The following is a 57,671-nucleotide window of genomic DNA, read 5'->3' on the forward strand; positions in this document are numbered from 1 at the left end:
ACAAGTTGCTCTAGAAGCATGTTTAATTCGTCTGATCACAGATACTTTATAAAGTATTTTAGTACTTTTTTGAATCCGTCAATGCGTAAGTCCTAATCTAGAACCATCGGCACTTTTGCTTGAACTAACAAGGTTGGTTTTTCATAACGTGCTGTCAGATTAAATGACCCCATTTTCTGACGATAATGCACAGAACCATCATATTCAAATTGCATATCATTCAATATATTGGCTATGATCCGAGCAAATTTATCAGCTTTAGAACCACCAGAACTTTTGGGCTGTTGTGCCAAAGCATTATAAAGTGCCTGCTTCTGTTTGCTGTTTAAATTAACCTTTTGCTCTTGTAAATATTGATTCACTTTTTGTTTGAGTGCTGCATCTAAGGTTGCCTTTTCTGACGAGGTGTTTGATTTATTTTGATCTAGGTCGACATGAACTTTAAATCTGCCACGATAATCGTAACTCGGATATTCATACATTGCATTCAGACTATTAATTGCCTTTTGCTCTAAATTCTGAGAACCTGAATTGGTTTTAATGACATGCTGGGAACATGCAGAAAGACTAAACCCCAATACACATAAAGTTAAATATTTTAAACGCATAGTTTTACCAAATACCCTTATATCATTATATTTACAACTGTAAATTTAATCATTTTCATATTTAAAATGAGTTTCAAACAGCAGCGAAAAGTTGACTTTTTCACGCCCCTCTCATCTGATTAATTCGCTTTTCTGACAGTCTTTTCCATAGTGTTTATCAATGTATTTTTATCACCATTGTGAATAATCAAAGTATCGAAACAGATAATCCAAAACGATTCAAATACAGGATTAAGATTATGCCAGCTTATAAAGCCCCGCTCCGTGATGTTCGCTTCTTAATGAATGAAGTGTTTGATTATCCTGCACACTACCAAACTTTGGCAAGTGGACAGAATGCTGATAAAGATACAGTTGATATGATTCTTGAAGGTGCGGCAGATTACTGCGAAAACGTACTTTCTCCACTGAACCAGTCAGGTGATGAAGAAGGCTGTACCTTTAACAATGGTGAAGTCACAACACCTAAAGGCTTCAAGGAAGCTTATGACCAGTTCGTCATGGGTGGCTGGCAAGGTCTTTCTTACCCAGAAGAATTTGGTGGTCAAGGCCTGCCAATGTCTTTAAACCTCATCAAGTCTGAAATGATGGGTACTGCAAACTGGTCATTCACCATGTACCCTGGTTTAAGTACAGGTTGTATGAACACCATCATCCAGTTTGGTACAGATGAGCAAAAAGCGACTTATATGCCTAAACTGGTTGAAGGTACTTGGTCAGGAACAATGTGCTTAACGGAACCTCAATGTGGTACAGACTTAGGTCAAGTTAAAACTAAAGCTGAACCTGCTGCTGATGGTACTTATAAAATCTCTGGTACTAAAATCTTCATCTCTGCGGGTGAGCATGATTTAACTGAAAACATTATCCACATCGTACTTGCACGTCTTCCAGATGCACCTGCTGGTACCCGTGGTATTTCTTTATTTATCGTGCCTAAGTTTATCCCAACTGCTGACGGCGGTGTAGGTGAGCGCAATACCGTATCTTGTGGTTCAATCGAACACAAAATGGGTATCCGTGCTTCAGCAACTGCTGTATTGAACTTTGACAATGCAACTGGTTACCTCATCGGTGAAATCAACAAAGGTTTACATGCAATGTTTACCTTCATGAACACTGCACGTATCGGTACAGCGGTTCAAGGTATTGCTCACGCTGAACTTTCTTTCCAAGGTGCATTACCTTATGCGAAAGATCGTATGTCTATGCGTGCCCTTTCTGGTAAGAAAGAGCCTGAGCGTGTAGCTGATGCGATTATTCACCATGCTGATGTTCGTCGTATGTTGTTAACTCAAAAAGCGGTTGCAGAAGGCGGTCGTTCAATGATCTACCACGCTGCAAAACTTGCAGACAAGATGGCGGATGCATTGGCAAGTGGTGATCAAGCTGCTTATGAAGCTGCCGATGACAAACTTGGTTTCTATACTCCAATTCTTAAAGGTTTCTTGACTGAATTAGGTTTGGAAGCTGCAAACCATGGTATCCAAGTATATGGCGGTCATGGTTTCATCAAAGAATGGGGCATGGAACAAATCGCACGTGATGCACGTATCTCAACATTGTATGAAGGTACAACGGGTGTCCAAGCACTTGACTTATTAGGTCGTAAAGTTCTTTTAAGCTCAAAAGGTAAAGTTGTTCGTGACTATACTGCTGAAATCTTAAAATTCTGTGCTGCACATGCTCGCAACAAGTATTTACGTCGCTTCGCTTGGGACTTAACTAAGGTTTGCGCTCAATGGAACACATTAACTGTTCGCATCATGCTTGCAGCACGCAAAGACCGTGACATCGTATCTTCTGCTTCTGCTGATTTCTTGATGTTCTCTGGTTATGTGATGATGGCTTATTTCTGGGCTCAACAAGCAGTGATTGCTTCTGAAAAACTAGAAGCTGGTAACGGCATTGAAACGCCTGAATTCTATAAAGCAAAAATCAAAGTTGCAGATTTCTATTTTGACCGTTTATTGCCACGTGCACAAGGTCACGCAGAATCAATGGTAACGACTTCACGTACTTTGACTTCTCTTGCTCCAGAACACTTCAGCTTCGATTACTAATCGGAACTCACAAAAAAGAGCGCTTGATGCGCTCTTTTTTTATACTCATTTTTCTATTCCGCCTTTTCAAACACATAGGCTTTTTTAGGAAATGGATATTCCTTAAAGAACTTACGGTTGCGGCCCTGATCCCCATTCCAGATTTTATCCAGATCCATCACAAGATTCTGGTCCTGATTGATCCGATAATATAAATTCACATCCACCGCATCACAGCGCACAACGATCTCTTGTTCTGTGGGCTCAACATGCCATTGCACCTGCTTACAGGTTCGCTCTATTTTGGCCATATTGTGCGATGGATCTGAACCCAAACGCCCGAAACTGGTATTGGTCCAATAAACTGAACCATCTTCTAATAAATTTAAGATATATTCCGCTTCTTTTTCATCTTTGACACAACCGGCAAATGCATCAGTACAAGGAATACGCGCATGATAGCGCCCAACATATTGCATATCTTGTTGAGTCGGTTGCGTCATATGTTTAGAAGCAACATGAGGAACTGTTGCTTGTCCAGCAACCTCAGTCAGTGACATTCCTTCACTTGCACTTGTTCGTGCTTGCTCAGCATCTAACATGACTGGAATAGAACTTTCATCACCAGTTGGCTGCGCTTGGTTTGATGTTTTCATTGAATCTGGATGATAGCTATCACAAGCACTCAAGCCCAAACTCAATAAAAATCCTACACTAACATGCTGTAAGAAGAACCTGAACTGCATATCCACAAATCTCTAATATCAACATCGTTGTCACACTTTTTTCAAAAACATCCGATGGTTCTGCAAAATATAGGAAGCATTTGAATATTCGTCTATTCCCTCAAATGGGTAATTATGGCGGACGTAACTTGATGAAATAGCAAATTAACAAAGCAGAATGCTTTAAGTCGGTGCATTTTAGGCGATACTGTCGTTTTTTCCATCAGCCTTTTACACACCGTAACGATTCTCCCATCTGTTTAAACTTTAAAAAAACCAGTTCATCCCTATCTTATTATTAACAGCGACTTATCAGGAATGAAGCCTCATTCTACTGCTGTATCAAATATTTTAGGAGAAAAATTAAATGACCAATTCTGGTTTATATCGCTCAAACCGACAAAGCATGATCGCTGGTGTAATGGGCGGTATTGCGGAACGTTTTGGTTGGAATGCAAATTTATTACGCTTGATCTTTGTAGTGATTTCACTCATGAGCGCCGCTTTCCCTGGTATTTTGGTTTACCTGATTTTGTGGTTAGTAATTCCAAAACAACAGCAAAGTCGCGTTGATTATGTACAAGGCTATAATCAGCCCGTAAAAACCGTTTATGAAGACCAAAGCATAAAACGTTAATTTCTTTGCCTCTTTTGGTCGCTACGGTTGAATTTCCCCCTAATACAACCGTAGCTTTTTTTTATTCTGATTGAAGCTTTTGACGATTGAGTTGTTGTTGAAGCGCAGCGATCATATCTGCACGACTAATCATGCCAATCAAACGTTGATTTTCCACGACAGGAATATAATTAAAAGATTTTTCTACAAAATAGGGGACTAAATCCTGAATCGGCTGTGACGGTTCCACAGTCACGACACGCCGACTCATAATCTGCCTTACATAATGCTGCCATGAATTTCTTGGATCGGCGGCCCCCTTAAACCACTCCACCACCTCATATAAAGCCAGCGTTCCAACCAGTTTTTCTTCCATATTGACCACAGGCAGGCTCATCAGGTTAACTTCCTTGAACTTCTCTAACGCCTGATGAATATCATCATCTTCATGCAGCTTGATCACATCCTGACTCATGATATCGCGACAGATAAAATGACTGTTCAAGCGTTCACTTGCATGTTCCTGTGCTTCCAGAATGATTTTTTCCAGATCGTATTGGCTGATGTCGAGCAACTCGGTGTATTGCTCCAGGGCATATTCAATATCCTTGGGTTGAATCGAGACTTTCTGTGTTGGGGTCGGGTCTTTGGAACGCTCATTGACATGCGCAGTAATGGGATAATGCCGCCCAATTAAACGGTTAAAAAATACCGCAAATAGCAACAGTAAAATCGAGTTCAATAGCACGGGATACAGTACAAAATGAAATCCTAGACGATGGACTGCCTCACCACCCAAAACTGCGGTAATCGCCACTGCCCCACTCGGTGGATGCAAGGAGTCTGTAGTCATCATCATAAAAATAGCAAACCCAACCGCCACGCTAAATGCGCTGGTCAGATCAGGCAAATATTGAGTACAGGCCACCCCAATAATCCCTGCCAGCGTATTTCCAACAACCACATTCCAGGGTTGTGCCAGTGGACTGTTGGGAACCGCGAATAGAAGCACTGACGATGCACCCATCGGTGCGATATACCATGCATTCATACCGCCCAATACATACCAACTAATTAAAGACGATATTGCCAAACCGCAAAGCGCACCAAATCCTGAAAGTAAACGTTCTTTCAAAGGTAATATTTTGTAATTCGGTTTTAAGAAATTTAGCCAGTCTGATTGGGTAAAGCTCACAATGCACCTTGCTGGAATAGTGTTGTTTCATTGGTTGCAGCAGTATACGCCGACTCAGACTGAAGATGTATTTAAATTACAGTTTTAAATAATAACGAAAACTGATCAAGGTCAATTTAAATACTCCTCCAATTGCTCCAATCGCTCTGCATATTTTTGCATGGGGCAAAACTCATACATCGGCGAACCGATATAAGCACCAGCATTACGGCACTCTTGATCGACAAAATTTTTCCAGAGCTGTTGTGATTTCATAATGTCCTGATAGCGTTCGAGCTGCTTGTATTCCTGACTCTGTTTTTTTATTTGATCCAATACCTGCACAATCTGCTTTGCATATAAAGTTTTGGTTCTGGTGCTACAGATCTCCACCACAGCATTATTGATATTCCCCAGTTTTAGCCGTTGAATGGTGTTATCGACACATTCGCTATAAGGATCTATCGCTTTATCTTGCGTTTTGGCAAATACCAAAGTACTCAAACAAGCCATAATCAGTACTGCTGTTTTTAAAACTAATTTAGTCATGAATGTGCTCTTTTGTTATGTTGGTATTTTTAAAATAATAATCAAAAAAATGCCTTAAACATATTTTTCATTCAAATATCGCCAGTAACGTTTTGGCAAATATTGCACATGCAATTTCACATTTTGACGTTCTTTAATATTGATACTATTGAAATAATCTTTCCAAAGCTGATCATATAATTCTTCTTGTTCATCTAATTCTAATTGGAAGTTTTGACTCGAGCCATTTTCAATATTACGGTCAATCTGATGAGCATCTAAAGACACCTCATGAATCTCGTGTAAGTCATAATACAGTCCATATTTGCGTTGTTCGTCATAAATGAGCCAACGTTGATCTTGATAACGACGCTTAAAATGCGGCTGTATCAAAGGCAATACATTAAAATCAGGTCGAACTAAACTTAAAAATAAACCATCATTGGTTTTCTTAAACCGCACAAAAGCTTCCATACGATGCTTTTCGCGCCCGACCTTTTTCGTCCATTGCGAAATCGCTAAAACACTGGGATGAGAGTAATTTTTTTCGACTGAATGTTGATGCCGAAAAACATAGATACAGTAATTAAATAAATGCTGATAGGCATCCAACGATTCCGACAAATAAGCAAAATAAAATTGTCTCAGAGATGAATGCGAAAGTTTCTGCTGTAAAGCTGACCAAACACGTGCTGCATGTTGCTCGTGATTTGGAATTTCAACTACAGTGGCAAATAAACCATGCTGTGCAACTTGGTTTAAACACAGTTGCACGTGAAACTCTTTGAATTGAAAAGCACGAAATACGCAGTTGAGTAAACCGACCATAGAGCCATCAAAGTAGTAATAAACCACCGCATCACTGAGCATGTTTAAAATCCTAAACTCAATTGAGGTGACAGTTGTTTAACGTATTTAGATGAACCCTGCGTTAATATTTGCTGACGAATATCAGTCGTAGAAAGTTCCTTTTGAAACCGTGGACTGTCTTCACAGCGAATAAAAAACTGGGCACGTGAATACGCCACACCGAGTTGCTTCAATAAATCAGTATGTATCTTGCCAAAACGACGCGCTTGCACGATTTTCTTGGCTGACTTTACGCCGATGCCTGGTACACGAAGGATCATGCGATAGTCAGCACGATTTAAATCCACTGGAAACTGCTCGGGATGACGCAACGCCCAACTCAGTTTGGGGTCTATATCCAAATCTAAATGTGGGTGTTTTTCATTGACGATTTCATTGACTTCAAAACCATAAAAACGCATCAACCAATCACTTTGATAAAGACGATTTTCACGCAACAAAGGTGGTGCTGAACCGACAGCAGGAAGATAATTATTTTCCGTATTAATTGGAATATAACCTGAGAAATACACCCGTTTCAGTTTAAACTCCTTGTAATGTCGATCTGCCATCACAAGTACGTCTTGATCAGTTTCCTGATGTGCACCCACCACCATTTGTGTGGTCTGCCCTGCGGGTACATATTTCGGCACATGCTTAATAATTTGACGTTCATCTTTGAGTTGAATCAGTCGATCTCGCACTAGCCCCAAGTCTTTTTGTACTTCTTGATGTGATTTTTCAGGGGCAAACGTTTTTAATCCGATCTCAGTTGGCATTTCTAAATTGATACTCATACGGTCAGCATAAAGCCCAGCTTCATGAATCAGTTCAGGCGATGCACCTGGAATGGTTTTAAGGTGAATATAGCCATTAAAATTTTCTTCTAAACGCAGTTTTTTCACTACTTGCAGCATCCGCTCCATCGTATAGTCTGCGGATTTAAAAATACCTGAGCTAAGGAATAATCCCTCTATATAATTACGACGATAAAAATTAATGGTCAGATCAACCACTTCTTGTACGGTAAATGCAGCACGTTTGACATCATTAGAACGGCGTGACACACAATAAGCGCAATCAAAAATACAAACATTACTGAACAAGATTTTCAGTAAAGAAACACAACGCCCATCTTCGGTATAACTATGGCAAATCCCTGCCCGACTGGCATCGCCTAAACCTTTGTCTTTATTTTTACGGTCACTACCACTGGAGGAACAGGACACATCATATTTAGCTGCGTCCGCAAGAATTTGTAATTTTTCACGAATGCGATCAGACATAGCAAGCACCTCAGTGACAACATCATTTCAAAGCTAACATTTCATGATTTGAAAATTAAGATCGATAAAGATGTTATGCGTCATGAGGTGACGTTTATGTGAATGGTCTCCCATTCAGGACTTTGCCAACTGAGAAAATATGTCTGCTATTAGGTACGTTTTGAATTAACTCGAAAATTAAACAAAAGCGTTTAAATAATTTATTATCAGAACTTGTCGCTGAAACGCTTGAATCCTTTGCACTGCACCCGAAAATCCTTATACTTAACCACAATTTTTGTTTGATTCCAGTGGATGCACCATGAGTCGTGCTATATCGCATATTGATACATTTCAGGGCTTAATTCTTGCCCTACAAAACTATTGGGCGGAGCAAGGCTGCGTCGTATTACAACCATATGATATGGAAATGGGTGCAGGGACATTCCACACTGCAACTTTCTTACGCGCATTAGGTCCTGAAACTTGGAACGCGGCTTATGTTCAACCTTCACGCCGTCCGAAAGATGGTCGTTATGGTGAAAACCCAAACCGCTTACAACACTATTATCAGTTCCAAGTGGTACTTAAGCCAAACCCAGACAATATCCAACAGCTTTATCTTGATTCGTTAAAAGCGATCGGCATCGATACACTGACTCACGATATTCGCTTCGTAGAAGACAACTGGGAATCTCCAACACTAGGCGCTTGGGGCTTAGGTTGGGAAGTTTGGTTAAATGGTATGGAAGTGACTCAGTTCACTTACTTCCAGCAAGTCGGTGGTGTTGAATGCTACCCTGTTACTGGTGAAATCACATACGGTTTAGAACGTCTTGCAATGTACCTTCAAGGTGTAGACTCAGTTTACGATCTTGTTTGGACCAAAGGTCAATTCGGTACAGTCACTTACGGTGATGTATTCCATCAAAATGAAGTGGAACAATCGACCTATAACTTCGAATATGCGCCAGTCGATAAATTATTTGAATTATTCGATTTCTATGAAGCTGAAGCAGCTCGTTTAATGGAAGCTGAACTTCCACTTCCTGCTTATGAGCAAGTGATTAAAGCATCGCATAGCTTTAACTTATTAGATGCGCGTGGTGCGATTTCTGTAACTGAGCGTCAACGTTATATTTTACGTGTTCGTACCTTAGCGCGTTCAATTGCACAAAGTTATGTGGCTGCGCGTGCGAAACTCGGTTTCCCAATGGCAGAACCACATTTACGTGATGAAGTATTAGCACAGTTAAAAGCACAAGTTGAAGCAGAAGCAGCCCAAGCTGAAAAAGCGAAGGAGAATAAATAATGACAAAGCATACTGTTTTATTCGAACTTGGCTGTGAAGAACTTCCACCAAAAAGCTTAAAAACTTTACGTGATGCCTTAAAAGCTGAAACGGAAAAAGGCTTAAAAGATGCAGGCTTAAATTTTGCTGCGATCGAAGCTTATGCTGCACCACGTCGTTTAGCGCTCAAAATTGTTGATATTGATGCTGCTCAAGCAGACACACAAAAACGTTTTGACGGCCCTGCTGTTCAAGCCGCTTATGATGCAGAAGGCAAACCAACTAAAGCACTTGAAGGCTTTATGCGTGGTCAAGGCATCACGGTTGATCAGCTTTCGACGTTCCAAGCAGGCAAAGTTGAAAAAGTTTGCTTTTTGAAAGATGTGAAAGGTCAAAGCCTTGATGCTTTACTGCCACAAATTTTACAAACTGCATTAGACAACTTACCTATCGCAAAACGTATGCGTTCTGCTGCAAGTCGTACTGAATTCGTACGTCCAGTAAAATGGTTGGTATTGCTGAAAGATGATCAAGTGGTTGAAGCAACTATTCAAGATCATAAAGCAGGGAATGTGACTTATGGTCACCGTTTCCATGCACCTGAAGCCGTGACTTTGACGCATGCAAATGACTACTTGGCAACTTTAGAAAAAGCGTACGTGGTTGCGAATTTCGAAAAGCGTCAAGCAACCATTCAAGATCAAGTGAAAAAGTTAGCTGATGAAGTTAATGCAACTGCGATTGTCCCAGTAGACTTACTTGATGAAGTCACCAGCTTGGTTGAATGGCCAGTTGCATTACGTGCAACTTTTGAAGAGCGTTATTTGGCTGTTCCTCAAGAAGCCTTGATTACCACGATGCAGGACAACCAAAAGTATTTCTGTTTGATCAATGCAGAAGGTAAATTACAGCCTTACTTCATTACTATTTCAAATATTGAGTCAAAAGATCCGATTCAAATTATTGAAGGAAATGAAAAAGTTGTACGCCCTCGTTTATCGGATGCGGAATTCTTCTTCTTACAAGATCAAAAGCAACCGCTTGCATCTCGTAAAGAAAAACTTGCGAATATGGTATTCCAAGCACAATTAGGTACGCTTTGGAACAAATCAGAACGCATTGCTAAATTAGCAGTAGCATTGTCACCAATTACAGGTGCAAATGCTGCCGATGCTGAGAAAGCAGCGTTACTGGCTAAATGTGATTTGACCTCTGAACTTGTAGGTGAATTCCCTGAACTTCAAGGTATTGCAGGCACGTATTATGCTCGCCTTGAAGGTGAGAATCATGAAGTTGCTGAAGCTTTAGGTGAGCAATACTTACCCAAGTTTGCCGGTGATGTATTACCACAAACTAAAACAGGTACAACGATTGCGCTTGCAGATCGTTTAGATACGCTTGTTGGTATTTTTGGTATTGGTCAAGCGCCTACAGGTTCTAAAGACCCATTTGCATTACGTCGTTCTGCAATCGGTATCTTACGTTTGATCATTGAAAATGAACTTGATGTGACGATTGAAGAACTGGTTAACTTTGCCTTGCAAGGTTATGGCGACATCATTAAAGATCACGATAAAACCCGTGCGGATGCCGTTGCATTCCTTGAAGGTCGTTACCGTGCGAAATATGAAGACCAAGGCGTTGCGGTTGATGTGATTCAGGCTGTTCAAGCACTTGCACCAAAATCTCCACTTGATTTTGATAAGCGTGTGACTGCGGTCAATCATTTCCGTACATTACCAGAAGCGGCTGCATTGGCTGCGGCAAATAAACGTGTTGCCAATATTCTTGCCAAAGAAGCAACACCTGAAGGTGCTGTGGTTGAAACGAATCTGGTTGAAGCTGCTGAAAAAGCGCTTTATGCCGAGCTTCAAGCACTTACACCAGTGGTTCAGCCTTTACTTGCGGCACGTAACTATACAGAAGCTTTGTCTAAGCTTGCAGCACTTCGTGCGCCAATTGATGCTTTCTTTGAAGGCGTGATGGTGATGGCAGACGACGCTGAACTGAAAGCCAACCGTTTACGTTTATTGGCTCAGTTGCGTGATTTGTTCACGGCAATTGCGGATGTAAGTGTGCTGCAGGGTTAAGTATTTATAATTCTTGATCTTTTAAATAAACCCCGCTATATAATTAGTAGGGTTTATTTGTCTTATTAATATGAAAAAAATATCAAATCAGGTTGTCTACTTTCTAATTGTAGCTATTCTATTCTCTTTTGTACCATCAACCATTATCGAGATAGGTAACTTCTACTATATAAAACTTTCAGAGAATTCTATTTTATACATATACTCTGTAATCGCTCAAGTAATTGCAGGGTTATTAGCATTAACCCTAGTCGCCATACCATATCTTTTTGATCAATTAGAAAAGAAAAGAATTGAAGATGAAACCTGGGATACTGCTGTCCATAGTGCAAAGAGAATAGTCTTTGACAATTTAATTATAATTTTTGTCCTAGGCTTACTAGTTATAACTTGTTGTTTATTAGTTCTATCTTCATTCAACTATTTAAGTTTTCAGGATTTTTTTATTACCACATCAACCTGTGGCTTTTTATATTTCTGTTTTTATCTAACTTATCTTGTTATATACAGTTTTGACCCTCAACGGTTAGCAAAGTTAAATGATGAATACCTCGAAAGTTTCAATGATTCACAACAAACAGAGAAAAATAACAATGAGGATATGAATCAAGAGAATCACAACCTAAATAATGAAACTAAACTTAGAGAAAGTATAGGTAATTTTTTCATTCAATTTTCCAAATTAGAAAAAGCCATCCTAAGAAAATTCAATATAAAATTCCCCACAAGAAATACTCCACCTTTAAGAAAGGCAATTGAGGATCTTACTAATATTCAAGAAATTAACAAACCAATATACTATGAGTTAATCCCAATACTAAAATTTAGAAACTCACTAGCCCACCATACAGATAATGCAAATCTAACATCTGAACAAATTGATCGACAGGCACATGTAATCCAGAACATCCTTATACCTGCACTAGAAGATTACGATAACGAAAATTTATAACTTATCCTCATCAATTTCACATCACCTACATTCTTTTCTTGAACTTGGCGATAAGCTATAAAACTTGAATTGCAACAATATTGGCAAAAGGATAAAAGATGATGAAAAAAGTACCTGCACTGTGTTTAACGACTGCACTGATCGCATCGTCTTCTCTCTGGGCAACCGAAAATACAACAGCCACAAATGCAAACACGACTACGGCTGAAAAAACACTTCCTTATGGTGACAACCCGAGCCTTGGTCGAGTATTGCTGTATAAAACAGGTAAAGGGCTACAAAACCTAGGTGAATCCATCCAAGGTGCATCGGAAAATACATCACAAAAAATCAGTGAAAAGTGGAAAACCACCAAAGAATACACGGCTGAACAATCCGTCATTGTTCAGGAACAAACCGAAAAAGCCAAACAATATACTGCTAAAAAATGGCAAGACACCAAGGATGCTGTAGTAGGTACAAATAATGGAAATGTGCCAATCGAACGAGCTGAACTGAGTCAACCCTCATCAAATTAATACGATTGAACAAAATTTATAGGAATGAATGAAACAATGACAGTTATGCCTTTTAAAACCATTTTGCTTTGTTTAGTCAGTAGTATTGGCTTTACCGCGTGTTCAACGCTCTCTTCTCAAACCGAGCAGCCTTTACAGCAACTGCAAGTGGTTCAGAACATTGATGCCCTACCCGATACCAAGACCAATGCCGCATCCTTAAATAAATACAAGAATCATTGTATGATCCAGTTTACAGGTTATTTTGATGGTGGGCAGAGTACGGAATCATGGGAATTTAAAGGCAATCAGTTAAGTCGGGCTTTTTCTGAGACCTATCAATATGTGCCGAATCGTTTATTCAATGCGACCACTGAAAAACCTGTATTAGATCAGAAAACGCGAAAAACCACAGTATTTGACATTCAGAAACCTGAGGTAAAACATAACTTTGACAAGTTAAAAAGCTACTTTAACCAAACCGTTTTGGACCAATGTAGCTAAGTTTGCCATCTCCACAATTTCTATCCAGAGTGTGTTTGAGCTGTAATGTGCTTGTAAAGTTTTGCTGAAATCCATCGCTTTCTTTCTTTTGCTCGTTATGATGCAGTTGCGTTGATGAAGTACCCCAAACGGTACATCGCTTAAGGAAATCGCAATGAAGAAAATGATCAAAACAGCTATCGTGACAACAAGTATTCTCGCTTCTGCCTCTATTTTTGCACAAAATGTAGGGGTAAATGCGAATGGATCTGCTCAAGTGAATGTTCAATCTGGTGGATTGGTAAAAGGCATTACAGGTGCAGTTGCTAACACAGCACAAGGCGTTGGTCATGCAGCACAACATGTTGGTCATGCGGCCGTGAACACAGGTGTGAATGTGGGTTCACAGGTGGTAGACAAAACCGCGAAAGTGGTTAAAAACACTAAGGATTATGCGGTAGATAAAGCTGCTGATGGCAAGGAGTTTGCTGCTGAAAAAAGAGCAGAAGCAAAAAAACGTCATCAGCAACATCAGGCTGAGCAAAAGTCGATTGGCCTGAATACCCAAGCAGGGGTTAACGTTGGAAACTCATCCATTCAGGCACAAACGGGCTTGAATGCAGACAGGAAACAGGCTCAGGCAGGTGCCAATGTTGGTGTGAAAGTATTAGGTGTGAATGCGAACGTAAATACCAATGCAAAAGTGGGTACAAACTAATTTTCTAACCCATCGTTAAAAGCCCTTTGCTTAAGCAAAGGGCTTTTGATTATGTCGTTTAATCTATCAATTGTAGTTTGGTCTGCTCATCTGCATGATTTTCAATAAAATGTCCCTGCCCATGATCATCACAACTCAAGGTCAAGTTTTTATAACTGAGTTGATAAAATTCAGGATAACGTTTAAAAATCAATAAAGACTGATCCAAAGCCAAAGCTTCACCGAACTTGATCAGTTTATGAATCCCCCGATCATTCATGGTCAAGAAATAATATTCATCGTTTAAATTTAACTCAACTAGTGCATTCGGCTTTAAGTGCAAAGGCACAAGGTATTGTGAATTCTCCTGAATATGTTCTGCACTATAGCTTTCAAGTTTTAAACTAATCAAGTTAAAAACCAAGAATTGGTTTTGTGGGGTACAGACGTTGGCCTCTGCTGTTTGAATTTGTTGAACAAAATGTGCATGCGCACCTAATTTATGTAAATTTTGCTCAGTACCCTGTTGTAGATTAAATAACTGTTGAACCAATTTTTGCTTAAGAACAGCATCAAAATAACGTTCATCTAATTCAAAATTGTTATTTTGCAAGATTCGTAATAAAGCTTGATGATGTCTGGTCAATAATGCATCTAGTACATGGCGATAGTAGAACTTACTTTGCTTTTTAACCTCTCGAACGCGCTTATAAAAATAAGTAATCTCAAAAGGTTGCTCAACAAAATCATTGAGTAATTGCGAACTTGCCAAAACCGAGAGTGCTTCATGTCCTGTAAAAGGCAAATGAATCACATGCATCTTTGGTAATAAGGGCTGTATTTTTAAGAAATGTTCTTTATCTTCTGCATAATATGGATCATAGACAATGATGTATTCACGAGATGAATCCACTTCATCTGCCTGAATCTGCATATTTTGATGAATAGATGCATCAAAAAATTCTGCATAACGGCGATCATGAACCACATCAGGGTCTATCGAATATTGTGGTACAAAAGCAACGATTTTATGCATATTCAATAAATTAGAATATTTAATCGCAGCATAGCCCCCCATTGATCCACCATAACCCACAATCTGCTCAAACTGTTGTAAGGTCGGTTGAATCTGTCGCTGCATCTCAAGCATGCTGCTTTGAGGAAACCAAGATTTTTGCTTCGGCATAATGCCAATCACATTGTATTGATATTTTATGAGTGATTTTTCAGCATTAATTGACATTCCTTTGGCACGACTAATCAAATCGCCAAACGAAACCACTAAAGTGTCACTTGAACCTTTTAAAAAAATAACGCGAATATGTTCATCTTCAAATATTATTTGCTTATCCATGCTCACACTGAAAAATTAATCCTAGGCTTGTCGCAAAAAGCCATCAAATGATGTCTTTGCCAAACCCTATTTGCGGAGTATCTTATTTTATAGAGATAAGACAGATTAAAAAGCGCAAAAAATGACACAATCCTTACATCCTTCGGCTCAAAAAGGCTTTAGTTTAGGGGCTGAACTGTATCAACAAGTTCGTCCCAGTTACCCACCAGAAATCGTCGTTTGGCTGCAAGATCAGCTCAAAGTCGGTGAAAATTCCACTGTTATTGACCTCGGTTCAGGGACTGGCAAATTCTTACCTTTCCTGCTTCAGACACAGGCAAAAGTGATTGCGGTTGAACCTGTGACAGCGATGCGAGAACAACTGGAGCAACGCTATAACACAGTCGAATGTCTACAGACTTCAAGCGATCAACTTCTGGTCAAGGATGAATCCATTAACGCCATTATTTGTGCCCAATCTTTTCACTGGTTCTCAAATATCGAAACGCTCAAGGAAATGTATCGGGTATTAATTCCTACGGGGCATCTTGGACTGCTTTGGAATCAACGTGATATTACTGTTGACTGGGTCAAAGCGTTGGCCGATGAAATCGCACCATTTGAAGCAGATACACCACGTTATCATAGTGAGAAATGGAAACAGGTTTTTGAGCAACAACAGCTCTTTCAATTCAACGGTCTTCAGACCTTTCAACTCAAACATACAGGCACAGTAGAACAAGTGGTCAGCAAACGCTTACTTTCCACGAGTTTTATTGCAGCAATGCCAGAACATCAACAACAGCAATTAAAAGCAAGATTTGAACAAATTGTATTTGATTTTACAGGCCAAACTGCTCAAGATCAGATTGATTTTCCTTATACAACCTTTGCCTACCATTTCCAAAAAATAGCAAAGTAACAATAAATCAGGTGTTTCTATGACCTTTAAATTTAAAACCACGATTGCACTCAGTTGCTTGATCAGCTCTACACTATTACTGAGTGCTTGTAACAAAGATCCTAAAGCACCCTCTCAGCAAGAACAGCAAACTCAAAATTCTAATGATGCCATTGGTCAGCTTAAGCAAATCCCGATTAAACAGTTCCCTACAACGGCTGACGATGCGCATGATATTGCGATTTTAGATGACTATGACCGTCGTTTTACCGAAATGAGCGACAGCATGGAAATAGAGCTGGCAAAGATGAAAGAAGCCAATACGCTCACTCCAGCGTTTGAACAGCAACGCCAAACAGATAATGTTCAATCGGCATTGAATATGCTGAAAGAGTTAGAACTCAAAACAGAACAAGGTCGATATATTCAAGGACTTTTATATGAATACTGGGATAATCAAGCCAAAGTACTTGAGCAAAGTACCTTAGCGAGTACCACAGAAAATACTGATACGGCCAAACAAGTTGATCATTTAAATGAATATCTACATGCGCAAAGCCAACTACACCATTGGAAAAGTTCTCAACCAACAGAAACTAAAAAGGCGAGCGAGTGATATAAAAAATTGAGGGTCATACGACCCTCTCTTGTTCAACAAGATTAGATTTTTTGTTTTTCTATCCACTGAATTGAATTAACACGGAATAACTCACAAGCACCATCACCCGTATCCGTAGGTGTTAAAGAAGATCGCCAAACCAAATCTTTATCCCGAATCTCAACCAACTCACCTTTCAACTGCACCAAATCCCCACGCTTCACTTGTTTGATTTGCTGGGCAATTTCAGGATTTGCGGGAATAATATGCATATTGGAAACCATTTGCATGGCTTGATTTACAGGAACAGGTAGCTTATCTATTTTCCAATTCAAATAGCGGTCATATTGATTTACTGAAATTTTACGTGCGATCTCGGGCTTGGCAAACAAACCCCAACTCACGGCATAATCAATCGGAGAAAATTTTGCTTGTTCGTCATCTTGGTACATTTTAGAACCAAGAATACGGAAGTTGCCATAAAAAGGCTGTAACACCGAAATAGACTGATCCTTTGCGATCGGCGATAAACCATTGGCAATGTTATATTCTATTCCGCTGGTCGATGCATGTGTCTGCCCAAGCATAACCACCATGCCTAAACTCATCCATAGACGTTTTTTCATGGCTCATCACCCTCAAAATCTAACTAAATTCTTAGAAAAGCGTATCTCTTCATAGTATGCTTAGACGATGAAAAAAATTACTTTTTTTAGTAACAATCAAACTTACTTTAGTCATATTTTTGTGGCTTTGTTACTGATTTCTCTAATCTGAATCAACGAATGGATCTCTATGATTTATCAATTCTATCAACGTCGAGTTTTCCCACATTTACTCAATCAAGTCATGCAGACTGCAAGTTTGATGGATAAGCGTCGTGAATTATTGGTTCCTATCGAAGGTGAAGTCCTCGAAATAGGTTTTGGTACAGGTTTAAATATTCCTTTTTATGGCAATGTTGACTCACTTTATGCTTTGGAACCCAATCCAGACATTTATCATCTTGCCGTTGAACGAGTTCAGCATGCGCCTTTTTATATTAAGCATGTACCATCCAGCGCAGAGAAACTTCCATTTGCCGATGCAAGTTTAGATCATATTGTTTCCACATGGACACTCTGTAGTATTCCAAAACTTGATGTTGCCTTAGCAGAAATTTATCGAGTGTTGAAACCTACAGGCACCTTTCATTTAATTGAGCATGTGAAACATCCTGACTCCATCAAATTACAATCCTTACAGACCCTACTCACTCCGATACAGAAAAGGATTGGAGATGGATGCCATCTCAATCGCGATATTGAACGACACCTTGCACAAGCTAAATTTAAATTTCTTGAAAAAGAATATTTTGATGCAGATGGTATTCCCGCGATTGCACAAAAAATGCTATTGGCGCGCGTGCAAAAGTTATAAATTCAAAGCCGTCATTAATTTTCAAAATCAATTCTTAGCGTTTCAAAACGAATACGTCCTTCACGTACTGCTTGAGCAATTGCCTGCTGTCCTTTGCTCAAGCGCGCACCTCCACTTTTAATATCAAGTAGAATCACTTCAATATCATCCGCAGTCCCATCACCATCACGAAAATCGGTATAGCCATCAAAAACCACGTAATCGACAGGATCACCGAGAAATTTTGCATCACTGGGTAAATACTGAAATTCAGGTAAAATCGGTGCAAACTGTTCTGCCATTTTTCCTTTTAACACCGCACGACTGGTATTTACACTACGTTTCTGTGCATCTAGCAAAGCTTGCTTATGTTCTAATTCTAATTCAGCAATATATTTTTCATATTCCGCCTGAATACGACCATTCCGCGTATTGGACAAAATCAGCGTGGTAATCACAACACCAATACAACCACCAATTAACATTGCAAGCCAAACTGACATAAAACTTTCCTTTTTCTGAATCTGCTATTTAACTGCAACATTAAACTTTTGTCATGTGTCACACACTCTACTGAAAAAGATGCTAAGGTATAGTTGAATACAAAACGCTTGTTAAAAAATCTAATTTCATGAAGACAATATTAATTGCAAATCAAAAAGGTGGCTGTGGTAAAACCATGACAGCCATTACGCTTGCCACAGCACTCTCACAAAAGGGCTATAAAGTCGCGTTAGCTGATGCTGATAATCAAAAATCATCATTACAATGGTTAAAACAACGTCCTGAAACTGTTGCTGCCATTCAAAGCCTCGACTGGAGGCATGAGAAATCAATTGGTGATGCACCCAAACATCTCGATTATTTAATCATTGATGCCCCAGGCGCACTGTCAGGTGAGCATGCAGAACAATTGGTCAGCGAAGCCCATGCCATTGTGACGCCTTTACAGCCCTCATTCTTTGATATTGATAGTACGCGTCGGTTCCTAAAACATTTACAAGACATCAAACGTATACGCAAAGGAAAAGTACAAATTCTGTTGATTGCCAATCGCGTGAAAGCGAATAGCTCTAGTTCAAAAGATATTCAAGACTTCTTTAATAAGATTGAACAAGAACCTGTCGCATGGATTTCAGAACGTAGTGCTTATGGCACGTTGGCTATGCAAGGTTTAAGTATTTTTGATAAACCACAGAAAAATTTTGTGAGTATTCAAAGCCAATGGCAACCCGTTCTGAATCAGTTAGTCGATGATCCAAGTGAATGGTTTTAAGCCGCCTTGCTCCATTAGCAGGATGGAACAAGGCATGAGGCCATTGATGTAACTGCATTAATAAAACTTATCTTTATTTAGGTTCAATGAAAGGTGCAGGATTTCGGCTAGGTTGGTCTGTGTCATCACCCTCATCTTTCAGGTTATGTCTCATTTCATCACTATCGAGGTTTTCCATAGCTTTACGGATGGTCTCGTTACCGTGACTGCCATCATTTGACTGGATTGCCTGTTCACGTTCCGCACCTAGCTCCTGTAGTGCATTTTCAGGATTTTTAGGAATATCTTCCCTTTCTATAGCCTGCTGTAATTGATCACTGTCCGTCAGGCCTTCCACTTGCTGATAACTGAGTTTATCACCGTTCAAGAGGGTAGCCACTGCGCTTTCAGCTTGTGTACCGTTGCTGTTATTCGGTTGTGAATGATGGTCCTGACCTGTTTTTGGAGAGGTATTGTCCTGATTATTTGAATGTGTCATCGAACTGCTCCTTAAATTCACTTTATGGATGTGTGATGAATTCAATATAACAATACGCTTTGTAACTCTTTGGCAACTCCTGTATTAAAGTCGATAGCAAATGTTGCTATGGTAAGTTGCTGTAATTCAGCCTTAAGTGTAGCAAAAATGTTTTGGGAATTTATATACTGCGATCCCCAACCATTCCATTTATCATGATCAGTTCGCTGAAACATGCCAGCGGTTTAGCCCCTGATTCCATTTAGAGATTTCAACGTGAAATTACTGAATGAAAATTTTACTGGACGCATTTTTCAGTTAATATGATTTTATTCAACTTTTAGCCCTAGAGACGGAAGCTTGTGCAACAATACGCTCCCACATTACAACGTGTTTTATTGTTTGGACTGTTCTTTGTCTTAATGTATTTGGGATTCAGCATTCTCAAATACTTTATCGTTCCTGTTCTTTGGGCAGCGATTATTGCTTATATGACATGGCCTGTTTATTTATGGGTACAACGTCGCTTTTTTGGTGAAAATCGACCAACGCTAAATGCAACGATCATGATTACGTTAGTCATTTTAGTGATTGGGGTTCCCTTTGTTTGTGCCATTTTCATGCTGCAACTCGAAGGCCGAAATTTATATTTTAATTTACAAAAACAATTATTTTCAGGTCATATTCAAGTCCCCGAATTTATAAAAACACTTCCGATTGTGGGTAAGGATATCAGTCGTACAGTCAATGAATTAAGTGCCGATCCGAATAGTATTGCGAAGAATGTTGCCGAATGGATACAAGGTCATTTGAGCTATGGCCGTTTTGTACTGAGTGAGATTAGTCGGAATTTAGTTAAACTGACCTTTGCCATCATGACGTTATTCTTTTTCTATCGGGATGGACAGATGATTCTGGCACAGGTCAGCCGCGCTATGGAAATGGTGATTGGCCCACGTGTACACCATTATCTAGAAACCATTTCAGAAACAACACGCGCTGTAGTGTATGGCGTGGGATTAACTGCTGTGGCACAAGCCATTTTAGCAGGTCTCAGTTACTTTGTAGCAGGTGTGCCGAACCCAATGCTACTCACCATGGTAACGTTTATTTTGGCCTTAATTCCATTTGGAACTCCCATCTCCTATTTAGGGGTTGGTTTATGGCTATTTGCTCAAGGCCAAACTGTCGAAGCAATTGGTGTGATTACATGGGGTCTCTTGATTGTAAGTAGTTCAGATAATGTGATTCGACCTTTAGTTATCTCAGGCGCAACTCAAATTCCATTCATTTTAATTATGTTTGGTGTGCTAGGAGGAATCGCAAGTTTTGGTTTAGTAGGCTTATTTATTGGTCCAGTCATCTTAGCTATTTTATTGGCAATCTGGCGTGAATGGCTGCATGAGAATGTTCAGGAGCCAATCGCTGCCATTGAAGCGCCACCTGAAACAAAGTCGTAATCTACTTACACGATTTACCATTTAATCTTACTGACAACTTGCGAGTTATCCCATAGTTTATTTGAATCAAACAAATAAAGCTGATAGATAAGGATAATTTGCAATGATTTCAACGGTACAAAAGTCTTGTGTTCTGACAAGTTTGGTTTTGATGATGAGTGCGTGTTCGTCTATTAACTTAGACAGCAATGCATCCAAAATTCAAACACAGCCAACGACAACAGATCAGAAACAACTCATACAAGTTTACCAAGTCGATGCCAAAGGTGTAGGTGCATCGATTGGAACAGTAACATTTAAGCAAACAGCAAAAGGTTTATTAATTACCCCTGCGCTTGGAAAACTTTCCCCAGGTGAACATGGTTTTCATATCCATGAAAACGGCTCATGTGAAGCTGCTGAAAAAGAGGGCAAAATGGGAGCCGCCCTCGCTGCGGGCGGGCATCTTAACCCAGAGAAAGTTGCCCATCACGGTACGCCACTGGATGGACATTTAGGTGATCTACCAGCCCTAACGGTGAATGACAAGGGTTTTGCAACAACGCCTGTGCTTGCCCCACGCCTGAAACTTACCGATATTCAGGGTCGGGCAATCATGATTCACGCAGGTGGCGATAACTATTCAGATACACCTAAGCCTTTGGGCGGTGGCGGAGATCGGGTTGCCTGTGGTGTGATTAAGTAAGGACATTTAAATACTGTGGGTATCCTAAAAGATATCCACAGTTGTGTTGATGTTTTAAACAGAAATTTGAAAGCTGGGATAATTTCCCAGCTTTTTTATTAATGCATCCCCTCGGCTTTACGTTCTTGCATCACTTGTTTGAGCACAGCTCTTGGTTGCATAAACCAAAAACCGATCAAACTGACACTCGCTAATGCAAAAGCCCAAATATGGAAATGCGTATAAAGTACACGCACCAATTCTATAATCACAAAGAAACTCATCATCAATAGCATTGAAACAGCCGCAGCGACTGTCCCTTTGGATACTTCTGAAGACATTAATGCAAAACGATATAAAACTGAAAAACTAATCCCCTCTCCTAAGCTTATTAAGGTCATACCGATCAATAAACACGGCACTAGATAAGTTTGCCAAATCACGCCTAATACCAGAAATAAGGTTCCGAGCAACATAATCGGTAAGCCCATCAAAATGGTTTTGCCTAATGGAAAGCGATCAATGATTTTGATCAGGATAATATTCCCTGCAATTAAGCCAAAAAATACAGGAAATTGCGCTAAACCATATTGCACACTACTGAGCTTTAACTCATCGACCAAGATGATGGGTGACAGCGCAATCCACAGCATTAATGGCATCCCAACCAAAGGTAAAGCAATGCTTAACCCCAAGAAACGGCGATTGGTGAATACTTTTTTAAAATCATCAAAAATATAAATAAAAGGTTGTCTAGCTCGACGCTCTTGGGTTGCTGGCATAAATTTATTTAGACCAAACCAACTCAGGAATGAAACGATTGCAATCGCAACAAAACCCCAATGCCAAGAGACATAATCAATCAGAAATGCACCAAGAACAGGCCCAAGTAATGGCGCAAGCAAGGAAATATTGGCCATTAATGCCATCACTTTAATGGCATCACGTTCCTCAAATGTTTCCTGAATTGCAGCATAACCCACTGCCGAAATGACCGTAAGGCCAATTCCCTGTAAGAAACGTAAAATCAGGAATTGTTGGATATTCTGCGTCAATAAGATGAGCAAACAACAGATCGTAAAGAATGCCACGCCTACTAATAATACTTTCTTACGTCCAAGACGGTCTGACAGAGGTCCAAGCAACCAAGCAACACTTGCTCCACCCAATAAATAAAAAGACATGGAAGATGGTGCCCATGTTGCACTAACACCGAATTGTTCTGTAATTGCCAACATTGCTGGCTGAATTAAGTCATTACCAATATAGACTGAAAATTCGAATAGCACTAAAGCTAATGGAAACATGAGCGTTATACGGTTTAACGTCATGCTTTGATTGTTCGTCATCATGTTCTATTCACAAAAATAACCAATTCGCGTGCATCCATTTCCTTGAAAAACAGAAAATAGATTCCGCACCACGTCATTTTATGGTTCTGATTTAAATTAAATTTTGATTTTCATGCAGTGAGAACGCATGTAATAAATGTGAAAACACCGTATTCACAAGGTGTATAAATTGCGTGAGATTCGTAAATATTTTACCTATCGTAAAAATTTACAAGCGCAACTTTAGCACTTTTTAAAAATGCCTGCAATTTAAGCAATAAAATGAATTGTGTGGATATGTGAATAACCAAAAAGTTATCCACATTTTTGTTTGGTTTTTACTCATCGTCAATTTATCAATGAGATTCAGGAACACAATTCAAACTGGAATTTATTGGTATTGTCCCCTCTCGCACACTGATAGCTTTGTTTTTTATTTACAATCTTCCAGACTTCTTGATCACGCTTTAACTCATATTCGGTACGAATAGCTACAACAGAATCATCTAATTGCGCTTGTTCAACAGTGATTTCCGCATCTGTTGGGTTTTCAGCACGATTAAACTGCTGGTCAATTTTGAGATTAGTTTCATCATGAAATAAATTTGGTTGATCGAGTAAAACCGCATGTATTGCTGTACTTTTTTGCACAGCAGCTTGTTGTTGCGACTGAGCAATCGGTTGATTACATGCAGTCAAAAAAATTCCACATCCTAAAATGATCCAAAGTTTATGCATTTTGTAGTCTTCCGATTTGCATTATTCTTTTATGCTACTATGCAAAAATGAACTGTCGAATAACAAAATGTATGCGACCTATGAGAGATTTGTTGTATTTATCAATGCTTTGATAACAATTGTGATCCTCAAAATAAAACAAACCCATAACATCAATATCAGAAATTTTTAGGCATACACACATGTCAGATTTAGCAAAAAAGTTAACTCTAATTTTAATCGTAAGCAGTTCAGTAATTGCTTGTTCAAAAAAGGAAGAAGCGCCTGCAGGTGAGGCTGCAATGGCCACTGAAAGTGTTGCCGCAGCGCAAGATACATCTCAAAGTCAGACTGCAAAAAATCCTGCGCAATTGCTCAGTGATCAGCAAAGCACCCTAGAACAAAGCCGACAATTAGTAAAAACAGCTCAACTGCAATTTGAAGTCAAAGATGTTCAAAAAACGACGGCTATACTTGAACAGCAACTCCTCAAACAAAATGGCTATATCGAAGAAAAACAAGTGAATTATCAGGTTAGTGATAGTTCGCAGCGCGAACGTCTCGATGGTCATATAGATGTTTATGAAAAAATCATCCCTACCGTACAACTTACGATTCGTGTTCCAAATGAACAAGTTACTGCCTTTTTGAATAGTCTATTGCCTTTGATGCTCAACTTTAATAATCAAAGCTATGAAGCTAAGCGATATGAACTGAAACTGTTAGAAGAAAAACTTAATACAGCAAATCAAAGCCCTAGCACATCGAATACAGTCAATAATCAACTTCAACAATTGACTCAACTTGAAGTCAAAGATCGTTTGACTTACAGCACAATACGCATCGAATATTTTCAACAAGCACAAGTTCGCAAAACTCAAGATTTAAACATTCATCGTATTGCACATCTCGATAGCGAACCTTTAATGACTCGGATAGCCGATGCATTCAAAATTGGGCTTTCTTATTTTAAAGAAACTATTTTGTGGTTAATCCAATTCTGGGCATTTTTCCTTGTAATTGTTACAGTTTGGTGTATTCGTAAAGCCTATAAATCTAGAAAACAAAATAGCTAATTATTGATTTTTGATCAATAGTATTTTGCTTATTTACGCATTTTTACTCATGAATAGATTCTCTAAAATGCACTCAAGTTTTAGAAATCTATTTTTGAGTTTAATTTTATGAGCAATATTTTAATTATTAATGGTGCTAAACAATTCGCTCACTCGAATGGTGAATTGAATGACACCCTGACTGACTTTTCCGAATCACATCTAAAAGCTTTGGGTCATACAGTACAAGTGACACGTACCGACAGTGACTATGACATCCAAGCCGAAATTGAAAAATATTTATGGGCAGATGTAGTGATCTATCAAATGCCAGGCTGGTGGATGGGCGCGCCATGGACAATGAAAAAATACATTGATGATATTTTTACGATTGGTCATGGTTCACTCTATGCCAGTGATGGACGTAGCCGTTCTGATGCATCGAAAAAATATGGTTCAGGTGGCTTGCTCCAAGATAAAAAATACATGTTGTCGTTGACATGGAATGCACCAATTGAAGCGTTCACTGATCCAGATCAATTCTTTCACGGCGTTGGCGTTGATGGTGTGTATTTAGCTTTCCATAAAGCCAATCAATTCTTGGGTATGCAATCATTACCTACATTTATCGTGAATGATGTAATCAAAATGCCCGATGTACCAAGCTACATCGAAGCGTACAAAGCCCATTTAGATCAGCTTTTTACGACGGCCCATTAAGAGAGAAATCCTATGTTGACGATTATTGCAGAAATTCAGACACATGCAGGTGCAGAACATCGCCAAGCAGTTTTAGATGCTTTCCAAAAAATCATTCCAACTGTACTGGCAGAGGATGGTTGTCATGGCTATGCCCCATTGATTGATCACATGCCAGCGATTGCTATGCAGACGCAAGATGAAAATAGCATTGTGATGTTAGAAAAATGGCAAAGTACTGCTCATCTCGAAGCACATATGCAAACTGCGCATATGCAGCAGCATTTTGAAGCAACCAAAGACCATGTTGCTGATGTGAAAATCCGTATTCTAAACAGTGGGATTTAATAGATAAAACCATTAACCTAAGTTCGACATTAAATATAATCTTCAGAAATGCGTTCACTGAATATTTAAGCCGAACTTAGATAATAAATAAGCGAATCATTTTATTAATAATAATATTGTTTTAAATGGCGACTATATTCAGTTAAATAACACGCTAAGCCCTCTCGACGATCAGCTTTTTGCATTTCTTTAGCGGCTAATTGCTCAATTTTGATTTCCAATAAATTCAGAATCGCGGCTTGTTCCACTTCAGGAAGTTGGGCTTTTTCTTTCTGCTGTTTTTTAATTTCTAAATAATCCTCTGCCCAATGACGTAATGGATCATGCTCAGAGACTTGCGCAAATAAATCGGTAATCAATAATTCAGGCATGACTTCTTGGGTTGCTAACTCTGCCGACATCAAACCACGGATCGAATAAAATACTTTCTTATAAGTAAAATTATCCGCAGTTTGCATTACTTTCATGCCACCTTTTGCCAGTGATAGGTAGTGGTGATACAAGGCACTATAGTCGACTCGCTCAATCAGTCCATCGCGAAAGGTTTGCCATTCTGGAAAGGCATTAAAATAAACAATATGCGCTCGCACCCATTCCAGAACTGTTGGGTTACTTTTTGCCAATAAGCCAAACATTTTATCGAGATCATATGAAACGAAATCGAAATCCCCATCCATGATCTCAATCAAATCACGGTATTTTTTATAGTCAAAATATTGATCTTTGCTCGGCAAATGGAAGCCACGCACATCATAGTCACTGTCAGGGCTAGCCATACCCCATAAACGGCTGCCACTTTCGATATAAAATAATGGAATGTCTTGGCGCTTTTCAAAAAGTTGTTGGATATTTTTTTCGATGTTCATGTCTTTTCCTCTACAAACTCTATAATAAAATTTTCACCATCCCATAATTTAACTATTCCAACCCAATTGAGTTTTGCATTAAATGTATTCTTAAATTGACTTCCATCTATACCTTTTAAAATTTCTTCAAAATTTTTAGACAGCGTAATAATTGGACGAACTTTTAAATTTTTAAGATAAGCGATTTCAATATTTTTTCTAAACTCTTGATTTCCAAGCCCTGACCACCTTGATACTTTATCTTTATATATCTGTATACGACTTTCTTTATTAAATACTAATAGTGGCTGATGCCCCCAGATACTAACAACTAACTCATCTTTATCGTTAAATGCTGAAACAGACCACTGTATATTTTTTTGTTTTGCTCCAAACTTTTTAAATTCATCAGAAATACCCATAAATTTATAATCCTTCGTAAAAAAAGCGCATCTTTCGATACGCTTTTAACAGAAATTCTTTTTTTTAATCAAGCATTAAAGATCAAATAATTTACCTGGATTCATAATCCCATTCGGGTCAAACGCCAACTTCAATGCTTTCATATATTCAATTTCTTCAGGCGAACGTGAATATTCTAAATATGGTTTCTTAGTCATCCCTACACCATGCTCGGCAGAGATCGAACCATCATATTTTTTCACCGTCTCAAACACATATTTATTCACTACCTGACACTTCGCAAAAAACTCATCTTTAGTTAAGTTTTCAGGTTTTAAAATATTTAAGTGCAAGTTACCGTCACCAATATGACCGAACCAGCAGATTTCAAAGTCTGGATAGTTTTGTGAAACGATCGCATCAATTTCTGAGATAAACGCAGGTACATGCGTAATCAACACTGAAATGTCATTCTTATAAGGAATATACGGCGCAATCGATTCCGAAATATCTTCACGTAAACGCCATAAGCTTTGAGCTTGCTCTAAGCTTTGGCTCATTACGCCATCAATCACCCAACCTTGTTCCATACAATGCTCAAAAATCTGCATTGCCTTGTCCATGATCGGCTCATACGGCGCTTCAAATTCGAGTAATACATAAAATGGGCAAGTTGTTTCAAATGGACGTTGTACATGACCACGATCCAATACTTTTTGCATCGCCACTTCACCAAAGAATTCGAATGCAGTTAAGTCGATTTCTTTTTGGAAAGCATGTAATACAGGCATCACTGCTTCAAAGTCAGGCGTACCCAATACCATCACTTGTAGGTTTTGTGGTTGACGCTCAAGTTTAATTTCAGCTTCAGTGATTAAACCTAATGTACCTTCACCGCCGATAAATAAATGCTGTAAGGCATAGCCTGTCGCATTTTTAATCATGCCTTTGTTTAAACGTAAAATGTCACCTTTACCCGTCACAACTGTCAAACCAAGTACCCAATTACGCGTCATGCCATATTTAATGACCTTAATACCGCCCGCGTTTGTACCAATGTTTCCACCGATTTGACTTGAACCAGCTGAAGCGAAGTCCACTGGGTAATACATGCCTTGTTGTTCAGCATAATTTTGCAGTTGTTCAGTCACCACACCTGCTTGAACACGAACCATACGATCTGCTGGCAAAAATTCTAAGATTTGATTCATCTTGTCAAAGCTAATCACGATCTCGCCATTGTTCGCTACCGCACCAGCAGATAAACCTGTACGACCACCTGATGGCGTGATTGCCACTTTAAAACGGTTCGCCAGTTTTACAATCGACTGAACTTGTTCAGTGCTTGATGGAAAAACGATGACTGATGGGTTCGGATCAAAATGTTTAGTATGATCTCGCCCCCAATTTTCTAAACTGTCAGCATCGGTTTTAATACGGTTTTCACCTACAATTGCCGTCAATTGGGTCAATAATTCAGGTGTCAAAGCGACTGAAGCATTCATCGTTTACAGGCCTAGCAAGAAGTAAATATAGGGCTTTTGGATAACAACATAATATCTTTCAAAACCTTACAAAAAAAGGTCTGGAAACATCCAAAATATAGAAACGCTAGCGAAAGAATCAAACTTTCAATTGATCAGTTTGATTATCGTATTTCCTTATTTTACATGTAAGCAAGCGAGGGATAAAGCACAGGATGGCAATAGTGTCATAACAAAATGTGTATAAACCCTAAAATTCATTCGAAACTGAAAAAATTCTCAACATTTATGCTGAGCTAATTTTAAACGAAATATCTATATCTCAAAGCTCTATGCTATGATACTGCAACTAAATTTTGGCCTTTGTAGCGGAGCCGTAATGAGCCAACATCTATCACTACCTAAAGACAAAATCCGTTTCCTTTTGTTAGAAGGTGTGCACCAAAATGCCATCGATACATTAAACGCTGCGGGTTATACCAACATCGACTACCACAAAACTGCACTTGAAGGTGAAGCTTTAAAAGAAGCGATCAAAGATGCTCATTTTGTTGGTATTCGTTCGCGTACTCAATTGACTGAAGAAATCTTTGAAGCAGCGAATAAATTGATTGCGGTAGGTTGTTTCTGTATCGGTACCAACCAAGTCGATTTAAAAGCAGCGATGTCTCGTGGTATCCCTGTTTTCAACGCACCATATTCAAATACACGTTCGGTTGCAGAATTGGTTCTTGCCGAAGCAATTTTATTACTTCGTCGTGTACCTGAAAAATCAAAAGATACACATGCAGGCGGTTGGAACAAATCTGCAGTTGGTTCTTTTGAAACGCGTGGTAAGACTCTAGGTATTATTGGCTACGGTTCAATTGGTTCACAACTTTCAGTTTTAGCTGAAAGCTTAGGTATGAAAGTTTGCTATTATGATGCGGTAACTAAATTACCGTTAGGTAATGCACGCCAAGTGGGTTCATTGGATGAGCTTTTAGAAACTGCTGATGTAGTTTCTTTACACGTTCCAGATGTTCCTTCTACGCGTAACTTCTTCAAGAAAGAACAGTTCGCGAAAATGAAAGAAGGTTCGATCTTCATTAATGCTGCACGTGGTACATGTGTCATCATTGAAGATTTGGCAGATGCGATTAAATCTGGTCACATCGCTGGTGCAGCGGTCGACGTATTCCCGAAAGAGCCAAAAGCAAATGGTGAAGAATTCCAATCTCCACTTCGCGGCTTGGACAACGTGATTTTAACACCGCACGTGGGTGGTTCTACGATGGAAGCGCAAGCAAACATCGGTTTAGAAGTTGCTGAAAAATTCGTTGCGTATTCAGATAAAGGTATGACACTTTCTGCGGTGAACTTCCCAGAAATCGCATTACCACTTTCTGATGGTCAACATCGTTTACTTCACATCCACAAAAACGTTCCTGGTGTATTGTCTAAGATCAATACATTGTTCGCTGAACAAGGAATCAATATCTCTGGTCAATCTTTAATGACTAAAGGTGATATCGGTTACTTGGTAATGGATGTTGATGCTTCTGCATCTCAAGAAGCTTTGGATACTCTACATAATGTAGAAGGTACAATCCGAGTACGTGTATTGTTCTAATTTAGACAATTCACTCAAAAGCCACGGCACTTGCTGTGGCTTTTTTATTCGCATTTGAATTATTATGTGAATAATATACCAATTGTTCAAATAATAAGTTGCTTCTCTAATGTTAAAAACCCCACTTCATGCCTTATTGTTATTAATGATTGCCATGTTGTGTGTACAAGGAAGCGGTTCTTTAGCCAAAATTTTGTTCCAAAATTTTCCAGTCCTTACCGTATCAGCCATGCGTCTGTTTTTTGGTGCACTCATTTTAGCGGTAATTTTTAAAATTTGGACCATCAACTTCAAAGTGGTTCGTTGGAAAGCAATTCTCAGCTATGGTTTTGCACTTGCTGGAATGAACGCCCTGTTTTATTTATCACTAGAGCGTTTACCTTTGGGCTTAGCGGTTGCCTTTGAGTTTATCGGCCCTTTAAGTGTTGCACTATTTCACGCACGACAGCGCTATGATTTTATTTGGGTGGGTTGCGCCATTCTAGGTTTAGTATTGCTATTTCCTCTACAACAAGCACAACAACATTTAGATTTAGTCGGTGTATTTTTCGCTGTGGCTGCGGGTGCATGTTGGGCGCTATACATTATCGCAGGTCAAAAACCATCAGGTATTTCAGGTAATCATACCGTTTGTTTAGGCATGAGTATTGGTATGCTATGTTTATTACCTTTCGCCATCTTTTCAGGGGCGCTTGATCGTGTCATTGAATTGCCAAATATCTACTATTTTATTGGACTGGCAATCTTAGCAAGTGCATTGCCCTTTACTGTAGAAATGATCGCATTAAGAAGCCTAACTCCTTTAAGTTTTGGAACACTCATGAGTCTTGAACCTGCCGTAGCTGCATTATCAGGATTTATTTTTCTGGGTGAGACTTTATTGTGGAATCAATGGCTTGCGCTTGGCACGATTATCATCGCATCGATCGGTTGTACATTTACCACTCAACATGCTCGACAGCAAAAAGTGAATAAATAAAATGAAAGCGTTCCATCACGATGTACTGTCTTCATCTTATAATCAAACCACCTATTTTGTAGGTATTTTTTACTTTGCTTTTGTAGATCTTTCATGAAAAATATCCAGTTGGTCGCGGTGCTGTACATGGTTCTTTCCATGGTGTCTTATCAAATCAGCGCTTCATTTGCCAAACAACTTATTGCAACACTTGATCCACTGACCGTCACGATTCTACGACTCTGCTTTGCAACGATTTTGGTTGCGATCATGTTCCGCTCATGGAAAGTATTATCTAAGCTAAAGTATTTAAAATGGCGTGATTTATTACTTTATAGTGCATCCTTAGGTTGTATGAATATTTTGTTCTATACATCTTTAGGCAAACTACCTCAAGGGATTGCTGTAGGTCTAGAATTCATCGGTCCTTTAGGATTAGCATTACTATCAATCAAAAAGCGCAGTGATTATATTTGGGTGGTTTTTGCTATCTTAGGAATCGCATTAATGGTTCCTTGGCACGATGCGAACTCGGAAAATTTCTCCTATTTTGGAGCTGCTTGCGCTTTAAGTGCTGGACTCTTTTGGGCCTTGTATATTTATTTTGGGCATCGCGTGGTACAACAAAATATTGGGATGCATGCGCTTACTATTGCGATTGGTTTGTCTGCACTGACCTTATTACCATTCGGACTTTGGAACAACACGCCTGCCTTAATCGATACGCAATATTGGAGCAAAGCCCTAGTGATTGCAGTATTAGCCACCGCCATTCCCTATGCGCTTGATTTGATGGCATTGAAACGGTTAAGCAAACTCAGTTATGGAACACTGACGAGTCTTGCACCTGCTTTAGCAGCATTAGCAGGACTCTTCATACTGCATGAGCAAATTAGTTTGATTCAATGGATCGCTCTTCTTTGTATCATGATCGCATCAATTGGAGTGACCTTACGTGGTGAAAAATCACAACCACAGTAAGATCACTTCTTAAACTTTAAATAGAGAAAAATTAGGCATCTGAAATTTTATATTTTTTATATTCAGCTAGATATTTCTTACCTAATTTTTCCTTTTCACTATCTGCCAAAATTTTTCCTGCTTGTTGGAAAAACTTATGTTCCTCTTCTTTTAAATGATGATGCACCTTTTCACTTAATTGTTTTGCTGTTGCTAACCAACTCGGATTACTCATATCAGTTTCTTCTAATTTTTCAACCAGTTCATCCATTTCATGATGCTCAGATAAAGCATGGCGGGTAATGTCTAAACCCACATCATCAAACATTAGAGGAATATATAAATAACGGTCTTCGGCAACTGAATGCGCATAGAGTTCATTCTTAAGCTGTTTAAATAAATCTTCCCTTTCTTGAGTATGTCCGCTGGTCTGAATTAATCGTTCAGCTAAGTTACGTTGTTGTTCGTGGCTTTCTCTGAGTGCCTCAAATATATTCATTCTTTACCTCTGCGATGGCTAGCATAATCAACACTTACTTCAATTCTTATCTAGTTGATCTGTTTGGCTGAGCTTTCATATTAAAAAATGATACTTTTTTAAACAGCGATGTTTGCGTAGGTTTTTGTATGGAAAGTTTATTTTTATAGATTAAACTGCAACAAAAATTTGATAAGTCAACCGACAAATTAAAATACTGACCAAAATCAAAAATAAAATACGAATAAAACCACTACCGTATTTCAAAGCCAAACGTACACCCAATAATGAACCTGCAATATTGGCAGCCGCCATCATAAAACCAAGCTGAAAGAAGATATGCCCTGCGGGAATAAAAAAACTCAGTGCCGCCAGATTAGTCATAAAATTGCCAATCTTGGATAATGCAGAAGCATGTAAAAAATCGACTTGAAGAAAGCGAATAAAAAAGAAGATAAAGAAGCTACCTGTACCAGGACCAAAGATTCCATCATAGAAACCGATCGCTAAACTACCCAATGCGGCAAAAAATAATAATTTTGGTGTGATGTGTTGATCAACATGTACTTGCCCAAATTGCTTTTTCATAAAGGTATATATCGCGATCACAATCAGCATGACTAAGACAATCGGTCTTAATATATGAGTAGGCACCAATGAAACGCAGGCTGCACCTACATACGCACTGACAAAAGCAAAAATTGCGATCACCCATAATAATGACCACTGCAACTTTACTCGACGTACAAATGAAAAAGCTGCTGAACCCGTTCCAAAAATAGAGGCAAGTTTATTTGTTCCAAATAATGTTGCAGGAGCCGTTTGTGGTAATGCACCCATTAATGCTGGAATCTGAATTAACCCACCACCACCAACTGCCGCATCAATGGTTCCCGCATAGAATGCAAAGAACACTAGACTCAGAATCAGCTCCCATTCCATCAACACTAACTCTATAAATTCAACAAACGTTTTGGCACAAGACGCTTTTTATCTGTAATTTCAGCTAAGCCTAAACAACGCTCACCATCGAATACCAATACTTCAGCAGCAGCTTCGTGCTCAATATTACTTTCTTGACCATTACCAAAATATTTTTCACGCCCTTCGGGTAATTGAACCCGTGGAAAATGCTCAACAGGTGCATAAACAGGCAACAATAATGCATCCCGCTGTTCCTGAGTAAGCCCTTCTAAATATTCGATGGTATAACTTGGATTAATTTCAAAATGACCCGTTTGAGTACGATGTAATTTTGTTAAATGTCCACCGCAGCCCAAAGCTTCACCAATATCTTCACCTAACACTCGGATGTAAGTTCCTTTAGAACACGTCACATCTAAGGTCAAACTGTCTTCGGTAAAACTTAAAAGCTTGAGTTCATAAATAGTGACTGGACGCGCTTCACGCTCAATTTCAATTCCTTGGCGCGCTAACTCATACAAAGGGCGACCTTCTCGTTTCAGTGCCGAATACATCGGTGGCACTTGCTTGATATCACCACGCAACTGTTCTAGAACCTGTTCAATATTAGCTTCAGTTAATGCGGGCACATCTCTTTGTTGAAGAATTTCCCCTTCAACATCACCCGTAGCAGTTGTTTGTCCAAGTTTTACTGTTGTTTGATAACGCTTGGTAGAATCCAATAAATAATGCGAAAACTTGGTTGCCTCCCCTAAGCAAATCGGTAATAAACCTGTTGCAAGCGGATCTAAAGCACCTGTATGTCCTGCTTTCTGTGCATTAAAAAGTCGACGTACTTTTTGAAGTGCGGAATTGGAACTTAAACCCAAGGGCTTATTAAGCAAAAAAACACCACTCAGATGGCGATAAGAGCTTTTTTTCATAAATGAAAAGTCAAAGTATAAAACGGTATTTTATCAAAACTATTCATCGGATTTTTAAAAATTAAACGCTCAAAAAAACAACATTTATGATAAATTTATATTCGTTTCCGAAATTAAAAGCAAATGGATTATGCTTAATGAATAAAAATGGAAAAAAAATAGCATTATTATGTAGCTTATTGATCATTTCAGCAGTCACGCTGAGTGTATTGTATTGGTTATATCCAAATCAGTCTCAGCAATCACTTAACTCAACTGATGAATATAGCAACAACAGTAATCCATCACAGCTGCATAAGAGTCCAAAGAATATCAATCAACTCGATACTTCTTTTAATAGCACTAGCCAAATGGATACTGAGATTGACTGCAAATTACAATTCAATAGCGCTCAGCATTTAATTGTGAATGAACGCACGCGGAATTGTTTTGAGTATTTTATTTCTCAATACGGCGAGCGAAATATTGATGAAATTCGGCATAACTTTCAGCTTTATATCGCTAAAACATTTCAAGCTTCACAACAACAGCAGATTTTAGCCTTGTGGTCACGCTATGTAGATTATCGCAAAGAGCTGAGTAAGTTACAGGTGCATCAGCCTGCTCAGGAAAGCTATCAATATTTTCAAACTATTTTTAATTCGATGCATGATTTAAAGCAGCGTTTTTTTTCAAATACCGAAATTGAGGGACTGTTTGGATCAGAGGATATCTATCAACAATACACCCTTGATCGCATGAAAATTCTAGAAAATAACGGATTAGATGCATCAGCGAAAGCAAAACAACTACAACAACGTTTTGAGCAGCTTCCTCAAGATTGGCAAGATAACCTCAGAGATTTATCTAAGCTCGATGATTTACGTTCATTAACTGCACAAATCAAGGCCAGAAATGGTTCAGCGCAGGAACTTCGGGATATGCGGGTCAATCTGGTTGGAGAGGCTGCTACTCAGCGTTTAGAGCAGCTTGATCAACAACGATCTGATTGGAAACAGCGAGTTCAAGCCTATCTTGATGAGCGTAAAACCATTGTAGATAGCAATATGAGCACTTCAGCCAAGGATCAAGCCATTCAACAGCTCAAACAACAACAGTTCCAGTCTCCACAGGAACAGCAACGTCTACAAACATTTGAAACGGTTCATGACCAAGGAGGCACCTTACCTTTTAGCAACTAGGAACACGTAATACAAGACATTGAAATAATGCGATTTAGCAAGGATGCAATGTCAGTTCACAAGAACATCAAGACCCTGATGAAAACAAAAATCGAGAGAAATATCATGCAAAAACTAATCCGCTGTCTTGCACTATCCATGATAGCAATGGGCGTATCAACAAGCTACGCATCAAACGCAACACAAGTTACAGGTACGGCCTCCTCTACTTATGCAAAAACCAAATACCCGATGGTCTTTGTACATGGTGTCGCAGGTTTTTCACGTGTAGGAAGTGATCCTCTAGGCGTTGATTACTGGCATCAAATCCTACCTGACCTTGCTCGTAATGGTGCAAATGTCTGGGCGACACGACTTTCACCTTTTAACTCAAATGAAATTCGTGGTGAACAACTTGCGCAACAAGTTGAAGAAATTATTGCAATTACTGGGCAACCTAAAGTTAATTTAATTGGTCATAGCCAAGGCGGTCCAACGATCCGTTACGTGGCTGGCATTATGCCAAATAAAGTTGCATCATTAACCAGTGTAAGTGGCACTCATAAGGGTTCACCTGTCGCTAGTTTAATTATGAATGTAGATGGTACTATCTTAGGTACAGCTGGCTCTGCCGTCGTGAACTTTTTCTCAGGAGCGATTACATGGTCACAAGGACTTGATCCAAAAAGCTATCCTCACGATGCTTTAGCCGCTGGACGTAGTATTTCGGTAGAAGGTTCAACCCAATTCAATACACGATTCCCAATGGGCGTACCAACTACAACATGTGGCGAAGGTAATTATCAAGAGAAAGGAATATATATGTATTCATTCTCAGGGACTCAAGCCGTCACAAACATTCTTGACCCTCTTGATCTCCTATTTGCAGGTACGAGCCTAATTGTCGATATTAAAGGAGATAATGATGGTATGGTCAGCCGTTGTAGCGCTAAGTTTGGACGTACAATTAGAGATAATCTCCCTTGGAATCATGCAGATGAGGTGAATCAGGTTTTAGGTTTGAAATCACTGTTTGCACCTAATCCAATTGATATTTATCGTCAACATGCCAATCGACTAAAATTACAAGGACTATAGAGCAGACATAAAAAAATGCGCCAAAGGCGCATTTTTTTGCTTTACAACAAAGTTAAAATTAACCTTGTTTACGAGCTGGTAACTTTTCACGAATACGTGCAGCTTTACCAGACAACTCGCGTAGGTAGTAAAGTTTAGCGCGACGAACGTCACCACGACGTTTCACTTCGATTTTAGCGACGATTGGAGAGTGAGTTTGGAAAACACGCTCAACACCAACACCGCTAGAGATTTTACGAACTGTGAAAGCAGAGTTTAAACCACGGTTTTTCTTCGCGATTACAACACCTTCAAATGCTTGAAGACGCTCACGATCACCCTCTTTTACTTTAACTTGAACGATAACAGTGTCACCAGGAGCAAAAGCAGGGATATCAGTTTTTAACTGTGCATTTTCAACAGCTTGAACTAAAGGATGTTTACCACTCATTGTGGAATCTCCAATATTTGCGGGAGAGAAGAGGTCTCTTACACCGCTGAGGATAGAGGCTAAAACGCATATCGCTCGTTTAACTTTCCCTTTAAAGCAAAATTACCCTAAAGAGCCTATTTTCAACTTAAACTCAGTTTAAGTAGTAACTCGAAGCAAAGCTTCTCGTCTGTTGCAAACACAAACTTCTAACAGTTTAGTCTTGCGAATTTTTAAGCCATTTTTTTTGCTGTTTAGTCAACTCAACTTTTTCCACCAACTCTGGTCGTCGATCTAAAGTACGCTGATAACGCTGCAAAAAACGCCATTTTTCGATATTGGCATGATGTCCTGATTTAAGTACCTCAGGCACATCCAACCCTTCAAAATGGTCAGGTTTTGTATATTGCGGACAGTCTAATAAACCATCCACAAAAGAATCTTGGATCGCTGATTGCTCGTCAGACATGACATTCGGCAAACGGCGAATAATACTATCAAGCAACACCATCGCAGGTAGTTCACCACCAGATAATACGTAATCCCCAATTGACCACTCTTGATCAACATAATGCTGGATTAAGCGTTCATCAACCCCTTCATAACGCCCACACAATACAATCAAACCATCATAATCAACGAATTGTTGTACTGCCTGCTCATTTAAGGTTTTCCCTTGCGGTGACATATACACCACTGGCGCATGAACACAGCCTGCTTGCACTGCAAGTTGTTTGGCATGGTTAATCGCTTTTGCCAAAGGCTCAGCCATCATCACCATACCAGGACCACCACCGAAAGGACGTTCATCCACTCGTTTGTAGTTGCCCTCGGCAAAATCTCGTGGATTAATGCAAGTCACTTGCACGATGTCACGCTTTGCTGCACGCCCGCTAATTCCGTGCGCTGTAATCGCTTCAAACATTTCAGGAAATAATGTGATGACTGCAAAAAACACCGCAGACTCCTTTATTTTCCTGCTGCGCTACTATTCCAAAAAGGATTAGTAGTCTACGCCCCAATTGACGTAAATACGACCAGCTTCAAGATCAACGCGTTGTACCACATCTTTATGCCAAGGAATCATTCGCTCTTCAGCATCAATACTATCAGGTGTCGCTTTCACGACCATGACATCATTAGCACCAGTTTCAAACAGTTCGTAGATTTGACCGAGATTCACTTCTTGTTCTTCATCATCAAGACCTAACACTGTTAGACCTTTAAGATCAGACCAGTAATACTCGTCTACATCTGCTTTAGGAAGCTGAGATTTGGCAATCCAGATATTTGCACCAACTAAGTTTTCTGCACCTGTGCGATCATTCACGCCTTTTAATGCAACAACCAAGCCTTTGCCATGTGGTTTCCAACGTTTTACATCTATGGTTTGCCAACCTGCCTTAGTCTCGATGTACCAAGGAAGGTAGTCAAACATATTACTCATAGGTTCAGTATTTGAGTAAACCCAGAGCCACCCATTCAATCCATACGCTGAACGTAACTGTCCAATCTGAATTCGATCTTCTGGCACATTCTGTGTTGATGTCATGGGCTACCTACGACAATTATGCAGTAGTTGCAGCTTTTTTAGCTTGAGCAGCTAAAGAAGCAACGCGATCTGAAGGTTGAGCACCTTGAGCAACCCAATGAGCAAAACGGTCAGCATCTAAACGAACTTTTTCAGCTTTACCTTGTGCAGTTGGGTTAAAGAAACCAATACGCTCGATGAAACGACCATCACGTGCATTGCGGCTATCAGTTACAATGATTTGATAGAATGGACGTTTTTTTGCACCACCGCGCGCTAAACGAATAACAACCATGAGAACAACCTTATAATTTTTACGGATTATCCCTGCGCCGACCATCGGCAACACTTCAAACCCCTTTCATAGAGGGCGATATTTTACGTTATATTTGAGGCGAAATAAAGCTTAAATTTAAGTTATCCACAGTTTTGAATTTATAAGACCTAAAAGTAAAAAGAGCATCTAATGATGCTCTTTGGTTTTGTTTTCAATAGTTAAATATCAATCGTCCCATTTGGATGTCGCATTCAAGGTACACGCCGTAGCACCCTTTGCCCAAAATTTTTGACCTTGATCATTTAGGCAAATAACGCCATTTCCCGCTTGTGCAGTGCTAGCTCTTGGCGTCGCCACCAACAACCATGTGCGTACTTTTGCACCTGTACCAGTTAACGCTGTACCATCCACATCGGTTAGTGCGATATCATACAAAGGATTCGTTCTAGGAATGGTTGTTGCACCATAGATATTCATGGCAGTACGGCCAGCAAATGTTTGATTCGCCATTTTATAAGTTGTTAAATGGTGAGCAATAGTCATCATTTCTTTTTGAGCATCTGCACGATTAACTCTGACTTTATATTGCCCATAGGCTGGATAAGCAATAGCAGCTAAGATACCGATAATCGCAACGACAATCATTAATTCTATAAGCGTAAAGCCTCGTTGATTTAATATTACCAATTTTCGCCTCCCACTCCACATTCCCACATTTTCGTTGTTGTATTAAATTGAATGTTAGCTGATGTTTTATTTTTACAACGTAACCCCGTACTCGTCATTAATAAATTATAGCTTCTTGCATCTGCAGCTGTTGCTCTCATTGCCCAACCACGCGCTCGAATTACAGGAGGTACAGTTGCATCTGTTAATAATAAGCTTGGCGCCTCTGCATCGCGAATTGTGATCGTATACTTAATGGCTCCACCTGCCGCGCCTCTTGGTAAAGTGACTGATGTCATCGCACCAGATACGCCATATATAAAGTTCGGATCAAAATCTCTATAGGTGAAATTTTTGGCTTTATGACGTTCTAATTGCTCAGCAATTTTTTGCATTTCTTGCTGTGCCAAAGACTCGCTCGACCGCCTTGTATATGCTTGATAACTAGGAAATGCAATTGCAGCAATAATTGCAATAATTGCAACCACAATCATAAGCTCAATTAAGGTAAAACCTCGCGTTGGCTTCCCCAAACGACTGTTACAAGTCGTTGGAGAAACTACACAAGCGTGCTGTTTAATTATTTTTTCCATTTTTCGTACCATCGAGTTGGATTAATGGTAGGGATACATTGCCAACGTCCAGACCCAGCAGAGTTACCAGCAATGGTAAAGTCAGGACATGATCCCGCTGTTGACTCTTCCACTGGTGCCGGTGTAATACCTACAATCCCGCTACCTAGTGTTTTATCATTACATTCGGTCACACCAGCTGGACAGCCTGTAGTTTTGGTTTGGAACCCAGTGTCCGCTTCTGCAGTGGTATTGACTGTACCAGTTGTAGTTAGACATGCCCCAAATGGTAGGCAATAACGTTGACGGTTGGTTTCACCGACTACACGTGGCAAACATGGGTTTTGTGGCGCAATACCTGTACCTTGTGGGTCATAAACTGGAATAATCAAGTTCCCAGTTAAAGCAATCGGCTCCTCGAATGCTTTCATACCACCCGCAACACGAAAACCACTTGTTGTGCGCTCTACACCCGCACTGTTACTAGATAGTGAACGATACCAACCATTTTTGGTGGCAGATGCGCCAATAAACACATCTGGAACATTTCCTGCCAACAACTGTGGATTTATTTGCATGGTTTGCAAATCCACATTTTGAGTCGATAAGGTTGGTGTACCCGTAATCAAGTCACGTTTAATGAAATCGCGATCAATCACACCATATACATTATTGACTAGACGATCATTCAATGCGCTCGTTGGCAACATACCATCACGACCTATTGTAGGCGTAACATCTAATGGCGTACTACGGTTACCCGATGCCAAACCAATCAACATGAAGGTAGTTGAACCTTGGTCATGAATGGTTACCGTTGGTGCTTCATAAAAACGTGGGTTTTTACCATCCGCCAACGCAGCTCCAGCTGTAGTCGTTGCTAAGTTTGCTAAGCGCACAACACGTTTACCAAAGTTTGCCGTTGTAGTACCTGCAGTGTTATTAAGGTCTGCACGGAATACTTGACCGCCTAAATCACCAAAGTACAGATGATCGACCAAACCATCACTATCACGATCAATCGTACTGATTCGACTTACAATACTGTGAGTCATGTTGGCGTTATTTGTGCTTGCTCCTGTACTACTTGCCCACCACAAACGCGCCCCTGTATCAGCATCGATTACATATACTGCATTACCTTGCGCTTCGGATTTGTTATTACACGTAGTATCTGGAAAATCAGTATTTGCAACTGTAGAACCTAGACTGAAACGTGGGTTTTCATAACATTGGTCATAGCCACCACCCACAATCATCACACGCTTAATCGCATCACCATAACGAATGTTGGCAAGCACAGGTTTAGACCAAGACTGTCCCATACGGCTAAAGTCTGATTGATCGCGACCCACTCTAAACAAGAATTTAGGTGTATCTGGGTCAAGCACATCTAAACCATAATAGCTTTCGCCACCCATGCGCAAGCCACCATATACATTCATTTTTCGTGCTTTAACCACACTGTCGGTACTTGGAGAACTTGATTTTTGTGCAGTGTATAAAGAGTCGGCAACCCATGCGCCATCTAAACCTGCTTGAGGTGCGTTAATATCAGCCTCACCTTTTACTAAGGCTTTAGATGCAACACTATTACGAAGCAATTCAGATGGTACAAACACCATTTGCTCTTTACCAGTTTCGCTGTCGACAATATGCAAGCCGCCTTCCATCGTACCATATAAAATAGATTGACTACGGGTGCTGGTTAAATTACCCGAAGCATCTAAAGTACCCGAATAAGTCAACTGCACTGGGAAAGAATGAATACTACCACCCATTGCAACATGTGGTGCTGGCGAAAGCGCAAGTGTAGTTGGCAATGCCGTTGCAGTTGCATCTAACGATACGCTATAACCCAAATAGTTCAACAATTTTTGCTTAGCCAACAATGGCATGTCTTGTAAGGTGGTTTGGTTACCAAACTTACCCAACACATAAGCTGGAACACCTGTGGCTGGCAAAGGACCTTCAGGTATACGCAACAAGCTTGCACCATTGCCTGCACCCGCTAAAGTTGCACCACCAGTTGCTGATACATCTGTATAGAGTTTACGCAGTGCATCTGGTGCTGCTGCAAACTCATATTGTTTAGGTGTAACTGTAAGATTTTCGGTTTGACCACTAATTGGCATTGGTAAGCGCGAATATGCACCACCTAAACCAATAATACCGCCGTCGTTATAACTTCTATTGTTATACACCGCGATACTATTCCACAGGTCTTTGGTACCCGCTCTAAATGAACCATCGGTATTATAAACTAGGGTACTGCCATCCGCTGCACCAAATGCACCAGCATTTGCACCAGAGGTCAATACTTTATAGCGTTTTAAGTTACCTGCCCAAACCAACTTACCGCCTTGTGGGTCTGGCTCTAAAGCACGTAAATAACCATAAGGCTGAAAACCTGATGGGCTCAAGGCATCTGAAGGTACAGAAATAGCACCAGTAGTTAATGGCGCAAGTGGTGCTGCACCTAAGTTGTCAATAAAAGCAATAACACTGGCTGTTACTCCTTGTGCACTTTGGGTAGTAAAGAAGCCACCATTACCATAACCAGGACTGGCTAGAGCATGCGTAGTTGGCTGCCCAGGTGAACAAGTGTCATTACCGTTACGGTCCGCTTGGGTACGCGAGCTTAGTTTACAAGCTTGTTGTACATGCGGCTGCGCCATAGCATTAAAGTCATTACCAAAACCGACAAAGGCGGTTTGAATCGATACTCCTGCAGGGTTGGTGGTTCTATCAAATAGTTTCTTAGCAAACTCCCCCATACAGTGCCATGCAGACTCCCCATCGGGCGCAAGATTAGTTAGCCCCCCTGATGAAGGACAACTAAAGCCAGAACCAGAGCTACCAAGCGCAGCAGACATAATAGCTGTAGAACGAGCGGTAGAAGATCTATTTGCTTCACCATCCGACAAAATATAAACACCCTGTCCATCGCAACTTACACGATCCGCAGCAGCTGGCAATGGCGAAATATAGTTTGTACCTGACTTAGAACTTGCAACCGAATCAGCAAAACCACTATCGGCATTCGCACCTAATTGAATTTCATTTCTATAAGAATAAATAACACCAGATTGTGTATCCGTACCGTCGCCCGCAAAATCAGATGGCTCTACCGAGCCTAAATTCGTCCAGTAAGTTGCATTTGTACTGGTACGTTGGCTATTAGTTCCAGACCCACAATATTGAACGCCATTAGGAAAATCTGTAGTTCGCCAACTCACACATTGATAATAAGTATCAATAGGTTGCGTGATTGTCGTAGGCGTTGCTGTATTTCCTGAAAAGCCCTGATATTGATAACATAGATCGTTCGATGCATTTAAATACGGATAAGAACTATTTGTACAAACTTTAGAGACATTTGCTGCACGATAATTACTCGATGGGTTATTGTCATTAACTTGACCATCTATATAGCATCTTTTCCTATTCGTACCAGAACTCGTGCCTATATTTCTGAATGCAGGGGCACCCACAGGTGGACAACTATAAGCATCCGAGGCACTTTGATTTCCTCCTCCAAAACCCGTATTGTACTGATAACAAGTATTATTGTCTGGATTTAAATGAGGTCGTGTACTATCTTGACATTCATAACGCACAAACTCTTGTGTTGTTACTCTTTTATATAAATCTTTTTTTATTATCGCCTCACTTCGTGTAGTTGTCCCCATTAAATACGCCGCAGCTTCGGCATAAGCATGTGCTGTTGGAGTATAACCACTTGCAGTCAGCCCATCGACCGCAGTTCTTAAAGTGCTACGTTGTGCGGAGCCGACAACCCCCAATGGTGCAGCAGGGACTAAAATTTTCCCTCGCCTATCTCCCAAAGAGTAATGCCCCAAACCAACACTAACATTCGACAAAGTAGCATCGTTACTATCTAAAAAAGCATTCATACCCGCTTTTAAACGAGCTAAACGTGTCCCTGTTTGCCCAGTATCTGTACCCCCCATCGAACCAGATGTATCCAACATCATGACAATGGTTTTTTTACCTGCCGTTGGTACCGCATAAATTTGCAGATCGCTTGCTTGCGCAACTGAAGAAGCAACAAGCAACGTAGCTGTAAATGCCCAAGCAAATGAGACACCATACTTATATTGGTGAATATTTATTTTAGGACTTTGTAGCCTTTGGTTTTTCATCTTAATTCTCCCCAATTATGTTGGTGCGCTAACCTGAACAAAACGCGTTTTCAAATCAATTTCTTGAATTTGCGTATTTACAGGTATGCCATATTCCGTCAAACAATCTGCCATAGTTTTTTTGGTGCGCAACCCTGCATCAGCGTTGTCATTGATATATCCCACCGCACTGCCATTACCAATACACTCACGTTGCACATCTGCCAAATCGGCACTCGAATAATTCGGTAAAATCGCAGTCGCTGTGACACGCACCCGACCATCCACCTTACCTTGTTGAACATTGGAACCACCGCTTGCATCTGTACCACGGTCTAAGTCCGAACCTGGTGCGGCATCCGTATTTGGCCCTACAATATACTTAATAGCCACTTGAGTGACTACGGCTTCGCGCGCGCTACCAAAGTCTTGTTCCAAATCACAAAAGCCACTACGGTTAGTTTCAGTCGTATCAACACTAGCCTTAGTATTATCGCCATCTGTTGCTGCAGGCGGAATCAATACCGTCATATCCAAAGCACTACTCACATTTAAAGCAGCCGTAGGGCGATAACAAAACACATACTCACGTCCATGACTTAAAGGATCTTTTTGATCGCTAATGACCTTGCCAATCACATTAGTCACCGAAGTTAAATCTTTATATGTCGTTCTATTTAATAAAATATTGGTTGGTGTATCACCCGTCTGCATCAATAACTGACCAATTTGACTGTTCGTTGCAATATTTAATGTGGTCATGGCAACTCGAATCGCCAAGACACCGACAATCGTAATTACGAGCAACATAATTAACACTACGATTAGCGTAGCACCGCGTTGTTGGCGTTGGAGTGTATGCATTTTTTTCATTACTTTTCCCCCAAACCATTTCTAAACGTCACAGTTGTACTATAGACGCGTCGTGCAAACCTATTTGTTGTATCAGTCAACGTAACACTTTGATTTAGAATATTAATATTTCCCGTTAAATTAATATCATTATTCCGTGTATTATCTGTCGAACGCACCAATACTGCGGTTTTCACCGAAATAATACGAGGTGGCTCCGCCAATGCTGTACGAGCTGCCGCAGCAACAGTTCGATATTGATTAATCGTATAGTAAGCCATGTTGCCCGCTGCATTTCTAACACCTAACTGAACAGCGAATTGATCTACACGAGGCATGATGAGCTCACCTGCCCCACCAAAACCAGAAATTGTTGTCGGCTCCGCAACTGGTGTAGTACCTGTTGGAGTAGGTGTGTTCGCATCACATGCCAAACCATAGTCCGTTCCTGTGGTCGCTGTCGCAACTGCACGCCGAACAAAGTAACGCTGAATAACATAATCACCTGCTTGAACATTTGCACCCTCGCAATTCACCATGGCGTTTGGTGCAACAAATTGAATCGTCAGCTGATCACTTGCAAGATTTACATTTGATAGCCCTTGCCATTCATTTTGCGTTGAGCTTACTGACTCACCCGTTCCCACACTATGACTTAATAAGCCAGTGGAAATATATGGAGCCGCTGCTGGGATTGGTATATTTGCATCCGTTACCGTTGCAGTTCGTGCAGTTAACACCACCCCCCCCCAAGGGGTTTGCTCATTTAAATTAGGAAAATCAGTATTAATATAATTTGTAAGTCGTAAATCTCTCGCAACATAATCCAAACCAAACACACCACTATTTTGTAGTTCCGCATTTGCTTGTTGCATTTTTGAGGTCAATAGACCACCTAAGAAGAGTTGTATTGCCGCAGCTGTTATCAACAACCCCAGTGCCAAAGCCACCATTAATTCAATGAGCGTAAAGCCCGCTTGCGAACCAAAACCAACCTTATGCTTTTTAAATGGAGTTTTCATTAATATGCCTCCATCATTAAACAATTCGATCCATTAATATAAACACCCGATGTATTCATGCAATTACTTACATCAGCTGTTGTACTCGTCGCACTCAAAGTCGTATTTCCCCAAGCAGCATATATACATTGCCGCTGAATCGGCGCCGAACCAACACCCGGACAACTCGTCATCGTAATATTCATTCCAATATCAAAAGCAGCTCGAGCAGCCATAAATGCATCGAACTGCGCCATTTGAGCTGGTGTACATAAATTGTTTGAACATGATGGAGAGGGTGCTGTAGGTGCAGCAGTAATATTAGTATAACCACGGACTGCGGCTGGGTAGTTTGTTTGCGCCGCTGGATTGGCCCGCATATTCTCAGCCAACGTGCGTGCAATTAACATCCCTTGCGAACGCGACAAGGCCTCACTAGAGGCATCCACAGCACGAATTTGCAAGATGCTATAACCCAAAACACCAACAGCTAATAGCAAAAGTGCAACGAGCACTTCTATTAGCCCCACACCTTGTTGAGATTGATGAGATTTCATTAGCACGTCCCCGAAGCTTGACTAATAATTCCTAGTCTTGTAACCGTAATAGTTTTCTGCTTCCCTGATTTACAAAAATTAAATGTTTGTGGCGTGCTTGGGCTTATACTTCCAATGTCACTAAATAAAACTGATGTTGCACTTGTAGACTCAACCCTTACCCCTGCATCTAATTGCACAGAAATAATTCTACTTTTCAAAACTTCCTCTTTCTGCGCTGTAGTCAAAACAGGCACCACAGGTGGCCCAGGATTAGTTGCTGTATATTCAGGTATCGTCGCCGTTGCACATTCATCTTTAGTAAAATCATTATCTGTCTGCGTCTTGCTCAAACACAAACCCACTGTTGTTTTCATTAATGCCGCCTGCGATTTAGCCTGATTAATTGCCATCACCAATTCACGTGCCGAACTATTAATTTTTTGTTCTGAAATTAAACTCCTAAAAGACGGCGCAGCCATTGACGCAATAATCGCCATAATCGCAATCGTCACCATCAATTCTATTAAGGTGAATCCTCGATTTTTCCCCATCGCTCCGCACCCAAGAAAAACTTTTACTTATATTAATAATAAACTTATCTCTTACAGAACCAATACAAAGCAGATAAGAATCATAAAAAAACGGATGGAGTGCAATCCATCCGTTTCAAGTTCACATTTTCTTAATAAAATTAGGCTTGTATCACCTGAATACGCAACTCTTTTGGTAGACTAAATGTGATATTTTCTTCTCTCCCTTGCAACTCTTTTGGTGGAGTTGCGCCCCAATCCTGTAAACGCTGAATGACCTGCTTGATGAGAATTTCAGGCGCGGATGCACCAGCCGTCACACCAATTTTTGTATTCGGTTGAAACCATGCTTGCTCCAACTCGTCTGCATTATCCACCAAATAGGCGCGTTTCCCCATACGTTCAGCCAGTTCACGCAAACGGTTTGAATTGGATGAATTTGGCGAACCCACCACCAATACAACGTCACATTGCTCCGCAAGGTCACGCACCGCATCCTGACGATTCTGTGTTGCATAACAGATGTCATCCTTACGTGGCCCTTGGATCTTAGGAAATTTAGTTCTTAAGGCATCGATGACCTTAGCCGTATCATCAATCGAAAGCGTTGTTTGAGTGACAAATGCAACTTTATGAGGATGCTCAACTACCAAAGCCTCAACATCTTCTTCATCTTCAACCAAATAAATCTTTCCACCACCAGATTTATCATATTGCCCCATTGTGCCTTCAACTTCAGGATGCCCCTCATGCCCAATTAGGATTGCTTCCGTTCCTTCTCTAGCATATTTCGTGACCTCAATATGTACTTTAGTCACTAAAGGACAAGTTGCGTCAAATACTTTTAGACCTCGATGATCTGCTTCTTGTTGTACCGCTTTTGAAACACCATGAGCACTAAAAATCACAATCGAGCCATCTGGTACTTGATCTAATTCATCAACAAACACTGCACCACGCTGACGTAAGTCATCAACTACAAACTTATTATGAACCACCTCATGACGGACATAAATTGGCGGATTAAAACATTCTAGTGCGCGATTGACGATTGCTATCGCACGGTCAACACCAGCACAGAAACCTCGCGGATTGGCCAATACAATTTCCATAACATCCTCTCTTATCACCTGAATATTTATGCCAAACTATTTCGTTTAATGGCACGCTACACTACAATAGCCAAGATATTTTATCATATCAGGAAAAATATCATGTCGGGTCTATTGTTTGTCGTTTCTGCGGCATCAGGAACAGGCAAAACATCTCTCGTTAAAGCCCTACTCGATCGAGTCAGCAATTTACACGTTTCTGTCTCTCATACTACACGTGGTCAACGCCCTGGTGAACTTGATGGTGTTCACTATCATTTCACTGATACTGAAACTTTTTTAGCTCAAGTAGAACAAGGTGGTTTTATTGAGTATGCAGAAGTATTTGGTAATTACTACGGTACATCTCAAGCCAAAGTCAAAGAACAATTACAACAAGGTCATGATGTGTTACTCGAAATTGACTGGCAGGGTGCTGAACAGGTACGTCGGCTTTTTCCTGAATCAAAACAAATTTTTATCCTCCCTCCAACCCAGTACGATTTAAGACAACGTCTTTCCAACCGTGGTACAGACTCAGTGGATGTGATTGAACATCGTCTAAGCTGTGCAGTGGAGGATATGCGTCATTTTGCCAATTTTGATTACGTGATTATCAATGACGATTTTAACAAGGCCGTTCATGATTTGGAGGCGATCATCACAGCCAACCGCTTGGTCACCACACAGCAAAGCGCCCGCCACCAACAACTCATCGCAAACTTGATTACGCTTAATCGCGACTGACTTTAATCGGGAATGGCTTGAGTCTTGCATAAAAGCCTTTTATACTACTCAGTCTTTTAAATTGTGATGTTCAGACGAGACAACTTATGGCACGTGTAACCGTTGAAGATTGTTTAGACCATGTAGATAACCGCTTCGAGTTGGTACTGGTGGCGAGTAAACGTGCACGTCAATTGGCACGTCAAGGTATGGAACCAACTGTAGAATGGGATAATGATAAACCAACAGTCGTTTCATTACGCGAAATTGCGGCAGGTCATGTCACTAAAGAAATTTTAAAACAACGCGATCAAGATTATCAGACTTCAAATCTTGATATGGTGTTGTCTACAAACTCATTAAATTTAGAAGGCTTCTCTTTCTAAATTTGATTTGCTTTGTCTAAAAGCCCATTGTGAATACACTGGGCTTTTTTGTTTGTTGAAAATTTCAGTGCTATATTGGTAAAAACAATATATTTCATTGAAAAAATTTACGAGTTTTTCTAATGAACAAATTGACAAGTTTCACAATATGCTTTTCATTAGAAGCTAGTCTTATTTATTCCTGAATTCATGTTATAAAAGGTGTTTTATGCCAGGCGAAGAGGTCAGCCAAGCCAAGCAACAACTCAAGGTCATTATTGAAGCCTATCTTAAAGATAGTGATATTCAGAGTGTACTTGCTGCCTGTGATTTTGCTGATTTAGCACATAGTGGTATTACGCGAAAAAGCGGTGAACCCTATGTTCTTCATCCTATTGCTGTGAGTTGCATTCTGGCGCATATGCGTTTAGATGCCGAGACGCTTATGGCAGCTTTATTACACGATGTCATTGAAGATACCGAATTTAGCAAAGATGAGATTGGTGAAAAATTTGGATCTGTTGTTGCCGAACTTGTTGATGGTGTGACCAAACTCAGCCACTCTAGTGATAAGGAATATAATAAGGCGGCATCATTCCGCAAAATTCTACAAGCCACCTTACAAGATCCACGTGTCATTATTATTAAGCTCGCAGATCGCTATCATAATATGACGACTTTAGGCGCATTACGTCCTGATAAGCGCGCGCGTATCGCGCAAGAAACCTTTGATATTTTCGTACCCATGGCACGTTTAGTCGGTATGAATGAAATGGCCGACAACCTAGAACACTTATGTTATCAAAATCTTGATTTGGATATGTTTAATGATGTGCAAACCGCATTGTTAGAAACCAAACCTAAACGCTGTGAATATCAGGCGGTATGGGAACAGAAACTGACTGACCTATTAAAAACCCATGACCTCAAGGGTCGTATTAAAAAGAAAAACAACAATATTGAGCTGTTACGCCATTTTGTAAAAAATGAGATTGACCTAAATGAACTCAGTCATAGCCATGCCTTTGAAATTATTTTAAATACCATTGCAGACTGTGATCGTCTCGTTGAAGCACTCAAAGATAATTTCCAAGTTTTACAATATAACGATTATATTCGCCGCCCATTACCGGGTGGTAATCAATCATTAATGATTAAGCTAAAAGGTGAAAAAACCACCCTTTCATTGACCATCCAGACTGAACTGATGCGTAAAGCAGCCCGCTTTGGCGTGGTACTGGGGGAAAATGCACCTCAGGCCTGCCGTTCAGCCATTCAAGCTTCGATGCAGAACCTAAATACGCTCATAGACAGTGATTGTGCAAAAACCACTTTTAGTGACTTACTTGATTATTTACATCAGGAAAAAATTTGGGTCTATACGCCACACGGCCAATTACATGAACTTCCTCAAGGCGCGACTGTCGTCGACTTCGCCTACTCAGCCAGCCTGTTTTTAGGCAATCATGCCGTTGGCTCAAAAGTGGATGGTGAAATTCGTCCTCTTTCAACCCCATTGCATAGCGGACAAGTAGTTGAAATTATCACAGACGTATTAGCAACACCGAATCCAGATTGGCTCAGTTTTATTAATACTCAAAAAGCACGCCGTGCATTACAGAATTTGTTAAGAGAACAAGACATTGATGAGCAACGTCTTGTCGGTCAACAAGCACTTAATCGCGCTTTAAAACTATTTCATCGCTCTATAGATGACCTTTCAGCAGAAGACTGGATTAGTGTGCTTGAGTGGCGACATTTAGCTAATAAAGATACGCTATTTGAACAAATCGCAGTTGGGGATTTATTACCTCAATTGGTTGCAAATCATTTATTTGCTCAAGATTACCATTCTCAGCATCATGAAACTTCTGATCGCTTGATTTTAGGAACTGAGGGTGTTGATGTAAAATATGCACACTGTTGCAATCCTGTGCTTGGCGATCCAATTCAGGGACATTTATCTCGACGTGGTTTAATCGTACACCGTTCACGCTGCCGTAATTTACTGCATGAACAGCACCTCCATCCTGAAAACATTATGCCTTTACACTGGCAATCAGAAGAAATTGATGATGTTCGCTTTAGTGCTTTCTTATGTATTCATATGACGATGAGTGACGAACAAATTTCTGACCTGATTTATCAATGCCGAAAGGCCAAAACAGGCGTAGAAATGGTCTATTCACAAGATCAGAAAACCTATGTGAATATAGTCGTGAGCAATCGAAATCAAATTGCCCAAATTATTCGTGATTTACGCATGCATTTTGGCTTCCCACGGATTGAACGCTTAAATATGCCAATCGCCCAACCAGAGGTTGCAAAAGTCAGTTAATCGTTTAATAGACGATGTTCACCCAGACCTAAAATTAAAAGATTCCTTATTCTTAAAGCTAATGAATCATTTGCAAACAATTGCGACTAAACAGTATTCGACCGTTTCGGAGCCAAACTTTTGTGTTAAAGTCACATTGTTTAAGATAGAAACAATGACATAGGAGAGCTTAATGTCACGTCAAGTTATTCATACTGAACACGCCCCTGCTGCTATCGGAACATATTCTCAAGCAATTCTTGTTGGCAATACGCTCTATCTTTCAGGTCAAATTGGCTTAGACCCATACAGTATGGAACTTGTAGAAGGTATTGAGGCTCAGATTCGTCGTGTATTCGACAATCTAAAAGCAGTATGTGCAGCCGCAGGTGGCAGCTTAGCAGATATCGCTAAATTGAATATCTTCCTTACAGATCTTTCTCACTTCCAATTGGTGAATCAAATTATGGGCGAATATTTTGCCCAGCCCTATCCAGCTCGTGCAGCATTGGGTGTCGCAAGCCTACCTAAAGGTGCACTAGTCGAAATGGATGGTATTGTTATTATTCCAACACAGAATTAAATGCGATATTTATCAAATAGATAAAATAAAGAAAGAATACTACCGATCAGGTGGTATTTTTTTATTCAAATTCTCAATAAGAATATATTCACTCTAAGAATGAAATTCATTGACAAACGATAACAATTATCAATAATATCAATTATCGCATTAATATTTGTGGATCACTCCCATGTATGTCTGTTTATGCCGTGGAATCACAGATCAAGATATCAAAGACGCTGTTGCAAACGGCGCTGAAAGTTATCGTGAAATTCGTGATTTACTCGACTTAGGCACTTGCTGTGGTCGTTGTGCACCCGAAGCCCGTTCTATTATTAGTGATGAGCTCGCAGAAATAGCTGCTCGTATTTCAGTTGCTGCATAATCTAAATTAATCCAATATCTCAACAACCTCATTTAACCATCTGTTTACGACTACACCGCTTCTTGTCGAACTTTAGCCATTCCTCAGATAAGCGGTTTTTTTATTTCAGTGATTCACTTTAGTACCAATCCAAAATGCTTTTCGTATTTTGATTGTGATTTTCATTTGCCGTTCTATAATTTACTCGTCAGATTATTATTTGTTGATTAAAATCATATAAATTGCCTTAAAAACTAGGGCATCATGGTGTTATGGAGTAAGTGCAATGAAAGGCAATCGAGACGTGATTAATCAACTGAATCAGGTGCTTTATCACCATTTAACTGCAATTAACCAATATTTTTTACACTCTCGTATGTTTAATGACTGGGGAATTGAAAAACTTGGCTCCGCTGAATATAAAGAATCAATTCGTCAAATGAAGCATGCGGATAAGGTCATTGAACGAATCTTATTCTTAGAAGGCCTACCTAATTTACAGCATCTAGGTAAATTGTATATTGGGCAACATACCATCGAAGTCCTCAATTGCGACATTCGTAAAGTAAAAGAAAACATTGAAGCGATTAAACAAGCTGTTGAACTTGCTGAAGCACAACAAGACTACGTTACACGTGATTTAGTTCAGGAAATTTTAGAGAAAGAAGAAGAGTATTGGGATTGGCTCGATACACAACTTGATTTAGTTGAAAATGTTGGCATAGAAAACTATATCCAAAGCCAAATTTAAAGCATGTCATCTACTTTATCCCTTAAAAGATAAAGTAGATGAATTTTACAAGTTTATTTATTATTTAATTCCATAATTTCTGCCAAGCTTATTTTTTGCTTATACAATTGTTGTAAAACAAATAATTGTTGCTCCGCTTCATCAAGCTTATGATTATAAACAAGTAATTGTGCATATTTTTTTAAATTATAAGGTGTGGCCTTATTTTCAACCATTTCGCCAATTACGCTAAGATCTGAATCAGACATCAATGTCTGAGGCTTTAAAGCAATCCAATCTAATCTTTGCTGAAATTGAGTAAGTATCAATATTTTAGAACTGCCCAATATCTCTTCTGAAACTGGTTTTTGCTTAAAAACCAATTTACTATTCTCTTGGAACAGTTTGTAATCTCGCCAAATCAACAGTAAGACAATCAGAGAAACGAGCCATACACAACGAATAATATTTCGATGTAAGCTAACACCGTTTAAATTTGGCGTTTGAGCTTGAATTAACCCCAACAAAAAACCCATTGGTAATAAAAAGTAAGCATAACGCTGCGGAAACTCCAACATTGCATGCATCAAAATTGCACTGACCATCAATATTGCCACAATCGAAATTGTATCTTTTGCATTTTTACTTAACCAAAATAACCAAATCGCAAAGTACGCAATAATTAAAAAGCCTAATGGCAAACCATTCCAAACCAACAAATCTAACACGATATTATGCGCGCTATTAAACCAAACTTGTACGGTATTAAAATGAATACTTTCCACAACCGCGACACTTGTTTGATTCCAGCCATAACCAAACCACGGACGCTCACCTATGGCATGTATAATTTGCATCCACATCCCAAGACGCTCATGCCCTGAACCTGCCCGTTGTGCTAGTGATGCTGTATGGGTTACCGCCTCTCCAACACTTGTCGTCATGACTTGTGCAATAATAGGCAATAAATAGCCCGCAATTAGAAAATAAGTAGCAGCCCAACCAAATAATTTAATAAAATTAAGCCTTGGTTTATTCTTATATTGCTTAATCACCCAATAGATACAAATAAAAATACAGACTAGCAAGGAAGTCCGTGACTGCGTTAAGCAAATCGCAAATAAGATAGATAAGCTTGATGGAATAAGTAGCCACAAAGATGCCTTATGCTTTTCATATAAGAACAATGCACCCATTAAACCTATAATCAAAAATGTAGCTAAATTATTGGGTTGACCAAAATTTGCATATGGGCGGTTGCCTTTGAGCTGCATAATGCCATATACACTTGATTCAAACCCCAGCCATTGCACCATCGCCATCAGGCTAGTCACACTCGCAATAATAAGTAACAGCCAACAAACCTGTTTCATCAACTGTTCACGAGCGTTTGGTTGTAACGATAGGTTATATCCCATCACCACCATGACCCAAAATCCAAATAAATATGCTGTACTCAATAAGGCAACACTAAAATCAGAGACTAGACCACCACTCCATTGCAATAAGGGAACAAATGCAACTGGCAATATATAAAGTTGTAGTTTGGGTATCTGAATATTTCGATTGAGAAAAAGCGTAAATAGCGTTAGCGCAGCAGCGAAAGTTGCCAACTCACTGGAAAATGTCACCCAGGGATAGGTATGAAATGGAGATAGCCAAGCAAAACTAAATAAGGCAGCTGACAAAATTAGGCTCAGAAAAAACATATTTTGCTCAAAGAAAAAGCTATCTAGAGATTATATAATGAGTCTAACATTGATGCTAATTTCACATGTATTCAATTTGAATTTTAATTTAAAATGACAGAACAAAAAAAATAGGATATATTTATCAATACCTTATGATAAACAAAGATAAATATATAATTTTTATGAATAAAAGCTACCTGAGTCACATTGATATATTAAGGGCAATAGCCGTTTTACTTGTGATTTTACACCATCTTAAAGTTGGCAGAGTAAAACTTGAAGTGCGACATAAACCACCTAATTAATTTAAAGGGTTTATGGAGTATATAAAATTGTCATACCATCATCTTAACTTTGAAGATCGTACTGCATTAATGCTTGAGTCAAGAAAAGAAGGCTTTTCACCCAGAAAATTTGCTGAACTTATTAAAAGACATCCTAGTACGATCTATCGTGAACTTAAAAGAAATAGCATCAATGACGTTTATCAAGCTCGATATGCTTCTGATAACACCTTCGCTAGACGTAGACGTGGTCACAGAAAACTCAAAATCGACTCAATTCTCTGGAGATTTATTGTTGAAGCGATCCGTTGTTTATGGTCTCCTCAGCAAATATCGAAGCGTTTAAAGACATTTCCTGATTTGGATCAAACAATGAATGTAAGCCATACAACGATTTACTCAACTATACGAGCATTACCAAAGGGTGAGTTGAAAAAAGACTTATTATCCTGTCTGCGTCATGAAAATAAAAAGCGAAAAGCTAACGGTGAACCTAAAAAAGATTCTATATTACAGGATATTAAAACTATTCATGAGCGCCCAGCCGAAGTTCAAGAAAGAAAAATACCGGGTCATTGGGAAGCTGATTTAATTAAAGGTAAAGACAATAAAAGTTCGATAGCAACACTTATTGAACGAAATACACGGCTCTGTATCTTGGCAACATTACCTGATGCAAAGGCAGAATCAGTGCGCAAGGCTTTAACTGAAGCTCTGAAATATTTACCTGCAGAACTGCGTAAAACGTTGACCTATGACCGTGGACGTGAGATGTCAGAACATAAAATACTCGAAGAAGATTTAGGCATAGATGTATATTTCTGTGACCCACATTCACCATGGCAAAAAGGCACATGCGAAAATATGAATGGTTTAATTAGGCAATATTTACCTAAAGGAATTGATTTAAATCAGGCAGATCAGCATTATTTAAATCAAGTTGCCATGTCACTGAATACTCGTCCTAGAAAAGCGTTAGATTGGCTTACACCATTAGAGAAGTTTGCTCAGCTTGTTGATTATCATAAGGCTTTTGAAACTGTCGCACCTCATGTTTGAATTCGCCCTTTTTGCAATAGTAATTGAAATGCAATCAAACCACTTTTAGGATGTTTTTGCGATGCTTCAACTAATAGCTGATTTGCTCTTTCATTTTTTCCATGGCTAGCCCAATAATTTGCCATGAAAACCAATCCACGCTCTGAATTAGGATTATTCTGTGCCCAATACATTTGTAATTTATCATTATCTGCCCACAACATAGTACGCTGCCATGTCATAAATGATAAAACACTTAATATCAAAACACTAATCAGAATAACAATACTTGGTTTTACTTTCTCAGATAAACTACTCAAACCAGCAGCTAGAGGTAAAAACATAAATATAGCAGCTACATAATTCCTATGTTCAAAATATAGTTCTAAGCCTATCACCGTAGATTCTATTAAATGAGCTGCAAAGAAAAATAGAATTGCAAGTGCAATTAAAGGATATCTCTTACGAACAACGAAACCAATAATCAATAAAGATAATAAGAATAAAGCAGAATATAATGTAGAAGCAGGACTTAACCAACCTTTAGAAACAAGAAAACCATCTTGCAATAGTCCCGTACCTTCAATACGAGGAATCCACAACCACCTTAAATAATCGGTTAAAATTCGCCCCTCACTCCATAAACGCTCAATTTGATTGAATGTACGGTTTGACCAAGGATTTTCTGAAAAATCAATATAATGAATAAGTAAGGCAGCAATTAGTAAAGATGGCAGCCACAGGCAAATAACCCTCCATAGCAAAATTGGTTTTCCATCTCGCTGAGGGTTACAAAATTCAATAACTAAAATCAATAAAGGTAATAATGCACCATTTTCTTTACTGAAGGTTGCCAATATTGTACCTAAACCAATAGATATGGTCATAATAAAATAAGCTTTCAAAGGTTTATGCACAATTAATGCACGACCTTTTAAATAGCCAATCATTGCAATCAAACTAAATAATAGTGGTAATTGTGCCATTCGTTGAATGACATAAAGAGTAGTTGAAACAAATAGGGGATGTAATAGCCAAAAACTTGTTGCTAATAAAGCAATCCATGTAATTTTTTGTTCT

General features: G+C 39.6%; 60 protein-coding genes and 1 pseudogene (1 of these 61 running past the window's edge). 29 read left to right on the plus strand and 32 right to left on the minus strand.

Going from position 1 to position 57,671, the window contains the following annotated elements:
- Nucleotides 1–95: 95 nt before the first annotated feature.
- Nucleotides 96–608: pseudogene (locus F908_RS01415) on the minus strand (hypothetical protein); the annotation flags it as partial.
- A 239-nt stretch (nucleotides 609–847) separates the two neighbouring features.
- Here F908_RS01415 and F908_RS01420 point away from each other — a divergent pair.
- Entirely contained in the window at nucleotides 848–2,671 is a 1,824-nt protein-coding gene (locus F908_RS01420; protein ID WP_005156376.1) for an acyl-CoA dehydrogenase C-terminal domain-containing protein, read from the plus strand.
- Between the two features lie 53 nt (nucleotides 2,672–2,724).
- On the opposite strand, the gene F908_RS01425 is transcribed toward F908_RS01420, so the two are convergent.
- Nucleotides 2,725–3,396 carry a hypothetical protein gene (locus F908_RS01425; RefSeq protein ID WP_005156377.1) on the minus strand — a complete coding sequence of 224 codons (672 nt, stop codon included), beginning with the start codon at nucleotides 3,394–3,396 and terminating at the stop codon, nucleotides 2,725–2,727.
- 346 nt (nucleotides 3,397–3,742) lie between these two features.
- Here F908_RS01425 and F908_RS01430 point away from each other — a divergent pair, with 346 nt between their 5' ends.
- Nucleotides 3,743–4,012: a PspC domain-containing protein gene (locus F908_RS01430; protein WP_005156379.1), complete on the plus strand. Its 270-nt coding sequence runs from the start codon at nucleotides 3,743–3,745 to the stop codon at nucleotides 4,010–4,012.
- A gap of 61 nt (nucleotides 4,013–4,073) precedes the next feature.
- Here the strand turns inward: F908_RS01430 and F908_RS01435 are convergent, their stop codons facing one another.
- The 4 genes from F908_RS01435 to F908_RS01450 form a co-directional block, all read right to left on the minus strand.
- Nucleotides 4,074–5,186, minus strand: coding sequence for an HPP family protein (locus F908_RS01435; protein ID WP_005156382.1), 1,113 nt, complete (start codon nucleotides 5,184–5,186; stop codon nucleotides 4,074–4,076).
- Between the two features lie 111 nt (nucleotides 5,187–5,297).
- Complete coding sequence (locus tag F908_RS01440; protein WP_005156384.1) at nucleotides 5,298–5,714, minus strand: lysozyme inhibitor LprI family protein; 417 nt, start codon at nucleotides 5,712–5,714, stop codon at nucleotides 5,298–5,300.
- A 54-nt stretch (nucleotides 5,715–5,768) separates the two neighbouring features.
- The gene (locus tag F908_RS01445; protein ID WP_005156385.1) at nucleotides 5,769–6,563 is read right to left on the minus strand and encodes a TIGR03915 family putative DNA repair protein; all 795 of its coding nucleotides are present in this window, start codon (nucleotides 6,561–6,563) and stop codon (nucleotides 5,769–5,771) included.
- Nucleotides 6,564–6,565: 2 nt separating this feature from the next.
- Nucleotides 6,566–7,828: a putative DNA modification/repair radical SAM protein gene (locus tag F908_RS01450; RefSeq protein WP_005156386.1), complete on the minus strand. Its 1,263-nt coding sequence runs from the start codon at nucleotides 7,826–7,828 to the stop codon at nucleotides 6,566–6,568.
- 301 nt (nucleotides 7,829–8,129) lie between these two features.
- Between F908_RS01450 and glyQ the strand changes: the two genes are divergently transcribed.
- From glyQ to F908_RS01480, 6 genes are all read left to right on the plus strand, one after another.
- Complete coding sequence (gene glyQ / locus F908_RS01455) at nucleotides 8,130–9,119, plus strand: glycine--tRNA ligase subunit alpha (protein WP_004641159.1); 990 nt, start codon at nucleotides 8,130–8,132, stop codon at nucleotides 9,117–9,119.
- The gene (glyS, locus tag F908_RS01460) at nucleotides 9,119–11,188 is read left to right on the plus strand and encodes a glycine--tRNA ligase subunit beta (protein WP_005156388.1); all 2,070 of its coding nucleotides are present in this window, start codon (nucleotides 9,119–9,121) and stop codon (nucleotides 11,186–11,188) included. The genes glyQ and glyS overlap by 1 nt, the downstream gene beginning before the upstream one ends.
- 70 nt (nucleotides 11,189–11,258) lie before the next feature.
- Nucleotides 11,259–12,140, plus strand: coding sequence for a hypothetical protein (locus tag F908_RS01465; protein ID WP_005156391.1), 882 nt, complete (start codon nucleotides 11,259–11,261; stop codon nucleotides 12,138–12,140).
- A gap of 101 nt (nucleotides 12,141–12,241) precedes the next feature.
- The gene (locus tag F908_RS01470) at nucleotides 12,242–12,658 is read left to right on the plus strand and encodes a hypothetical protein (RefSeq protein WP_005156396.1); all 417 of its coding nucleotides are present in this window, start codon (nucleotides 12,242–12,244) and stop codon (nucleotides 12,656–12,658) included.
- 36 nt (nucleotides 12,659–12,694) lie between these two features.
- On the plus strand, nucleotides 12,695–13,141 hold the full coding sequence (locus F908_RS01475) for a hypothetical protein (RefSeq protein ID WP_005156399.1): 447 nt from the start codon (nucleotides 12,695–12,697) through the stop codon (nucleotides 13,139–13,141).
- A 154-nt stretch (nucleotides 13,142–13,295) separates the two neighbouring features.
- On the plus strand, nucleotides 13,296–13,838 hold the full coding sequence (locus F908_RS01480; RefSeq protein ID WP_005156403.1) for a hypothetical protein: 543 nt from the start codon (nucleotides 13,296–13,298) through the stop codon (nucleotides 13,836–13,838).
- Nucleotides 13,839–13,896: 58 nt separating this feature from the next.
- On the opposite strand, the gene F908_RS01485 is transcribed toward F908_RS01480, so the two are convergent.
- The gene (locus F908_RS01485) at nucleotides 13,897–15,171 is read right to left on the minus strand and encodes a hypothetical protein (RefSeq protein WP_005156405.1); all 1,275 of its coding nucleotides are present in this window, start codon (nucleotides 15,169–15,171) and stop codon (nucleotides 13,897–13,899) included.
- Between the two features lie 121 nt (nucleotides 15,172–15,292).
- Between F908_RS01485 and F908_RS01490 the strand changes: the two genes are divergently transcribed.
- Nucleotides 15,293–16,072 carry a class I SAM-dependent methyltransferase gene (locus F908_RS01490; RefSeq protein WP_005156408.1) on the plus strand — a complete coding sequence of 260 codons (780 nt, stop codon included), beginning with the start codon at nucleotides 15,293–15,295 and terminating at the stop codon, nucleotides 16,070–16,072.
- A 19-nt stretch (nucleotides 16,073–16,091) separates the two neighbouring features.
- Entirely contained in the window at nucleotides 16,092–16,667 is a 576-nt protein-coding gene (locus F908_RS01495) for a hypothetical protein (protein ID WP_005156411.1), read from the plus strand.
- Nucleotides 16,668–16,711: 44 nt separating this feature from the next.
- On the opposite strand, the gene F908_RS01500 is transcribed toward F908_RS01495, so the two are convergent.
- A complete protein-coding gene (locus F908_RS01500) occupies nucleotides 16,712–17,275 on the minus strand; it encodes a hypothetical protein (RefSeq protein ID WP_005156413.1) in 564 nt (187 codons plus the stop codon).
- 169 nt (nucleotides 17,276–17,444) lie between these two features.
- On the opposite strand from F908_RS01500, the gene F908_RS01505 reads away from it, so the two are divergent.
- A complete protein-coding gene (locus F908_RS01505; protein WP_005156415.1) occupies nucleotides 17,445–18,068 on the plus strand; it encodes a class I SAM-dependent methyltransferase in 624 nt (207 codons plus the stop codon).
- A gap of 14 nt (nucleotides 18,069–18,082) precedes the next feature.
- Here the strand turns inward: F908_RS01505 and F908_RS01510 are convergent, their stop codons facing one another.
- A complete protein-coding gene (locus F908_RS01510) occupies nucleotides 18,083–18,550 on the minus strand; it encodes a Holliday junction resolvase-like protein (RefSeq protein ID WP_005156416.1) in 468 nt (155 codons plus the stop codon).
- 128 nt (nucleotides 18,551–18,678) lie between these two features.
- On the opposite strand from F908_RS01510, the gene F908_RS01515 reads away from it, so the two are divergent.
- Nucleotides 18,679–19,323 carry a ParA family protein gene (locus F908_RS01515; protein WP_005156418.1) on the plus strand — a complete coding sequence of 215 codons (645 nt, stop codon included), beginning with the start codon at nucleotides 18,679–18,681 and terminating at the stop codon, nucleotides 19,321–19,323.
- A gap of 73 nt (nucleotides 19,324–19,396) precedes the next feature.
- On the opposite strand, the gene F908_RS01520 is transcribed toward F908_RS01515, so the two are convergent.
- Entirely contained in the window at nucleotides 19,397–19,801 is a 405-nt protein-coding gene (locus F908_RS01520) for a hypothetical protein (RefSeq protein ID WP_005156420.1), read from the minus strand.
- Nucleotides 19,802–20,142: 341 nt separating this feature from the next.
- On the opposite strand from F908_RS01520, the gene F908_RS01530 reads away from it, so the two are divergent.
- Both F908_RS01530 and sodC read left to right on the plus strand, forming a co-directional pair.
- Complete coding sequence (locus tag F908_RS01530; RefSeq protein WP_005156434.1) at nucleotides 20,143–21,240, plus strand: AI-2E family transporter; 1,098 nt, start codon at nucleotides 20,143–20,145, stop codon at nucleotides 21,238–21,240.
- Between the two features lie 103 nt (nucleotides 21,241–21,343).
- On the plus strand, nucleotides 21,344–21,925 hold the full coding sequence (gene sodC / locus F908_RS01535) for a superoxide dismutase family protein (RefSeq protein WP_005156438.1): 582 nt from the start codon (nucleotides 21,344–21,346) through the stop codon (nucleotides 21,923–21,925).
- Nucleotides 21,926–22,023: 98 nt separating this feature from the next.
- On the opposite strand, the gene F908_RS01540 is transcribed toward sodC, so the two are convergent.
- Both F908_RS01540 and F908_RS01545 read right to left on the minus strand, forming a co-directional pair.
- Complete coding sequence (locus tag F908_RS01540) at nucleotides 22,024–23,253, minus strand: chloramphenicol efflux MFS transporter CraA (protein WP_171063529.1); 1,230 nt, start codon at nucleotides 23,251–23,253, stop codon at nucleotides 22,024–22,026.
- Between the two features lie 348 nt (nucleotides 23,254–23,601).
- Entirely contained in the window at nucleotides 23,602–23,973 is a 372-nt protein-coding gene (locus F908_RS01545; RefSeq protein ID WP_005156450.1) for a hypothetical protein, read from the minus strand.
- A gap of 182 nt (nucleotides 23,974–24,155) precedes the next feature.
- On the opposite strand from F908_RS01545, the gene F908_RS01550 reads away from it, so the two are divergent.
- The 3 genes from F908_RS01550 (at nucleotide 24,156) to F908_RS01560 (ending at nucleotide 26,054) form a co-directional block, all read left to right on the plus strand.
- Complete coding sequence (locus tag F908_RS01550) at nucleotides 24,156–25,028, plus strand: DUF4349 domain-containing protein (RefSeq protein ID WP_005156452.1); 873 nt, start codon at nucleotides 24,156–24,158, stop codon at nucleotides 25,026–25,028.
- Nucleotides 25,029–25,136: 108 nt separating this feature from the next.
- On the plus strand, nucleotides 25,137–25,727 hold the full coding sequence (locus tag F908_RS01555) for an NAD(P)H-dependent oxidoreductase (RefSeq protein ID WP_005156454.1): 591 nt from the start codon (nucleotides 25,137–25,139) through the stop codon (nucleotides 25,725–25,727).
- A gap of 12 nt (nucleotides 25,728–25,739) precedes the next feature.
- Nucleotides 25,740–26,054, plus strand: a complete 315-nt coding sequence (locus F908_RS01560) for a putative quinol monooxygenase (protein ID WP_005156462.1) — start codon at nucleotides 25,740–25,742, stop codon at nucleotides 26,052–26,054.
- Between the two features lie 104 nt (nucleotides 26,055–26,158).
- On the opposite strand, the gene F908_RS01565 is transcribed toward F908_RS01560, so the two are convergent.
- The 3 genes from F908_RS01565 to F908_RS01575 all read right to left on the minus strand — a co-directional run bounded on the left by F908_RS01565 (nucleotide 26,159) and on the right by F908_RS01575 (nucleotide 28,806).
- Nucleotides 26,159–26,920 carry a nucleotidyltransferase domain-containing protein gene (locus tag F908_RS01565; RefSeq protein ID WP_005156475.1) on the minus strand — a complete coding sequence of 254 codons (762 nt, stop codon included), beginning with the start codon at nucleotides 26,918–26,920 and terminating at the stop codon, nucleotides 26,159–26,161.
- Nucleotides 26,917–27,321, minus strand: coding sequence for a hypothetical protein (locus tag F908_RS01570; protein WP_005156476.1), 405 nt, complete (start codon nucleotides 27,319–27,321; stop codon nucleotides 26,917–26,919). The genes F908_RS01565 and F908_RS01570 overlap by 4 nt, the downstream gene beginning before the upstream one ends.
- Nucleotides 27,322–27,396: 75 nt before the next feature.
- Nucleotides 27,397–28,806 carry an FAD-binding oxidoreductase gene (locus F908_RS01575; RefSeq protein ID WP_005156477.1) on the minus strand — a complete coding sequence of 470 codons (1,410 nt, stop codon included), beginning with the start codon at nucleotides 28,804–28,806 and terminating at the stop codon, nucleotides 27,397–27,399.
- 358 nt (nucleotides 28,807–29,164) lie between these two features.
- Between F908_RS01575 and serA the strand changes: the two genes are divergently transcribed.
- From serA to F908_RS01590, 3 genes are all read left to right on the plus strand, one after another.
- Nucleotides 29,165–30,397: a phosphoglycerate dehydrogenase gene (gene serA / locus F908_RS01580; RefSeq protein ID WP_005156478.1), complete on the plus strand. Its 1,233-nt coding sequence runs from the start codon at nucleotides 29,165–29,167 to the stop codon at nucleotides 30,395–30,397.
- A 109-nt stretch (nucleotides 30,398–30,506) separates the two neighbouring features.
- Nucleotides 30,507–31,376 (plus strand): EamA family transporter, encoded by an 870-nt coding sequence (locus F908_RS01585; RefSeq protein WP_005156479.1) that lies wholly within the window; start codon nucleotides 30,507–30,509, stop codon nucleotides 31,374–31,376.
- 93 nt (nucleotides 31,377–31,469) lie between these two features.
- Nucleotides 31,470–32,336, plus strand: coding sequence for an EamA family transporter (locus F908_RS01590; RefSeq protein ID WP_005156480.1), 867 nt, complete (start codon nucleotides 31,470–31,472; stop codon nucleotides 32,334–32,336).
- A 31-nt stretch (nucleotides 32,337–32,367) separates the two neighbouring features.
- Here the strand turns inward: F908_RS01590 and F908_RS01595 are convergent, their stop codons facing one another.
- The 3 genes from F908_RS01595 to truB form a co-directional block, all read right to left on the minus strand.
- Entirely contained in the window at nucleotides 32,368–32,814 is a 447-nt protein-coding gene (locus tag F908_RS01595) for a hemerythrin domain-containing protein (RefSeq protein WP_005156482.1), read from the minus strand.
- A 150-nt stretch (nucleotides 32,815–32,964) separates the two neighbouring features.
- Nucleotides 32,965–33,735, minus strand: coding sequence for a sulfite exporter TauE/SafE family protein (locus tag F908_RS01600; RefSeq protein ID WP_005156485.1), 771 nt, complete (start codon nucleotides 33,733–33,735; stop codon nucleotides 32,965–32,967).
- Nucleotides 33,736–33,746: 11 nt separating this feature from the next.
- The gene (truB, locus tag F908_RS01605; protein WP_005156489.1) at nucleotides 33,747–34,640 is read right to left on the minus strand and encodes a tRNA pseudouridine(55) synthase TruB; all 894 of its coding nucleotides are present in this window, start codon (nucleotides 34,638–34,640) and stop codon (nucleotides 33,747–33,749) included.
- Nucleotides 34,641–34,777: 137 nt separating this feature from the next.
- Here truB and F908_RS01610 point away from each other — a divergent pair, with 137 nt between their 5' ends.
- A complete protein-coding gene (locus F908_RS01610) occupies nucleotides 34,778–35,821 on the plus strand; it encodes a lipase secretion chaperone (protein WP_005156492.1) in 1,044 nt (347 codons plus the stop codon).
- A 105-nt stretch (nucleotides 35,822–35,926) separates the two neighbouring features.
- Nucleotides 35,927–36,898: a lipase family alpha/beta hydrolase gene (locus F908_RS01615; protein ID WP_005156495.1), complete on the plus strand. Its 972-nt coding sequence runs from the start codon at nucleotides 35,927–35,929 to the stop codon at nucleotides 36,896–36,898.
- A gap of 58 nt (nucleotides 36,899–36,956) precedes the next feature.
- On the opposite strand, the gene rplS is transcribed toward F908_RS01615, so the two are convergent.
- The 12 genes from rplS to ispH all read right to left on the minus strand — a co-directional run bounded on the left by rplS (nucleotide 36,957) and on the right by ispH (nucleotide 48,532).
- Nucleotides 36,957–37,328, minus strand: coding sequence for a 50S ribosomal protein L19 (rplS, locus tag F908_RS01620; RefSeq protein ID WP_004660214.1), 372 nt, complete (start codon nucleotides 37,326–37,328; stop codon nucleotides 36,957–36,959).
- Between the two features lie 196 nt (nucleotides 37,329–37,524).
- Entirely contained in the window at nucleotides 37,525–38,265 is a 741-nt protein-coding gene (gene trmD / locus F908_RS01625) for a tRNA (guanosine(37)-N1)-methyltransferase TrmD (protein WP_005156498.1), read from the minus strand.
- A gap of 45 nt (nucleotides 38,266–38,310) precedes the next feature.
- Nucleotides 38,311–38,859 (minus strand): ribosome maturation factor RimM, encoded by a 549-nt coding sequence (gene rimM, locus F908_RS01630; protein WP_005156501.1) that lies wholly within the window; start codon nucleotides 38,857–38,859, stop codon nucleotides 38,311–38,313.
- Nucleotides 38,860–38,875: 16 nt separating this feature from the next.
- Entirely contained in the window at nucleotides 38,876–39,133 is a 258-nt protein-coding gene (gene rpsP / locus F908_RS01635) for a 30S ribosomal protein S16 (RefSeq protein WP_004660208.1), read from the minus strand.
- 207 nt (nucleotides 39,134–39,340) lie between these two features.
- Nucleotides 39,341–39,796 carry a type IV pilin protein gene (locus tag F908_RS01640; protein WP_034602582.1) on the minus strand — a complete coding sequence of 152 codons (456 nt, stop codon included), beginning with the start codon at nucleotides 39,794–39,796 and terminating at the stop codon, nucleotides 39,341–39,343.
- Entirely contained in the window at nucleotides 39,796–40,275 is a 480-nt protein-coding gene (locus tag F908_RS01645) for a type IV pilin protein (protein WP_416201902.1), read from the minus strand. The genes F908_RS01640 and F908_RS01645 overlap by 1 nt, the downstream gene beginning before the upstream one ends.
- Nucleotides 40,276–40,361: 86 nt before the next feature.
- Nucleotides 40,362–44,519 carry a vWA domain-containing protein gene (locus tag F908_RS01650; protein WP_005156504.1) on the minus strand — a complete coding sequence of 1,386 codons (4,158 nt, stop codon included), beginning with the start codon at nucleotides 44,517–44,519 and terminating at the stop codon, nucleotides 40,362–40,364.
- 15 nt (nucleotides 44,520–44,534) lie between these two features.
- The gene (locus F908_RS01655; protein ID WP_005156505.1) at nucleotides 44,535–45,371 is read right to left on the minus strand and encodes a PilX N-terminal domain-containing pilus assembly protein; all 837 of its coding nucleotides are present in this window, start codon (nucleotides 45,369–45,371) and stop codon (nucleotides 44,535–44,537) included.
- A complete protein-coding gene (locus tag F908_RS01660; RefSeq protein WP_005156506.1) occupies nucleotides 45,371–46,372 on the minus strand; it encodes a PilW family protein in 1,002 nt (333 codons plus the stop codon). Before F908_RS01660 ends, F908_RS01655 begins: the two co-directional genes overlap by 1 nt.
- Nucleotides 46,372–46,908, minus strand: a complete 537-nt coding sequence (pilV, locus tag F908_RS01665; RefSeq protein ID WP_005156508.1) for a type IV pilus modification protein PilV — start codon at nucleotides 46,906–46,908, stop codon at nucleotides 46,372–46,374. Before pilV ends, F908_RS01660 begins: the two co-directional genes overlap by 1 nt.
- Nucleotides 46,908–47,441, minus strand: a complete 534-nt coding sequence (locus tag F908_RS01670) for a pilus assembly FimT family protein (RefSeq protein WP_005156510.1) — start codon at nucleotides 47,439–47,441, stop codon at nucleotides 46,908–46,910. The genes pilV and F908_RS01670 overlap by 1 nt, the downstream gene beginning before the upstream one ends.
- A 140-nt stretch (nucleotides 47,442–47,581) precedes the next feature.
- Complete coding sequence (ispH, locus tag F908_RS01675; protein ID WP_005156511.1) at nucleotides 47,582–48,532, minus strand: 4-hydroxy-3-methylbut-2-enyl diphosphate reductase; 951 nt, start codon at nucleotides 48,530–48,532, stop codon at nucleotides 47,582–47,584.
- Between the two features lie 102 nt (nucleotides 48,533–48,634).
- On the opposite strand from ispH, the gene gmk reads away from it, so the two are divergent.
- From gmk to bfr, 6 genes are all read left to right on the plus strand, one after another.
- Complete coding sequence (gene gmk, locus F908_RS01680; protein WP_005156512.1) at nucleotides 48,635–49,258, plus strand: guanylate kinase; 624 nt, start codon at nucleotides 48,635–48,637, stop codon at nucleotides 49,256–49,258.
- 86 nt (nucleotides 49,259–49,344) lie between these two features.
- Nucleotides 49,345–49,623 (plus strand): DNA-directed RNA polymerase subunit omega, encoded by a 279-nt coding sequence (rpoZ, locus tag F908_RS01685; RefSeq protein ID WP_004660187.1) that lies wholly within the window; start codon nucleotides 49,345–49,347, stop codon nucleotides 49,621–49,623.
- A gap of 208 nt (nucleotides 49,624–49,831) precedes the next feature.
- A complete protein-coding gene (locus tag F908_RS01690; RefSeq protein ID WP_005156515.1) occupies nucleotides 49,832–51,940 on the plus strand; it encodes a RelA/SpoT family protein in 2,109 nt (702 codons plus the stop codon).
- A 172-nt stretch (nucleotides 51,941–52,112) separates the two neighbouring features.
- Nucleotides 52,113–52,502: a RidA family protein gene (locus tag F908_RS01695; protein WP_004660185.1), complete on the plus strand. Its 390-nt coding sequence runs from the start codon at nucleotides 52,113–52,115 to the stop codon at nucleotides 52,500–52,502.
- Nucleotides 52,503–52,674: 172 nt separating this feature from the next.
- The gene (locus F908_RS01700; protein WP_004660183.1) at nucleotides 52,675–52,869 is read left to right on the plus strand and encodes a bacterioferritin-associated ferredoxin; all 195 of its coding nucleotides are present in this window, start codon (nucleotides 52,675–52,677) and stop codon (nucleotides 52,867–52,869) included.
- A gap of 265 nt (nucleotides 52,870–53,134) precedes the next feature.
- On the plus strand, nucleotides 53,135–53,599 hold the full coding sequence (gene bfr, locus F908_RS01705; RefSeq protein ID WP_005156520.1) for a heteropolymeric bacterioferritin subunit Bfr: 465 nt from the start codon (nucleotides 53,135–53,137) through the stop codon (nucleotides 53,597–53,599).
- Nucleotides 53,600–53,652: 53 nt separating this feature from the next.
- Here the strand turns inward: bfr and F908_RS01710 are convergent, their stop codons facing one another.
- Nucleotides 53,653–55,287, minus strand: coding sequence for an O-antigen ligase family protein (locus F908_RS01710; protein ID WP_005156523.1), 1,635 nt, complete (start codon nucleotides 55,285–55,287; stop codon nucleotides 53,653–53,655).
- 356 nt (nucleotides 55,288–55,643) lie between these two features.
- On the opposite strand from F908_RS01710, the gene F908_RS01715 reads away from it, so the two are divergent.
- Entirely contained in the window at nucleotides 55,644–56,612 is a 969-nt protein-coding gene (locus F908_RS01715) for an IS30 family transposase (RefSeq protein WP_228761473.1), read from the plus strand.
- Here the strand turns inward: F908_RS01715 and F908_RS15835 are convergent.
- Nucleotides 56,603–57,671, minus strand: partial view of a hypothetical protein gene (locus F908_RS15835; RefSeq protein WP_005156526.1) — the 3' portion only. It continues 302 nt past the right edge of the window; the window shows 1,069 of its 1,371 coding nt (coding positions 303–1,371); its start codon lies off the right edge, out of view; its stop codon occupies nucleotides 56,603–56,605. The two genes, F908_RS01715 and F908_RS15835, sit on opposite strands and share 10 nt — an antisense overlap.

This window comes from Acinetobacter sp. NIPH 284 (assembly GCF_000369425.1).
In the GTDB taxonomy this organism is placed as follows: Bacteria; Pseudomonadota; Gammaproteobacteria; order Pseudomonadales; family Moraxellaceae; genus Acinetobacter.

Excerpts from the sequence above, each read along its gene's own strand:
- F908_RS01420 (WP_005156376.1), top strand. The coding sequence starts at position 848 with ATGCCAGCTTATAAAGCCCCGCTCCGTGATGTTCGCTTCTTAATGAAT.
- F908_RS01425 (WP_005156377.1), bottom strand. The coding sequence starts at position 3,396 with ATGCAGTTCAGGTTCTTCTTACAGCATGTTAGTGTAGGATTTTTATTG.
- F908_RS01430 (WP_005156379.1), top strand. The coding sequence starts at position 3,743 with ATGACCAATTCTGGTTTATATCGCTCAAACCGACAAAGCATGATCGCT.
- F908_RS01440 (WP_005156384.1), bottom strand. The coding sequence starts at position 5,714 with ATGACTAAATTAGTTTTAAAAACAGCAGTACTGATTATGGCTTGTTTG.
- F908_RS01445 (WP_005156385.1), bottom strand. The coding sequence starts at position 6,563 with ATGCTCAGTGATGCGGTGGTTTATTACTACTTTGATGGCTCTATGGTC.
- F908_RS01450 (WP_005156386.1), bottom strand. The coding sequence starts at position 7,828 with ATGTCTGATCGCATTCGTGAAAAATTACAAATTCTTGCGGACGCAGCT.
- glyQ (WP_004641159.1), top strand. The coding sequence starts at position 8,130 with ATGAGTCGTGCTATATCGCATATTGATACATTTCAGGGCTTAATTCTT.
- glyS (WP_005156388.1), top strand. The coding sequence starts at position 9,119 with ATGACAAAGCATACTGTTTTATTCGAACTTGGCTGTGAAGAACTTCCA.
- F908_RS01465 (WP_005156391.1), top strand. The coding sequence starts at position 11,259 with ATGAAAAAAATATCAAATCAGGTTGTCTACTTTCTAATTGTAGCTATT.
- F908_RS01470 (WP_005156396.1), top strand. The coding sequence starts at position 12,242 with ATGAAAAAAGTACCTGCACTGTGTTTAACGACTGCACTGATCGCATCG.
- F908_RS01475 (WP_005156399.1), top strand. The coding sequence starts at position 12,695 with ATGACAGTTATGCCTTTTAAAACCATTTTGCTTTGTTTAGTCAGTAGT.
- F908_RS01480 (WP_005156403.1), top strand. The coding sequence starts at position 13,296 with ATGAAGAAAATGATCAAAACAGCTATCGTGACAACAAGTATTCTCGCT.
- F908_RS01485 (WP_005156405.1), bottom strand. The coding sequence starts at position 15,171 with ATGGATAAGCAAATAATATTTGAAGATGAACATATTCGCGTTATTTTT.
- F908_RS01490 (WP_005156408.1), top strand. The coding sequence starts at position 15,293 with ATGACACAATCCTTACATCCTTCGGCTCAAAAAGGCTTTAGTTTAGGG.
- F908_RS01495 (WP_005156411.1), top strand. The coding sequence starts at position 16,092 with ATGACCTTTAAATTTAAAACCACGATTGCACTCAGTTGCTTGATCAGC.
- F908_RS01500 (WP_005156413.1), bottom strand. The coding sequence starts at position 17,275 with ATGAAAAAACGTCTATGGATGAGTTTAGGCATGGTGGTTATGCTTGGG.
- F908_RS01505 (WP_005156415.1), top strand. The coding sequence starts at position 17,445 with ATGATTTATCAATTCTATCAACGTCGAGTTTTCCCACATTTACTCAAT.
- F908_RS01510 (WP_005156416.1), bottom strand. The coding sequence starts at position 18,550 with ATGTCAGTTTGGCTTGCAATGTTAATTGGTGGTTGTATTGGTGTTGTG.
- F908_RS01515 (WP_005156418.1), top strand. The coding sequence starts at position 18,679 with ATGAAGACAATATTAATTGCAAATCAAAAAGGTGGCTGTGGTAAAACC.
- F908_RS01520 (WP_005156420.1), bottom strand. The coding sequence starts at position 19,801 with ATGACACATTCAAATAATCAGGACAATACCTCTCCAAAAACAGGTCAG.
- sodC (WP_005156438.1), top strand. The coding sequence starts at position 21,344 with ATGATTTCAACGGTACAAAAGTCTTGTGTTCTGACAAGTTTGGTTTTG.
- F908_RS01540 (WP_171063529.1), bottom strand. The coding sequence starts at position 23,253 with ATGACGAACAATCAAAGCATGACGTTAAACCGTATAACGCTCATGTTT.
- F908_RS01545 (WP_005156450.1), bottom strand. The coding sequence starts at position 23,973 with ATGCATAAACTTTGGATCATTTTAGGATGTGGAATTTTTTTGACTGCA.
- F908_RS01550 (WP_005156452.1), top strand. The coding sequence starts at position 24,156 with ATGTCAGATTTAGCAAAAAAGTTAACTCTAATTTTAATCGTAAGCAGT.
- F908_RS01555 (WP_005156454.1), top strand. The coding sequence starts at position 25,137 with ATGAGCAATATTTTAATTATTAATGGTGCTAAACAATTCGCTCACTCG.
- F908_RS01560 (WP_005156462.1), top strand. The coding sequence starts at position 25,740 with ATGTTGACGATTATTGCAGAAATTCAGACACATGCAGGTGCAGAACAT.
- F908_RS01565 (WP_005156475.1), bottom strand. The coding sequence starts at position 26,920 with ATGAACATCGAAAAAAATATCCAACAACTTTTTGAAAAGCGCCAAGAC.
- F908_RS01570 (WP_005156476.1), bottom strand. The coding sequence starts at position 27,321 with ATGGGTATTTCTGATGAATTTAAAAAGTTTGGAGCAAAACAAAAAAAT.
- F908_RS01575 (WP_005156477.1), bottom strand. The coding sequence starts at position 28,806 with ATGAATGCTTCAGTCGCTTTGACACCTGAATTATTGACCCAATTGACG.
- serA (WP_005156478.1), top strand. The coding sequence starts at position 29,165 with ATGAGCCAACATCTATCACTACCTAAAGACAAAATCCGTTTCCTTTTG.
- F908_RS01585 (WP_005156479.1), top strand. The coding sequence starts at position 30,507 with ATGTTAAAAACCCCACTTCATGCCTTATTGTTATTAATGATTGCCATG.
- F908_RS01590 (WP_005156480.1), top strand. The coding sequence starts at position 31,470 with ATGAAAAATATCCAGTTGGTCGCGGTGCTGTACATGGTTCTTTCCATG.
- F908_RS01595 (WP_005156482.1), bottom strand. The coding sequence starts at position 32,814 with ATGAATATATTTGAGGCACTCAGAGAAAGCCACGAACAACAACGTAAC.
- F908_RS01600 (WP_005156485.1), bottom strand. The coding sequence starts at position 33,735 with ATGGAATGGGAGCTGATTCTGAGTCTAGTGTTCTTTGCATTCTATGCG.
- truB (WP_005156489.1), bottom strand. The coding sequence starts at position 34,640 with ATGAAAAAAAGCTCTTATCGCCATCTGAGTGGTGTTTTTTTGCTTAAT.
- F908_RS01610 (WP_005156492.1), top strand. The coding sequence starts at position 34,778 with ATGAATAAAAATGGAAAAAAAATAGCATTATTATGTAGCTTATTGATC.
- F908_RS01615 (WP_005156495.1), top strand. The coding sequence starts at position 35,927 with ATGCAAAAACTAATCCGCTGTCTTGCACTATCCATGATAGCAATGGGC.
- rplS (WP_004660214.1), bottom strand. The coding sequence starts at position 37,328 with ATGAGTGGTAAACATCCTTTAGTTCAAGCTGTTGAAAATGCACAGTTA.
- rimM (WP_005156501.1), bottom strand. The coding sequence starts at position 38,859 with ATGACATCAACACAGAATGTGCCAGAAGATCGAATTCAGATTGGACAG.
- rpsP (WP_004660208.1), bottom strand. The coding sequence starts at position 39,133 with ATGGTTGTTATTCGTTTAGCGCGCGGTGGTGCAAAAAAACGTCCATTC.
- F908_RS01645 (WP_416201902.1), bottom strand. The coding sequence starts at position 40,275 with ATGATTGTGGTTGCAATTATTGCAATTATTGCTGCAATTGCATTTCCT.
- F908_RS01650 (WP_005156504.1), bottom strand. The coding sequence starts at position 44,519 with ATGAAAAACCAAAGGCTACAAAGTCCTAAAATAAATATTCACCAATAT.
- F908_RS01655 (WP_005156505.1), bottom strand. The coding sequence starts at position 45,371 with ATGAAAAAAATGCATACACTCCAACGCCAACAACGCGGTGCTACGCTA.
- F908_RS01660 (WP_005156506.1), bottom strand. The coding sequence starts at position 46,372 with ATGAAAACTCCATTTAAAAAGCATAAGGTTGGTTTTGGTTCGCAAGCG.
- pilV (WP_005156508.1), bottom strand. The coding sequence starts at position 46,908 with ATGAAATCTCATCAATCTCAACAAGGTGTGGGGCTAATAGAAGTGCTC.
- F908_RS01670 (WP_005156510.1), bottom strand. The coding sequence starts at position 47,441 with ATGGGGAAAAATCGAGGATTCACCTTAATAGAATTGATGGTGACGATT.
- ispH (WP_005156511.1), bottom strand. The coding sequence starts at position 48,532 with ATGGAAATTGTATTGGCCAATCCGCGAGGTTTCTGTGCTGGTGTTGAC.
- gmk (WP_005156512.1), top strand. The coding sequence starts at position 48,635 with ATGTCGGGTCTATTGTTTGTCGTTTCTGCGGCATCAGGAACAGGCAAA.
- rpoZ (WP_004660187.1), top strand. The coding sequence starts at position 49,345 with ATGGCACGTGTAACCGTTGAAGATTGTTTAGACCATGTAGATAACCGC.
- F908_RS01690 (WP_005156515.1), top strand. The coding sequence starts at position 49,832 with ATGCCAGGCGAAGAGGTCAGCCAAGCCAAGCAACAACTCAAGGTCATT.
- F908_RS01695 (WP_004660185.1), top strand. The coding sequence starts at position 52,113 with ATGTCACGTCAAGTTATTCATACTGAACACGCCCCTGCTGCTATCGGA.
- F908_RS01700 (WP_004660183.1), top strand. The coding sequence starts at position 52,675 with ATGTATGTCTGTTTATGCCGTGGAATCACAGATCAAGATATCAAAGAC.
- bfr (WP_005156520.1), top strand. The coding sequence starts at position 53,135 with ATGAAAGGCAATCGAGACGTGATTAATCAACTGAATCAGGTGCTTTAT.
- F908_RS01710 (WP_005156523.1), bottom strand. The coding sequence starts at position 55,287 with ATGTTTTTTCTGAGCCTAATTTTGTCAGCTGCCTTATTTAGTTTTGCT.
- F908_RS01715 (WP_228761473.1), top strand. The coding sequence starts at position 55,644 with ATGCTTGAGTCAAGAAAAGAAGGCTTTTCACCCAGAAAATTTGCTGAA.